At 51.1% G+C, this 57,671-nt stretch carries 51 protein-coding genes (1 of these 51 cut by a window edge); 21 read left to right on the forward strand and 30 right to left on the reverse strand.

The genetic code is table 11. The features are described from left to right. Window positions 1–1,262, forward strand: partial view of a c-type cytochrome gene (locus ACF2G4_RS19855; protein WP_409076019.1) — the 3' portion only. The gene continues 130 nt to the left of window position 1, outside the view; the window shows 1,262 of its 1,392 coding nt (coding positions 131–1,392); its start codon lies beyond the left edge, outside the window; the stop codon is at window positions 1,260–1,262. A gap of 46 nt (window positions 1,263–1,308) precedes the next feature. Then, on the forward strand, window positions 1,309–1,803 hold the full coding sequence (locus ACF2G4_RS19860) for a GlcG/HbpS family heme-binding protein (protein WP_409076020.1): 495 nt from the start codon (window positions 1,309–1,311) through the stop codon (window positions 1,801–1,803). Window positions 1,804–1,859: 56 nt separating this feature from the next. Here ACF2G4_RS19860 and ACF2G4_RS19865 read toward each other — a convergent pair whose 3' ends face one another. From ACF2G4_RS19865 to ACF2G4_RS19890, 6 genes are all read right to left on the reverse strand, one after another. Further along, window positions 1,860–2,936 (reverse strand): ABC transporter ATP-binding protein, encoded by a 1,077-nt coding sequence (locus ACF2G4_RS19865; RefSeq protein WP_215848594.1) that lies wholly within the window; start codon window positions 2,934–2,936, stop codon window positions 1,860–1,862. A gap of 26 nt (window positions 2,937–2,962) precedes the next feature. Then, a complete protein-coding gene (locus tag ACF2G4_RS19870; protein WP_332626964.1) occupies window positions 2,963–3,802 on the reverse strand; it encodes a carbohydrate ABC transporter permease in 840 nt (279 codons plus the stop codon). Continuing rightward, the gene (locus tag ACF2G4_RS19875; RefSeq protein WP_409076021.1) at window positions 3,792–4,700 is read right to left on the reverse strand and encodes a carbohydrate ABC transporter permease; all 909 of its coding nucleotides are present in this window, start codon (window positions 4,698–4,700) and stop codon (window positions 3,792–3,794) included. Before ACF2G4_RS19875 ends, ACF2G4_RS19870 begins: the two co-directional genes overlap by 11 nt. A 9-nt stretch (window positions 4,701–4,709) precedes the next feature. Further along, window positions 4,710–5,951: an extracellular solute-binding protein gene (locus ACF2G4_RS19880; protein WP_409076022.1), complete on the reverse strand. Its 1,242-nt coding sequence runs from the start codon at window positions 5,949–5,951 to the stop codon at window positions 4,710–4,712. A gap of 86 nt (window positions 5,952–6,037) precedes the next feature. Continuing rightward, on the reverse strand, window positions 6,038–6,976 hold the full coding sequence (locus tag ACF2G4_RS19885; protein ID WP_332626965.1) for an ROK family protein: 939 nt from the start codon (window positions 6,974–6,976) through the stop codon (window positions 6,038–6,040). Next, entirely contained in the window at window positions 6,973–7,989 is a 1,017-nt protein-coding gene (locus ACF2G4_RS19890) for an SIS domain-containing protein (RefSeq protein WP_243079224.1), read from the reverse strand. Before ACF2G4_RS19890 ends, ACF2G4_RS19885 begins: the two co-directional genes overlap by 4 nt. 196 nt (window positions 7,990–8,185) lie before the next feature. Between ACF2G4_RS19890 and ACF2G4_RS19895 the strand changes: the two genes are divergently transcribed. Then, the gene (locus tag ACF2G4_RS19895; protein WP_215848599.1) at window positions 8,186–8,956 is read left to right on the forward strand and encodes a DeoR/GlpR family DNA-binding transcription regulator; all 771 of its coding nucleotides are present in this window, start codon (window positions 8,186–8,188) and stop codon (window positions 8,954–8,956) included. 87 nt (window positions 8,957–9,043) lie between these two features. Then, window positions 9,044–9,439 carry a VOC family protein gene (locus ACF2G4_RS19900; RefSeq protein ID WP_243079223.1) on the forward strand — a complete coding sequence of 132 codons (396 nt, stop codon included), beginning with the start codon at window positions 9,044–9,046 and terminating at the stop codon, window positions 9,437–9,439. Between the two features lie 96 nt (window positions 9,440–9,535). On the opposite strand, the gene ACF2G4_RS19905 is transcribed toward ACF2G4_RS19900, so the two are convergent. Beyond that, entirely contained in the window at window positions 9,536–10,858 is a 1,323-nt protein-coding gene (locus ACF2G4_RS19905) for an NtaA/DmoA family FMN-dependent monooxygenase (RefSeq protein ID WP_409076023.1), read from the reverse strand. 11 nt (window positions 10,859–10,869) lie between these two features. After that, window positions 10,870–11,784 carry an aliphatic sulfonate ABC transporter substrate-binding protein gene (locus tag ACF2G4_RS19910; RefSeq protein ID WP_409076024.1) on the reverse strand — a complete coding sequence of 305 codons (915 nt, stop codon included), beginning with the start codon at window positions 11,782–11,784 and terminating at the stop codon, window positions 10,870–10,872. Between the two features lie 305 nt (window positions 11,785–12,089). Between ACF2G4_RS19910 and ACF2G4_RS19915 the strand changes: the two genes are divergently transcribed. Next, a complete protein-coding gene (locus ACF2G4_RS19915; protein ID WP_409076025.1) occupies window positions 12,090–13,076 on the forward strand; it encodes an aldo/keto reductase in 987 nt (328 codons plus the stop codon). A 51-nt stretch (window positions 13,077–13,127) separates the two neighbouring features. Here ACF2G4_RS19915 and ACF2G4_RS19920 read toward each other — a convergent pair whose 3' ends face one another. Both ACF2G4_RS19920 and ACF2G4_RS19925 read right to left on the reverse strand, forming a co-directional pair. Continuing rightward, the gene (locus ACF2G4_RS19920) at window positions 13,128–13,412 is read right to left on the reverse strand and encodes a hypothetical protein (RefSeq protein ID WP_409076026.1); all 285 of its coding nucleotides are present in this window, start codon (window positions 13,410–13,412) and stop codon (window positions 13,128–13,130) included. A 224-nt stretch (window positions 13,413–13,636) separates the two neighbouring features. After that, on the reverse strand, window positions 13,637–14,539 hold the full coding sequence (locus ACF2G4_RS19925; RefSeq protein ID WP_409076027.1) for a LysR family transcriptional regulator: 903 nt from the start codon (window positions 14,537–14,539) through the stop codon (window positions 13,637–13,639). A gap of 100 nt (window positions 14,540–14,639) precedes the next feature. Between ACF2G4_RS19925 and ACF2G4_RS19930 the strand changes: the two genes are divergently transcribed. The 9 genes from ACF2G4_RS19930 (at window position 14,640) to ACF2G4_RS19970 (ending at window position 23,130) form a co-directional block, all read left to right on the forward strand. Continuing rightward, a complete protein-coding gene (locus tag ACF2G4_RS19930) occupies window positions 14,640–15,707 on the forward strand; it encodes an SDR family oxidoreductase (RefSeq protein ID WP_409076028.1) in 1,068 nt (355 codons plus the stop codon). Window positions 15,708–16,239: 532 nt separating this feature from the next. Further along, complete coding sequence (locus tag ACF2G4_RS19935) at window positions 16,240–17,706, forward strand: NAD(P)/FAD-dependent oxidoreductase (RefSeq protein ID WP_332626984.1); 1,467 nt, start codon at window positions 16,240–16,242, stop codon at window positions 17,704–17,706. Continuing rightward, window positions 17,703–18,185: a CMD domain-containing protein gene (locus tag ACF2G4_RS19940; RefSeq protein ID WP_243079191.1), complete on the forward strand. Its 483-nt coding sequence runs from the start codon at window positions 17,703–17,705 to the stop codon at window positions 18,183–18,185. The genes ACF2G4_RS19935 and ACF2G4_RS19940 overlap by 4 nt, the downstream gene beginning before the upstream one ends. Beyond that, window positions 18,182–18,748 (forward strand): peroxidase-related enzyme, encoded by a 567-nt coding sequence (locus ACF2G4_RS19945; protein ID WP_215848638.1) that lies wholly within the window; start codon window positions 18,182–18,184, stop codon window positions 18,746–18,748. Before ACF2G4_RS19940 ends, ACF2G4_RS19945 begins: the two co-directional genes overlap by 4 nt. 169 nt (window positions 18,749–18,917) lie before the next feature. Further along, window positions 18,918–19,655 carry an amino acid ABC transporter ATP-binding protein gene (locus ACF2G4_RS19950; RefSeq protein WP_215848639.1) on the forward strand — a complete coding sequence of 246 codons (738 nt, stop codon included), beginning with the start codon at window positions 18,918–18,920 and terminating at the stop codon, window positions 19,653–19,655. A gap of 23 nt (window positions 19,656–19,678) precedes the next feature. Next, on the forward strand, window positions 19,679–20,497 hold the full coding sequence (locus ACF2G4_RS19955; RefSeq protein ID WP_243079190.1) for a transporter substrate-binding domain-containing protein: 819 nt from the start codon (window positions 19,679–19,681) through the stop codon (window positions 20,495–20,497). 70 nt (window positions 20,498–20,567) lie between these two features. Continuing rightward, window positions 20,568–21,275, forward strand: coding sequence for an amino acid ABC transporter permease (locus ACF2G4_RS19960; protein ID WP_409076029.1), 708 nt, complete (start codon window positions 20,568–20,570; stop codon window positions 21,273–21,275). 16 nt (window positions 21,276–21,291) lie between these two features. Continuing rightward, entirely contained in the window at window positions 21,292–21,984 is a 693-nt protein-coding gene (locus ACF2G4_RS19965; protein WP_243079189.1) for an amino acid ABC transporter permease, read from the forward strand. Window positions 21,985–22,167: 183 nt separating this feature from the next. Then, a complete protein-coding gene (locus tag ACF2G4_RS19970; protein ID WP_215848640.1) occupies window positions 22,168–23,130 on the forward strand; it encodes a LysR family transcriptional regulator in 963 nt (320 codons plus the stop codon). Window positions 23,131–23,237: 107 nt separating this feature from the next. Here ACF2G4_RS19970 and fumA read toward each other — a convergent pair whose 3' ends face one another. Continuing rightward, entirely contained in the window at window positions 23,238–24,884 is a 1,647-nt protein-coding gene (gene fumA, locus ACF2G4_RS19975; protein ID WP_409076030.1) for a class I fumarate hydratase FumA, read from the reverse strand. Between the two features lie 173 nt (window positions 24,885–25,057). Continuing rightward, window positions 25,058–26,569 (reverse strand): anion permease, encoded by a 1,512-nt coding sequence (locus ACF2G4_RS19980; RefSeq protein WP_243079186.1) that lies wholly within the window; start codon window positions 26,567–26,569, stop codon window positions 25,058–25,060. Window positions 26,570–27,168: 599 nt separating this feature from the next. Between ACF2G4_RS19980 and ACF2G4_RS19985 the strand changes: the two genes are divergently transcribed. Next, window positions 27,169–29,946 (forward strand): flavocytochrome c, encoded by a 2,778-nt coding sequence (locus ACF2G4_RS19985; protein ID WP_215848642.1) that lies wholly within the window; start codon window positions 27,169–27,171, stop codon window positions 29,944–29,946. Window positions 29,947–30,008: 62 nt separating this feature from the next. Next, entirely contained in the window at window positions 30,009–30,989 is a 981-nt protein-coding gene (locus ACF2G4_RS19990; protein ID WP_409076031.1) for an FAD:protein FMN transferase, read from the forward strand. Here ACF2G4_RS19990 and dcuR read toward each other — a convergent pair. Further along, a complete protein-coding gene (gene dcuR / locus ACF2G4_RS19995; protein WP_215848644.1) occupies window positions 30,970–31,689 on the reverse strand; it encodes a two-component system response regulator DcuR in 720 nt (239 codons plus the stop codon). The two genes, ACF2G4_RS19990 and dcuR, sit on opposite strands and share 20 nt — an antisense overlap. Continuing rightward, complete coding sequence (locus ACF2G4_RS20000) at window positions 31,686–33,317, reverse strand: sensor histidine kinase (RefSeq protein WP_409076032.1); 1,632 nt, start codon at window positions 33,315–33,317, stop codon at window positions 31,686–31,688. The genes dcuR and ACF2G4_RS20000 overlap by 4 nt, the downstream gene beginning before the upstream one ends. Window positions 33,318–33,591: 274 nt before the next feature. Here ACF2G4_RS20000 and mqo point away from each other — a divergent pair, with 274 nt between their 5' ends. Further along, the gene (mqo, locus tag ACF2G4_RS20005) at window positions 33,592–35,244 is read left to right on the forward strand and encodes a malate dehydrogenase (quinone) (protein WP_409076033.1); all 1,653 of its coding nucleotides are present in this window, start codon (window positions 33,592–33,594) and stop codon (window positions 35,242–35,244) included. 114 nt (window positions 35,245–35,358) lie between these two features. Here mqo and ACF2G4_RS20010 read toward each other — a convergent pair whose 3' ends face one another. Beyond that, the gene (locus ACF2G4_RS20010; RefSeq protein ID WP_409076034.1) at window positions 35,359–35,655 is read right to left on the reverse strand and encodes a VF530 family DNA-binding protein; all 297 of its coding nucleotides are present in this window, start codon (window positions 35,653–35,655) and stop codon (window positions 35,359–35,361) included. Window positions 35,656–35,746: 91 nt separating this feature from the next. Next, window positions 35,747–36,199 (reverse strand): hypothetical protein, encoded by a 453-nt coding sequence (locus ACF2G4_RS20015; RefSeq protein ID WP_409076035.1) that lies wholly within the window; start codon window positions 36,197–36,199, stop codon window positions 35,747–35,749. Window positions 36,200–36,447: 248 nt separating this feature from the next. On the opposite strand from ACF2G4_RS20015, the gene ACF2G4_RS20020 reads away from it, so the two are divergent. Beyond that, a complete protein-coding gene (locus ACF2G4_RS20020) occupies window positions 36,448–37,758 on the forward strand; it encodes an MFS transporter (RefSeq protein ID WP_409076036.1) in 1,311 nt (436 codons plus the stop codon). 87 nt (window positions 37,759–37,845) lie between these two features. Here ACF2G4_RS20020 and ACF2G4_RS20025 read toward each other — a convergent pair whose 3' ends face one another. From ACF2G4_RS20025 to ACF2G4_RS20085, 13 genes are all read right to left on the reverse strand, one after another. Beyond that, window positions 37,846–39,318: a pyridoxal phosphate-dependent decarboxylase family protein gene (locus ACF2G4_RS20025; RefSeq protein WP_409076037.1), complete on the reverse strand. Its 1,473-nt coding sequence runs from the start codon at window positions 39,316–39,318 to the stop codon at window positions 37,846–37,848. Window positions 39,319–39,332: 14 nt separating this feature from the next. Then, window positions 39,333–40,715, reverse strand: a complete 1,383-nt coding sequence (locus tag ACF2G4_RS20030) for a diaminobutyrate--2-oxoglutarate transaminase (RefSeq protein WP_409076214.1) — start codon at window positions 40,713–40,715, stop codon at window positions 39,333–39,335. Between the two features lie 733 nt (window positions 40,716–41,448). Continuing rightward, the gene (locus ACF2G4_RS20035) at window positions 41,449–42,516 is read right to left on the reverse strand and encodes a type I phosphomannose isomerase catalytic subunit (RefSeq protein WP_409076038.1); all 1,068 of its coding nucleotides are present in this window, start codon (window positions 42,514–42,516) and stop codon (window positions 41,449–41,451) included. A 60-nt stretch (window positions 42,517–42,576) separates the two neighbouring features. Beyond that, entirely contained in the window at window positions 42,577–43,440 is an 864-nt protein-coding gene (locus tag ACF2G4_RS20040) for an SDR family oxidoreductase (protein WP_409076039.1), read from the reverse strand. Window positions 43,441–43,802: 362 nt separating this feature from the next. Continuing rightward, window positions 43,803–45,014 (reverse strand): diguanylate phosphodiesterase, encoded by a 1,212-nt coding sequence (locus ACF2G4_RS20045; RefSeq protein WP_243079176.1) that lies wholly within the window; start codon window positions 45,012–45,014, stop codon window positions 43,803–43,805. Window positions 45,015–45,302: 288 nt separating this feature from the next. Then, entirely contained in the window at window positions 45,303–46,100 is a 798-nt protein-coding gene (locus ACF2G4_RS20050) for a MetQ/NlpA family ABC transporter substrate-binding protein (protein ID WP_215848652.1), read from the reverse strand. Between the two features lie 137 nt (window positions 46,101–46,237). Beyond that, window positions 46,238–46,969, reverse strand: a complete 732-nt coding sequence (locus ACF2G4_RS20055; RefSeq protein ID WP_409076040.1) for a metallophosphoesterase — start codon at window positions 46,967–46,969, stop codon at window positions 46,238–46,240. Window positions 46,970–47,037: 68 nt separating this feature from the next. Next, the gene (locus tag ACF2G4_RS20060) at window positions 47,038–47,502 is read right to left on the reverse strand and encodes a GNAT family N-acetyltransferase (RefSeq protein ID WP_409076041.1); all 465 of its coding nucleotides are present in this window, start codon (window positions 47,500–47,502) and stop codon (window positions 47,038–47,040) included. Between the two features lie 126 nt (window positions 47,503–47,628). Continuing rightward, window positions 47,629–49,257: an FGGY-family carbohydrate kinase gene (locus ACF2G4_RS20065; protein WP_409076042.1), complete on the reverse strand. Its 1,629-nt coding sequence runs from the start codon at window positions 49,255–49,257 to the stop codon at window positions 47,629–47,631. Window positions 49,258–49,284: 27 nt separating this feature from the next. Next, window positions 49,285–50,013 carry an SDR family oxidoreductase gene (locus ACF2G4_RS20070; protein ID WP_243079172.1) on the reverse strand — a complete coding sequence of 243 codons (729 nt, stop codon included), beginning with the start codon at window positions 50,011–50,013 and terminating at the stop codon, window positions 49,285–49,287. 28 nt (window positions 50,014–50,041) lie between these two features. Further along, a complete protein-coding gene (locus tag ACF2G4_RS20075; protein ID WP_409076043.1) occupies window positions 50,042–51,292 on the reverse strand; it encodes a sugar ABC transporter permease in 1,251 nt (416 codons plus the stop codon). Between the two features lie 4 nt (window positions 51,293–51,296). Next, a complete protein-coding gene (locus ACF2G4_RS20080) occupies window positions 51,297–52,109 on the reverse strand; it encodes an ATP-binding cassette domain-containing protein (RefSeq protein WP_215848657.1) in 813 nt (270 codons plus the stop codon). A gap of 62 nt (window positions 52,110–52,171) precedes the next feature. Next, the gene (locus ACF2G4_RS20085; RefSeq protein ID WP_409076044.1) at window positions 52,172–53,215 is read right to left on the reverse strand and encodes a sugar ABC transporter substrate-binding protein; all 1,044 of its coding nucleotides are present in this window, start codon (window positions 53,213–53,215) and stop codon (window positions 52,172–52,174) included. A 270-nt stretch (window positions 53,216–53,485) separates the two neighbouring features. Here ACF2G4_RS20085 and ACF2G4_RS20090 point away from each other — a divergent pair, with 270 nt between their 5' ends. From ACF2G4_RS20090 to zinT, 3 genes are all read left to right on the forward strand, one after another. Continuing rightward, window positions 53,486–54,499, forward strand: a complete 1,014-nt coding sequence (locus ACF2G4_RS20090) for a substrate-binding domain-containing protein (protein ID WP_332626996.1) — start codon at window positions 53,486–53,488, stop codon at window positions 54,497–54,499. Window positions 54,500–54,674: 175 nt separating this feature from the next. Then, window positions 54,675–54,860, forward strand: coding sequence for a hypothetical protein (locus ACF2G4_RS20095; protein ID WP_243079168.1), 186 nt, complete (start codon window positions 54,675–54,677; stop codon window positions 54,858–54,860). A 205-nt stretch (window positions 54,861–55,065) separates the two neighbouring features. Beyond that, window positions 55,066–55,740 (forward strand): metal-binding protein ZinT, encoded by a 675-nt coding sequence (zinT, locus tag ACF2G4_RS20100; protein ID WP_409076045.1) that lies wholly within the window; start codon window positions 55,066–55,068, stop codon window positions 55,738–55,740. A gap of 105 nt (window positions 55,741–55,845) precedes the next feature. Here the strand turns inward: zinT and pqiB are convergent, their stop codons facing one another. Then, complete coding sequence (gene pqiB, locus ACF2G4_RS20105; protein WP_409076046.1) at window positions 55,846–57,486, reverse strand: intermembrane transport protein PqiB; 1,641 nt, start codon at window positions 57,484–57,486, stop codon at window positions 55,846–55,848. Between the last annotated feature and the right edge of the window lie 185 nt (window positions 57,487–57,671).

A 57,671-nucleotide genomic window follows, 5' to 3' on the forward strand; every position in this document is an offset into this window, starting at 1 on the left:
GCCATCACAACCCTGAAAACGGCAAACCCTTCTCCGGCGGCTTCGGCATTCAATCGCCGATGGGCATGATTTATGGTTCCAACATTACGCCGTCGAAAACCGCTGGCATTGGTCAATACAGTCTGGCGGATTTCACCCGCGTGATGCGCGAAGGTAAAGCGCCCGGCAATCATTATCTTTACCCCGCCATGCCTTATACCGCCTTTGCCGGGATGTCAGATGACGATATTCGGGCGCTCTACACCTATCTCATGAATGGCGTAGCCGCTGACGATCATCCCGCGACAAAAACCGACTTGCCCTTTCCCTTCTCATTTCGCCCGGTGATGGCGTTGTGGAATCTGATGTTCCTCGATCAGTCTGCGGTGAAAGGCAGCGATGCCGCCGCGGGCAGCGTTGATCGGGGTGAATATCTGGTGCGAACGCTGGCGCACTGTTCAACCTGCCACACGCCACGCAACGGCATGATGGCCGAACAGGGCGAACATTTTTTGGCTGGCGGCAAGGTGGGCCGCTGGACCGCGCCGAACATCACACCAGACGTAGAAGCTGGCATCGGCAGCTGGAGCGAAGCGGAGATCGTGACCTATCTGCGCACCGGCGTGTTGCACGGTAAAGCCGTGGCGGGAGGCGAAATGGGCACCGCGATTGAAAAATCCTTCTCACGCTTACAGAGCAGCGATCTGTACGCGATGGCCCGTTACCTGAAGCAGCTTCCTGCAACAGGCGGTATTAATCGGCAGCCCTTAAAACCCCCTGCCGCTACGCCTGTTTCGGCCATTGAAACAGGCATGCGTGACAGCATCGAGGATTACGTGTCGAGTCAGCAGCTGAGTGGCGCACAGCTTTATAATGGCGCTTGTGCCAGCTGTCATGCCAGTGATGGACGTGGCACGCGCGATGATCAACACGCTTATCCGTCGCTGGTGGGATTGTCCTCGGTGGCCGCTGACGATCCCGCCAATTTGATCATGATTATCGCTGAAGGCATCAACCGTGACATGCCTGCGGGTCATGCCTTTATGCCCGCTTTTGAACATCAGTTCACTCAGCAGGAGCTGGCGAAAGTGGCGAATTATGTTTCCGTCACGTTTGGCAATCCTCAACACGTCATAACCCTGCAACAGGTTGAAGAAACGCTTCATGGCGAGAGCGGCAGCTGGATTGTACGCCACGCCGCCGGGCTTGCCTGGAGCGGGGTGGCAGGGATAGTGCTGGTGTTGTTATGGGCATTCTTTCCGCTACGCCGTCGGCGAGCATAATCTGACGGGCCGCAGCCGGGCCCCTCGTTAAGACAGGAGTTTTGTTATGACCAGAAATTTAAAACGTATCGTGAACAAAAAGTTTGCCGTTGCGCTGCTGCTCGGCGCGGGTGTGATGAGTGGCTTTGCGGCGCAGGCGACCACGACGCAAACCATTTTGACGCAAAGCGATGTGCAAAAGCTGATCGCATCCGCTCAGGAAAAAGCGCACGCATTGAATGCCAATGTCTGCATTGCGGTACTGGATCAATCCGGTCAACTTTTAGCCTTTCAGCGCATGGACAACGCGCCCGCAGGCTGTATTGATTCTTCAATCTTAAAAGGTCGCGCCGCCGCGCTGTATCGCACACCAACAGACAAATATATGGATCGCGCCAATGGAAAAGAACCGGCTATCGCGACATTACCGGGCGTGATCCCGCTGGGCGGCGGCTCGCCGGTGGTGTGGCAGGAAAAGATTATCGGCGCGGTGGGCGTCAGCGGATCCGCTAATCCGAATGAAATCGCCATCGCTAAAGCGGCGAGCGAGGGAATGAAGTAAAGGTTCGAAAGGGCGCAGCGAGCGGTTTTCGCCTCCGTCGCTCGCTGCCGCCTGGGCTACAACCGTTTACCGCTTTCTTTATCGAACAGATGCAAATGTGAGAGATCAATCGCCAACGACAGTTTTTCACCCGGCTGTGCGGTTATGCGGCCAGCGAGCTGGACATGCAGCGGCAAGCCTTGCCAGTCAAGATGCAGCAAACTGGATTCTCCTGTGACTTCCACCAGCTTCACGGTGGCGGGTAAGGCGGGCGAATCTGCCAGATGAAAGTGATGAGGGCGAACCCCCATCAGCACCGGTTTATCTCCCTGGTGCATGGCGGCGTCACGCCAGTTGGCGGGTAAAGGCAACCAATATTCGCCACAGGCAACGCCCGGGATCCCCTCACGAGAAACCAGCTGTGCCTCAAGCAAGTTCATGGGCGGTGAGCCGATAAAGCGTGCCACGAAGGTGTCCACTGGGCGATCGTAAATTTCCAGCGGGCTGCCCTGTTGCACAATCACACCTTCACGCATGACCACAATTTGGTCTGCCAGCGTCATCGCCTCAACCTGATCGTGCGTAACATATACCATGGTGGTCTTGAATCGCTGATGAAGGGATTTAATCTCTGCTCGCAGCTCCATGCGCAGTTGCGCATCCAGGTTAGAGAGCGGCTCATCAAACAGGAAAACCTGCGGATTACGCACCATGGCGCGACCCATCGCCACGCGTTGACGTTGACCGCCCGATAACGCGCGCGGATAACGACCCAGCAGCTTATCTATCCCGAGAATAGCGGCAATACGGGTAATTTTATCCTGTTGCTCACTGCGTTTGATCTTCTTGACCTGCATATGAAACGCCAGGTTTTCCGCCACGGTCAGATGGGGATAAAGCGCATAGCTCTGAAATACCATGGCGATATCACGATCGGCTGGATCGCGATCGTTTATCTGCTGATCATCCATCAAGATTGCGCCATCAGAGACGCTATCCAGTCCAGCCAGCAACCGCAGTAACGTTGATTTTCCGCAGCCAGACGGGCCAACCAACACCGTAAAACTGCCGTCGGGAATGGTCAGATCCAGCGGCTGTAATACCGTCTGTTTGCCGTAACGGCGGGAAACTTGTACCAGTTCAACTCTTGCCATAATCGTAGATTCCAAAAAATGTTTCGCTAACCTTTACTGCCGCCGCTCGCTAGCCCACTGACCAGCGATTTTTGTAGCACGATGGCGATCAACAACGGAGGTAATGAGGCGAGGATGCCCACCGCGGCAATCAGGCCGTCATCGGTGGCGCGCCCGGCGGTGAAACCGGCAATAGTCACCGGTAGCGTTTGTGCATCAATGCTGCTGGTGTAGAGCAGGGCATAGAAAAATTCGTCCCACGCCAGCAGCCAGCCAAACAGAGCCGACGCGCCCAGCACCGGTTTTGCTAACGGTAACGTAATGCGCAGCAAAACCTGCCAGAAGCGCAGACCATCTAACCGTGCCGCTTGCTCAATATCCTGGGGCAAGGTGTCGAACTGATTTTTCAACATCCAGGTCAGAAACGGCAGTATCAATGAGCAATAGACCAGAATCAGGCCGATATGCGTGTTCAACAGGTTGAGATGTTGCAATACAAAGTAGAGCGGCAGCACAAATGCCACCGGCGGCACCATGTAGATCGCCAAACTTGCGAACAACCAGCCGTCACGACCAGGATAGCGTGAGAAGCTGAATGCTGCCGGGATCGCCAGTAACAGCGATACCGCCGTTGCGCCACACGCCACCAGCAGGCTGTTGAGTAGCGCGTGTAAAAAAAGCGCACCGGGCTGGTCGGGTGCCAGTGACACCAGCCGGGCGTAACGCGAGAAGTCCCAGTGACGTGGCAACCACTCCAGCGGAAGGCGCGTTAAATCGGCGGTTGAGCTGACGCTCATTAAAAACAGCCAGACCATCGGTGCGAGGATAGAGAGCGCCACCAGCAAGGCGGCTGCATAGCGCAAAACAGCGCGGATTTTACGTTTCACTGACTTTACTCCGGCGGCGCTGACGCAGCAGCATCAACATATAAATGGCGATCAGCAGGCTACACATCAACGTCATTAAAATGGCGTAAGCCGCACCACTGCCAGCACGCAGATAGCTAAAAGACTCTTGATAGACAAAGAAACTCAAGGTCTTGGTGCTGTCCACCGGGCCGCCACGCGTCATCACATAAATAATGTCGAAGATTTTGAAGGCGTCGATAGTGCGCAATACCAGCGCAACACTCAGCGGCCCAGCGATAGCGGGCAGCGTAATGGCCCGAAACCGCCGCAGCGCCGATGCGCCATCCAGACGTGCAGCTTCATAAAGATCGTCAGGAATCGACTGCATTGCTGCCAACACCAGCAGCGTAACCAGTGGATAGTTTTTCCAGATATCTGCCAGCATCACGGCATTGAGCGCCGAGGTAGGCGTACCGAGCCAACTGCGGTAATGATCCATTACGCCAAGCTGTGTAAGCAGGGCATTGATACTGCCGTAATCGGGATTGAAATTAAGTCGCCACATCATTGCATTGACGATGGTCGGCAGCGCCCACGGTAGAATCACCAGCACTCGCAAGACATTACGGCCATAAAAGCGCTGGTTGAGCAGCAGCGCGACCAGCACGCCGATCACGCCTTCAATCACCACTGAGACCACAGTGAAATAAAGCGTGCGGCCAATAGAGGCGACAAAATCGGGGTCGGTCAGTGCATATAAATAGTTATCGAAGCCAATCAGGTTAGCTGCGCCATCACTCCCGATCAGTGCCGCATCGGTGAAGCTAAGCCAGATGGTGCGGAACAGCGGCCAACCGGTGAGCAGAAACATCACCAGTAACATGGGTGCCAACAGCACCCATGCCTGACGCTGCTCACGTTGTTGCAAACTGAGCATGAAAAGTCCTTACCGAAGGCGCGACGCGCTTTGTGTCAATGCCTGCATTCCCGCTTCTGGCGTCTCCTGACCTTGCAAAACCTGCTGAAGATGCTGCTGCAGCATGTTCGAAAGGCGCGAGTAATCAGGAATAATCGGGCGCATTAACATCACGTTTAGCGCTTTGTCAGCCGCATCAATTAACGCTTCCTGGCCCTGACGCACCGCCGGATCCTGATAGGATGATTTCCAGATAGGCAGGCTCAGACGGGCATAATGGTTCTGCACCGGCTGCGAGGTCAGATAGGTTATGTAATCCCACGCCTGATCGGGATGTCCGCTGGTTTGGGTTACGCCCAAACCCATGGAACCGTTCATGGACGCCACTTCACCTGGCGCATCACCCGGTGCAGGCATGATGCCAATATCGCCAGCGACTTTACTCTGCTTCGGATCGTTGGCCAGGTTGTACATGTAAGTCCAGTTAAGCGCGAAGGCGGCATCGCCGTTGGAAAAGACCTTGCGCACATCCTCTTCCAGATACTCGTTGGAGTTTGGGTTGGTCACGCCTTTATCCAGCGAATCTTTCATAAAGATCACGGCTTTTAAGGCGCCCGGCGCGTTAAAGGTCAGCTTGCCATCTTGATAGAAATCGCCTTTGAAGGCAGAAACCATGGTGGTGTAATCACAGACCAAGGCTTCCGCCTGTGACCAACTCCAGACCAGCGGATACTTAACAATGCCTTTCTGCTTGAGCAGCTGCGATTGTTCCATCACCTGCTGCCAACTGTTTGGCGGCGTGGTAATCCCCGCTTTTGCCAGCATCGCTTTGTTGTAATAAAGGTATTTGGTGTCGAGGATCCACGGCATACCGTACTGCTTATCTTTCCAGGTAACGGTATTCAGGGCACCGGTAAAAATCTTGTTTTTGACATCTGGCGTGAAGTGGCTGGAGACATCTTTCAACAGGTTAAAACGGTTAAATTCTGCTGGCCACATATCGTCGAATAACACCACGTCATAGCCGTTGCTGCCCGCGCCACGCGCGGCAACGATCTTGTCATGTAGCGCTTCGTACGGGACAAATTCAAGATTGATCGTTACATCAGGATGCGCCTTTTCATAATCGGCGGTCATGGCGCGAATATCGCTTTCGCTATAAGCAGACTGTGACATAAACAGTGCGCTTAATTCCGTTTTGGCGTTGGCATAGCCGGAAATCAGCAGCGCGGCCAGACATCCGCTGAGCTGCAGGGTGACGCGTCTTTTCATTCTGACACTCCAAAAACAGGTGAAATAATGGCTGATGCAGGTGAACGCCATCAGCCCAGGCCGCGCTATGGTGCGCGATTATGGTTTTACGAGCGTTTAACGGGTTCCCTGATCGTTGGCAGTAATGCCGCTCCCAGCGCGCCCGCCGCATCGCCGAGAGAAGATGAAATAATCTGTGGAGAGAGGTGGTAGCCGCTGGCGCGTTGCAGAGCCGTATCTAAACTCGGGCGAAACAGCGGCAGCAAACGCGCAGCGCTGCCGCTAAGCACGGTAAGATCGGGGCCATAAAGTGCCAGCAGGGTGGATAGCCCTCGTCCCACGCGGCCACCGTACTCGCTTAAAATTGCGGCTACGCGAGGATCGTCCGCGCTAAGTGCATCAAGTCGCTTAACAGTGAGTTGTGGCCAGTGAAGATTTGGCAGCAGTTGCAGCAAAGCCTGTTGTAGCCAACCGCGTGACGCCTCCGTTTCCCAACACCCCGTGACGCCGCAGTAACAGCGATGTGTGCTGCCTGAGACAGGAATATGACCCGCTTCAGGATGGCGGCCATCGATTGTGCGAAACGGCTGGCCCTTATCCAGTAACGCCACGCCAATACCGGTGCCGAGTGTGACCATCAACATGCGCTGACTTCCCACACCCGCCCCGGCGTGAAACTCGCCCAGTGCCGCAACCACCGCGTCGTTATCGATGGCGGCAGGCACGTTTAAACGCTGCTGCAGCTCGTCGAGCAGCGGAAAAAATGAGAAACAGGCCAGCGTGTCACTGTTTTCAATCACACCGCTGCGGTTATTAACCGGTCCACTGGCACCGATGCCCAGCGAAATAATCTGCCCGTCCGCCGGACAGAGCTGCCGCAACCGACTGACCAGTTCATCGCTGCGTCTGGATTGCGGGATCGCATCAAACTCTGCGGTAGGCACCGTTAACGCCGCCACCTCGCGCAGACCCTCCAGCAGGATGAATCGTGTGCCGGTGCCGCCCATATCAATGCCTGCGCGCAGCAGGCGAGCAGAATTGGTCATAACGTTACCGTTATTTTTTTACCGTAGAGGAATTCGCCGGGCACCATGCCGTTGCCGCGTGCCAGCGCGACGGTCAGGTGCTGCACAAAGAGCATGGCGCACACTAAACGCAGCAGCTCATCGTCAGGCGTTTCCAGCAGTTCACTGCCTGCGTAAGCGCGTGGACCGACAGTGACCACGTGCGTGCCGTTGCGCTGCAAATCTTCAGCTAACTGAATCAGCGTTGGTTCGCTGCCATTACCAAACAGCAGGGCAGTCATCTGCTTGCCGGAGGTTTCCATCGGACCATGCCGGAACTCGCCGCCGATAAAGCCTTCTGCACTGACTTTTGACGATTCTTTGGTGATCAGCGCACCGGTCATGGCGGTTGCCGCATCGGCACCGATACCAATCATGGCCAAACGTGGCTGAGTACGCAGAAAGAAAGGGGTCACGATCGGCTGGATTTGCGCCTGTTGACTCACCCGCTCAGCAATATTGTTTAGATGCGCAGCCACTTTGTCTGTTAGCGGCTGCTCCGCTTCGCCCGTCAGAGCGGCGAGGATGCGATAGCTGGCGACCAGCGTGTTGAGGTAACTTTTCGCGCTGACGGTGGCTTCATCGCCACTGCGCAACTCCACCAAAATGTCAGCGCGCTGAGCCAGCGTGCTGGTGATGTCGTTGGTTACTGAAATCAGCGTCAGCGGTTTCGTGATGATATCCAGCAGCTTAACCACTTCACCACTCATACCCGATTGCGATGTCATCCACAGCAGGGTGTTGGCGGTTATCAGATCGGGCATATCCAGCAGGCGGCCGGCATCAATGCGCCATACCGGTAAACCGCGCGCAATTAATGCGCGTTCAATGGGGATCAAGGCGTAATCAGATGAGCCCATGCCAGCCAATACAATTCGGTCATAGCGATGCAGGTCAAGCTGGTGAAGCTCAGCGGGTAGCGGGTAATTGAGCTGATCGCGCAGCGCGTCCGGTTGCTGAAGAATATCTTTTTCGTATTCACTCAGAGTGGTCATACGTCATTCCTGGTTAATGAGACAGGAGACAACATACATTGCACGAATTCGTGCAGTCAATGCCTGTTTTCAAGCGAAAAACTTATGGCTATGAAAAAATAGCCATTGGCAGGCGTCAGGAGTGCGGAGCGTAGTGACGTGAAAGTTAAAAACAGGCATGATATGCACGAATGTGTGTATTTAATGGAGTGAACAGGTGACAGCGGCTGAGCGACGTAACCAGATTCTTGCAATGATCAACGAGAAGGGATATCTCAACGCCGGTGAACTGTCGGCGCAATTTGGGGTTGATAGCTCTACTATTCGCCGCGATCTTTCACGGTTGGAACAGAGTGGACAAGTGATGCGCACGCACGGTGGTTTGCTGCCTGTGGCTTCATCCAGCCATGCGGACACGCCCTACAGTGTGCGGCGGCAGATGAATGGCGAGGCAAAAAGCGCTATTGGTCATTACGCTGCCAGCCTGGTTCAGGATGGTCAGTCATTGATTTTGGATAACGGTTCCAGCGTATACGAACTTGCGCTGGCGTTAAAAGAGAAGAAGAACCTGACGGTATTGACCAACGATATTTATACCGCGTTTACGCTTAGCCAATATCCAGACATTACGTTACACGTTGCCGGCGGATTGATGCTGGACAACGTCTATACGCTGGTTGGACAGGACACGATCAGTAAAATCGACAGCATGCATGTTGACTGGGCATTTTTGGGTGCCGAAGGCGTGCACTATGAACGTGGCTTGACCAATATTAACACCGTGGAAATTCCGGTGAAGCAGGCGATGATCCGTGCGGCAGAGCAGACCGTGGTGTTGGCTGACAGCAGCAAGATTGGCTACCGCGCGCTTTCGCATGTTTGTGACTTACAAGGCATTGATCACATCATTACCGATAACAGCCAGCCGATTAAACAGCGTGCGCAATACGGTGAAAAACTGCACATCGTTGACATCTCATCACGCTAAAATCACACCGAGCCGCGCCGCCTCATGAAGAATGGCGGGTGATTGTCTACGCTTAAATATCAAGCGTCAGAAAAGAGCGGAGGTAAGATGTCACGTGTACGCGCAGTCGATCATATTGTGTTATCGGTCAGCGATTTTGCTTCGTCACAACACTTCTATCACGGATTAATGACCTTCCTGGGTTTTGAGGTGCTGGATAAAAAGCCACAGGCGATGGGATGGAGTGACGGAACGACCCGATTGTGGATCTATCAGGCTGATGAACCGGGCTTGAAAAATCCCTATCGCCGGGGTAATCCCGGTTTTCATCACTATGCCTGGTCTCTTAATAGCCGTCAGGATGTTGATCAGTTACAGACCTGGCTGGAGCAGAATAATGTCACCATTGTTGATGCCGCCGGTGAATATTATCCCGATTATTACGCGGTGTTTTTTCTCGATCCAGACGGCATGAAACTGGAAGGCATGCATTACGGGGAATGATGATGACAGGCCATGGGCGTCGTGATATCCCATTCAACGTCACAACAGCGCCGGGCAAAGCGACTCTGCTTCCCGGCGACGAAACGGTTACAAATATCAAACGCTAAACTGATTCAGCGGCTTTTCCAGCCCCAGCGTATCGCGCAACGTGCCGTCGGGATACGCTTTGCGGAACACGCCAGCCTGTTGCAAGCGTGGCACCACTTCCTCCAAAAACAGATCGCCTGCACTATTCAGATAGGTCGGTAATATGACAAAGCCATCGCAGGCTTTGGATTGATACCAATCGATCATTATCGCGGCGATATCATCGGGTGTGCCTACCGGCGAAGGGAAAGAAAGGCTTTCTGCGTAGCGTCGCGCCATTTCTCCCAGTGTTAATCCTTCTTCAATCGCCTGAGCGATAACATACTGAAAACGGCATTTGCTGCCGGTGATATGGTCGCGCAAATCTGGCATCGGTCCGTCGGCAGGATACTGTGAGAGATCAATGTTCATGCTGGCAGAGACGAAGCTCAGTCCCGACTCGGTGGTGATCAGCGATTTTAAATATCGATCCAACTCTTCCGCTGCACGGCGCGTTTCGCCAACCACTGGAACCATGCCCGGTAAGATGCGCAATTGATCGGGCTGGCGTCCCGCTGTCTGCGCTTTCTCTTTCAGTGTGGCGTAAAACTGTTGGGCGCGCTCGCGGGTTGGCTGCACCACAAACAACACTTCAGCCTGTTTTGCTGCCAGCTCAGTGAAAGCTTCTGATACCCCCGCCTGAATCAACACCGGATGTCCCTGCGGTGGGCGGGGAACATTCAGCGGGCCGCGCACATCAAACGCGTCGCTGTGGTGATCGATATAGTGAAAGCTTTCAGGTGAAGCGAACTGTGCATTCTCTTTATCAATGATGATCGCATCTTCTTCAAAGCTGTCCCACAACGCTTTCATCAGCGCAATATACTCTTCTGCGCGCGCGTAACGCTCCGCGTGAGAATAGTGCTTTTCCCTGCCGAAATTACGCGCTTCGGTATCACTTAACGAAGTAACGACGTTCCAGGCGGCGCGGCCTCCGCTGATATGATCAATATTCGCCAGCATTCTGGCGGTGCTGTAAGGCACGGAATAGGAGGATGAAACTGTGCCGCCTAAGCCGATGCGGTCAGTAACAGCCGCCAGCGCTGCCAGCAGCGTCAAGGGCTCGGCCCAGCCTACCTGACGACTGTGAACGGTTTTGCTCAGATCGCCGCCGTAGATATCATCGATCGCCAGCTTGTCGGCGACAAAAATCATATCTAGCTTCGCCGCTTCAGCGCGCTGTGCCACGGTGCGATAGAGTGGCCAGTTGGTGCCGCCGCTCGCGACGGCATCCGGGTGACGCCAGCCGCCTTGGTGAATACCGGCATCCAGATAAAGCGCCAAATTCATCATGCTGATTTTCCTTATTGCTGGGCAAAAAAGCTGGCATCAATTAACTGATCGGCCTTAAGGCCGGGCTTAATCAACCCTGTGCGCGTAAACGTGTCAATGGCGTTTTGCTGCTGGCTGCGCACAGTGGCGATGTCACTGATGGGCGCATTATTTTCTCGTTGCACTTTACTCAATGCTACGTTTTCAGGCAGTCGCAGCACCTTAGCGATTCCCGCCGCATACTGTTCAGGATGAGCAACACCCCATTCACGGGCGAGAACCAGTCGCTGACGAAAATCCTGCAGTAAGTCTCGTTTGTCGGCAATCGCGGTATCAGTCGCGACTAAATAGTTAGATACAGGGAAGGCGCGTCCATCCACCGCGATCTGGTCGCCAGATTGCGCGACGGCGAAGGATACATAGGGTTCCCAACTGGCAACGGCATCAACTGCGCCGCTATCTAGCGCCAGCGTGGCTTCTGCCGGCGTAGTGAAAATAAATGAAACCGAGTCAGCAGGAAGGTTTGCCTGCTTCAAGGCATTAAGCACCAGGTTCTGCCCGGAAGACCCTTTGACGGTAGCGATTTTTTTACCTTTTAAATCAGCAGCGTTTTTTATCCCGCTCCTTTTTTTCACAATGATGGCATTGCCCAGATACTGTGATGCCTGAATAGCTTTGATCTCAGCGCCAGCCGCCGCCGCAAAGGAAAGCGGGCCATCTCCCACCAAGCCTGCATCCAGGTGGTTGGAATTAAGCGACTCCAGCAAGGGCGCAGCATTCGGGAATTCATACCAGCTCAGTTTATACGGGAGGTTTTCCAACTGGCCTGCGGCTTCCATGACGGCGCGAGCATTTCCTTTTTGGTCGCCAACAATCAATTCGGCAGACAGCGCAGAAGTTGAGAGTAGCGCTAACATCAGTGACAGCGATAAATAACGGATCTTCATGACTCTTTCCCTGTAAAAAGAACTCAGGTTAATTTTTCCGCTATCCCCAGGCTAATAAATGATCCCGCTAAGGTTATGCGCAGGGTGAAATAGCCGCTATAGAGTGGCCTGATAGGCGCGGTAAGTTCGCCTGGGAAAAACATCTTTCGTTATTGCGGCCTTTCTTCGCATTTCTCTTTTTTATCTCCGGCGCTCCCGACGCGCTAACGCTATGCTGCTGTCAGTACGTCGATTTTTTTCAATGGCGTTACGCATGTGGGAAAACGCCTCCCCATCTTCAGCTGAACATCACGAGGACACGATTCATGAAAGAACGAAATTTTGGGCGGACCGGACAACGTGTTTCTGAAATTGGATTTGGCGCATGGGCTATTGGGGGAACGTGGGGCGAAGTCTCTCATGAAGATGCAAAAAGCGCGCTGCATGCAGCTTTAGATGCGGGCATGACCTTTATCGATACCGCGGATGTGTATGGCGATGGCCGCTCCGAAAAAATCATTGCTGAAGTCCTGAACGAACGTGGCGGCAAGCGTCCGTTTGTGGCGACCAAACTCGGGCGACGTCTTTCTCCGCATGTTGCCGAAGGTTATACAGAGAGCAACCTGCAGGCGTTCGTCGAGCGCTCTTTAAATAATCTGCAAGTCGATTCGTTAGACCTTGTTCAACTGCATTGTCCTCCGACTGAAATCTATTACACGCCGGAGGTCTTTGACGTCATGGATAAGCTGGTGGCAGCGGGAAAAATTCGCAGCTACGGTGTTTCCGTTGAGAAAGTTGAAGAAGGATTGAAGGCCATCGACTATCCCAACGTTTCGTCAGTTCAGATTATTTATAATATTTTCAGGCAGCGTCCGGCTGAACTTTTCTTCCATGAAACGCGTAAGCGTAATGTTGCGGTGATTGCTCGCGTGCCGCTGGCATCAGGTTTATTAACGGGAAAAATGAACGCGAATACGGCTTTTTCCGCAGACGATCACCGGGCGTTTAACCGCAATGGCGAAGCGTTTGACAAGGGAGAAACCTTTTCTGGGGTGCCTTATGACGTAGCGTTGGATGCTGTAGAGGATATTCGCAAGTTAGTGAAAGGCGATGTCACCATGGCGATGTTTGCGCTTCGCTGGATATTGATGGATGACGCGGTCAGTGTTGTGATCCCCGGCGCAAAAAATCCGGCTCAGGCTGAGGCCAACACGCAGGCCAGCAATCTTGCCCCGCTGGATCAGGAAACAATGACAGCCCTTAAAACGCTGTATCAGCAAAAGATCGCCCCTTGGGTACATCAGCGCTGGTAATCACTGAATTAATGTGAAAAATGGCTCGGAACAACAACACCGAGCCATCTTCTACATCCTGCTGTTTGTAATAACTCGGCTGGACCTTCCCAGCCGCCAGCGGTCTTCTTCAATCACACAGGCAATTCTCAGATAACCGCCCGCCGTATTGGCATCACAGAGTTGAATAATCGTTTCGCCCGTCGGGCGATAGCCGGTGCGGTTACTTTGAAGTGAAACTTGCCATGGTTGCCACCAAAAGCGTTGAGCGTTTGTGGAAAATAACGCGTATTCACCGGAAGGAATGACGCGAATCAAGGGCTGGTCGCTGCGGTTCAGCGGCAAGACGTGGCGCAAAACAGAAGAGGGTGGTTAGATGCCAATCCCGTTCTCCGGTAAGCCTGCTAACTGGCTTTCATCCAACGTCAGCACATCGTCGCGCTTGAGCTGACGGCCAGCAAAACCGCCAAAGCCACCGCGCGGCGCTGCGAGATCCCCATCACCACAGGAGCATCAATGCCATGCGCTACACAGATATGGCCACGTGCGCCATGTGGTGCGGGTAGCGCAAAAGAGCGCTTTCAACGAATATCTAACCCCGCCAGCGTCCCTAACAGCGCATCCACTTTCGGTAAGAGCTGCTTACGCCGCGGCCAGACTAATGTCAGCATCAAACCATCCGGCTGAAGGTCGGGTAATATCACGTCCAAATCACCGTTATCAAGCGCGCGGCGAATCAACCATGATGGCATTTGCGCCACGCCCAATCCGGCACAGACGGCCTGAACTTGCGCATCAACGTCACCAAGCGCCATACGGTGCGGCAGCGTTCGCCAGATGGGATAGCCCTCCTCATTAATAAACAGCCAGGGCTTGGGGGAGCCATCCACGCGCTCGTAAAGAATGGCGCGATGTTGTAGCAATTCGCTTTCGTTCTGCGGCCGACCTTGCTGATTGAGGTAATCCGGCGAAGCGCAAAACACCATGCGTTCCCGGCCAATGTAGCGAAATCCCAACGATTCCGGCAGGTCGTGCACTTCACCAATGCGAATAGCCACATCAATGCCTTCATCAAACAGGTCAACAAAGCGATCCGAAAAGCTAAGGCTTAATTCCAGTTCGGGATATTGCTGGCAGAACGGGATCAGCAGCGGCATGACGTTTAATCGGCCATAGGTATTGGGCATTGCCAACCGCAAGCGACCCGATGGAATAGTGCGCTGCGCGGCTAATACTGATTCAGCTTCCGCCAGTTCTTCCATAATACGAATACAGGTCTGGTAGTAAGCGGTTCCGGCATCAGTCAGGCGCAGGCTGCGTGTGGTGCGCTCCAACAGGCGCGATCCCAGTCGTGCCTCAAGTCGGCTCACGCTTTTACTGATGGCTGAACCTGTGACATGCAGACGCTGGGCTGCGGCAGTAAAGCTGCCACACTCTACGCTGGCAACGAACGGGATAATGTCTTTTAAACGCTGATCGTGCATAGATTGATGAACTCAAGTTGGGAATGCTGTGAAAAAATGACACAGATAAGCCTTAAATTCTCTATTAAGCTAGTAAATACGCAAAATGAGGAGAATTGAAATGCAGAAACACGCTTTGATTGTCGGTATCAGTGGGGTTAATGGTCGTGCACTGGCAGAAAAATTATTGCATGAAGGCTGGCAGGTCAGCGGACTTTCGCGGGGACGCGGCGCCGTTCCAGAAGGTTGCGCCAGCCTGACCGCTGATTTAACGGACGAAACTGCCGTTCGCGAAGCATTAAAAGATGTGAAGCCGGATGCCCTGTTTTTCAGCGTTTGGGCACGTCAGGACACTGAAAAAGAGAATATCCGCGTCAATGGTGCGATGGTGCGTAACGTGATTGAAGCGTTAGGCGATCGCCTAGAAGGCGCGCATGTTGCACTGATCACCGGACTAAAACACTATCTCGGCCCGTTCGAAGCCTACGGTAAAGGCGCGGTGCCGGTCACGCCATTCCGTGAAGAGCAGGGACGTCAGCCGGTTGATAACTTCTATTACGCGCAGGAAGATGAAGTGTTTGCGGGTGCGGAAAAATATGATTACCGCTGGAGCGTGCATCGTCCGCACACCATTGTAGGTTACGCATTGGGCAATGCGATGAACATGGGTCAAACGCTGGCCGTCTACGCCACGCTGTGCCGTGAGAAAGGTTGGCCATTCATCTTCCCGGGTTCGCCAGAACAGTGGAACGGTGTAGTCGATGTGACGGATGCAGGTTTGCTGGCAGAGCAGCTGCTTTGGGCCGCGACATCGCCTGAAGCGGCTAACGAAGATTTTAACTCGGTGAACGGTGATGTGTTCCGCTGGAACTGGATGTGGCCGCGTCTGGCTGCTTATTTTGGTGTTGAAGCGGCGGATTATCCGGCGCAGATCATGCCGCTGGAGAACCGTATGCAGGAAGCAGAAGCGGCATGGACAGAGATCGCCACTCGTTATCAGCTGCGTGAAACCGATATCAACAAACTGGTTTCGTGGTGGCACACCGATGCAGATCTAGGCCGACCAATGGAAGCGTTCACTGATATGAGCAAAAGCCGGAAAGCGGGCTTTACCGGTTATCGTAGCTCGCTGGATTCATTCACCGAGCTGTTCGATAAGCTGAAAGAAGAGAAAGTGATTCCGCAGTAATGACGTTATTCGCGGGCTGTCTGTTGGCAGCGTGCCTGACAAGCTGTAATGACGTTAATAGTCCTATAAGCAGTTGATATATAGCGCAACGGGTGACGCATTATGCGTTATCCGTTTTGCTTTATTCTGCGCTGAATACCGTGCGTTTACTCCTGATTTCATCCCCACGCTTTACGGCTAACGCCGATTTCCTCTCTTAAAAGATATTACCTCAGCTAATTATTCCGACATCTTTTCAGCTCAACCTGCTAACTGCAAATCATAAAAGCTCAAGCGAGTAAAATGGCGTTATATCAATTTCGCAATAAGATATAAGAAATTCATTGGTTGATAAGTGACCGACATTATTGACTCTTTTAATAGCGAAGAGGATTATCCAAAACCTTGCTGTTTACTATCCATTTATTGGATTTTGAGTGTTTGATAATGCAATTTATCAATAATAAAAAACCTCACTATCAGTAGGTTATTCGCTGTTTTACTTAACGCGATCTGGCTTAACCAATGTCAGTTTAGAAAGGGATACCATTCAATGACGCATACAACATCAGCAGGGCAAAGTGGCCTTGCCACGCTTGAAGCCCAGCTCCAGCAAGACCTGACATTCCTTGAACTGCCCGCCAAAGCGTGGGTGCCCGAGCGGACTTACCAAGGCAATGCGGTGCGTGATGTTGTGGTTATTGGGGCTGGCATGTGCGGGTTGGCAGCCACAGCAAAGCTGGTGCTGAGCGGCATTAACAATGTGGTTGCCTATGATGCCGCACCTGCGGGTCGCGAAGGCCCGTGGATCACTTTTGCGCGCATGGAAACGCTACGCTCACCCAAAAGCCTGCATGGCCCCGCGCTGGGTTTACCTCAACTCACGTTTCGCGCCTGGTTTACCGCGCAGTGGGGAGCGGAAGCCTGGCAAGCACTGGACAAAATTCCCAAAGATCAGTGGATGGATTATCTGATTTGGTATCGCAACGTGCTGGATCTGCCGGTACAGAACAACGTGCGCATGACCGCGATTGCCTTCGTGGACGATCTGATTGCGATAGATATTGAAGGCGCAGAAACCGGGCGTGTTTATACCCGTCGACTGGTTCTGGCGACAGGCCGCTCGGGTTTAGGCGGCTTTGCTGTGCCTGAATTCCTTCAAGGCATTGACCGTCAGTTCTGGGCGCACTCAGCCGATGAGATCGATTTCGCTGCCTTGAAAGGTAAGCGTCTCGCCGTCATTGGCGCTGGGGCTTCTTCTATGGACAATGCGGCCACTGCACTTGAAGCGGGGGCAGGTTCTGTTGATATGCTGATCCGCCGAAAAGCGATGCCGCGTATCAATAAAATGACCGGCATTGGTAGCCAGGGCGTGGTGCACGGAATGCATCAACTGCCTGATGCGTGGAAATGGAAATTTGTCGACTACACCGCGACAACGCAAACGCCGCCGCCTCGCGCCTCGACGCTGCGCGTATCTCGCCATGCCAATGCCCGTTTCTTGCTGGATTGCGGCATTGTTGCGGTTCACCAAGATGAGAAAGGTCTGTTGATCGAAACCACACAAGGGGCGATGCATTACGACTTTCTCATTGCAGCAACGGGTTTCTCAAATGATTTCAGCGGACGTGCGGAGTTCGCTGCCCTTGCGCCGCACATTCGTACCTGGGCTGATGGTCGCTACACGCCAGATATGGGCGAGCCCCGTAGCAATATGCTGGAAGCGCCCGATCTCGGCCCGGCATTTGAGTTCCAGCAACGCGTTGCAGATTCCTGCCCGTTGCTGGCGCACGTCTACTGCTTTAACGATGCGGCGATGCTCACACACGGCAAGGTTTCAGGTGATATTCCCGCTGTGAGTGCCGGAGCCGAGCGGTTAGTGCGCGGCATCACCGCCTCATTGTTTGCCGAAGATGTCGAAACCCATTTCTCCAATCTGGTCGCTTACGACATCCCTGAACTTCAGGGCGACGAATGGACTGATTCAACCCCTTTAATTAAACAGGAGAATGCGTTGTGATCGACGCTATTGATAAGGCCGCTGGGCTTTCACTGGAAGACGCGCTTTTCCGTGCACGCCGATTCCGCCCAGAATTTGTAGCGGGCGCAGAGCAATGTCGGCTTTCAGTGCTTGAACCCGCAAATGATCACGGACTCGCGCCCGATCTGCGTATTGCGTTAGCGCATCGCATTGCTGCTCTTAATGAAGATCAGGCGTTGATCGCTGAATATGGCGCACAGCTTACCGCGCTGTCACCGACAGAAACATTGCAGGCACTGGCCGCAGGCACGCAAGAATTACCTGAGCCGTTGGCAACCGTTGCGCGCCATGTTGATTTGGTGACGGTGACGCCAGATCAGGCAGCAGCAGATGATATTGCGCGTCTCGAGCAGGCGGGCCTGAATAATGCCCAGATTGTCGCGCTCTCTGAACTGATTGCATTTGTGAATTTCCAGACACGCGTTGCGGCTGGCTTACGCCTGATGAGGTCAGCATGATTCCCTTAGTTAGCCTGAAACCGTTGACCTGGCATCCCTATATCGCGCCGGTTGAACTTGCCGAGGCCACGCCCGAGCAACTTAATGCGATGAAGGTGACGCCTTCTAACAAGAAGGTCTCAGAATATGTGCGCACGCTGGCACATGACCCGGACAGCTATGTGGCTCGCACCGAGTTATTTAACGCGATCATGTATGTCGAAGGCGGCCTGGCGCGCGCTGACCGTGAGCTGGGTGCGTTAGGCGCTTCCATCGTCAATGGTTGCAAATATTGCGCGGTTGTTCACGCCCGCCGCCATGCACAACTGACCAAAAGCGATGAAGTGGTCAGCGCGCTCTATTTCAATAAACCCGAAACGCTTAACGCACGCGATGCGGCTATTTACCGTTTTGCCCGTCGCCTTTCGGTGACACCGTCACAGGCAACGCCAGAAGATATTCACGCGCTGCGAGCAGAAGGCCTGGACGACAACGAAATACTCGACCTGATTCATGCTATTTCGATTTTCGGTTGGGCTAATCGTTTGATGCATGTGCTCGGCCATGCAGAGATCGAAAAGTGATCTTTCTTCCCGTCACCGTTCGAACCGCGAAGGCGCTGGCTACGCATCTGACCCCATTCCTAAGGGTGAACACGCTGGCCGCCTCTCTGCCATTCGCATTATTTAGGCCAGGTAGGGCAAATTCAGTCGCGTTAAACAGAGTTTCTCACGCAAAAGGGCGTCAATAACCATGCTTGAACTCAATGACATTACACTGTCGTACGGCAGCAACCAGATACTCAAAGGCGTCAATCTTTCGGTAAAACGCGGTGATGTGGTATCAATCATCGGCCCAAGCGGAACCGGGAAAACCACGCTGCTGCGCTGTATCAATTATCTGGCGAAGCCAACGTCCGGCACCATCGCCTTGGATCAAATCCGCATGGACTATCAATCCACCAACAAAGCGGCAATCAACGCTATTCGCCTGCGAACGGCGATGGTGTTTCAGCAATTCAACGTCTTCAAGAACATGACGGTGATCCAAAACGTGATGGATCCGCTGGTCGTGGTGCAACGCAAGTCTAAAGAAGAGGCGCGCGACATTGCGATGCAGGAGCTGGAGCGCGTTGGGTTGTCTGCCAAACAAGATCACTATCCTTCTCAGCTCTCTGGCGGGCAGTTGCAGCGCACCGGTATTGCGCGTGCGCTGGCGGTTCGCCCCGATGTGATCCTGTTTGATGAGCCGACTTCCTCATTGGATCCTGAACTGGTCAGTGAAGTGCTTAAAGTGATCAAAGAAGTGACGTCTTCAGGCATCACGTCATTGCTGGTCACGCATGAAATGCAGTTCGCAAAAAGTATCTCAAACCGCATTGTCTTTATGGATCAGGGCGTGGTCGCTGCAGAAGGCAGCCCAGCCGAGATTTTCGACAACCCTGCGACACCGCGACTGGCTCAGTTCCTCAGTTCAGAACGCGTACTCTAAAAACTAAAAAAGGAAAGACAGACATGCCTGCAATCAAAACCACATTACGTCGCCTCGCTATGCCGGGCATCGTTGCCCTGGCAATGACCACCGCTGGGTTTAGCTACGCAGATAGCGTGCGTACCATTAAAATTGCCACGGCGGCAGAATCTAAGCCGCTGTCATGGGGCGCTATCGGCGTTGAGCCACAAGGCTATGAGCCGGATGTACTTAAAGCGGTCAACGCTAAACTGCCGCAGTACAAATTTGTAATGGAGGGGGCCGCCGATCTGGCACAAGAAACCGGCCTTGTTACCGGCAAATATGACATGGTCTCCGGCGGTTATTACAAAGCGCCTGCGCGCAGCAAACAGTTCCTGATCCCAGATAGCCCAATCGGTGCCAGTCTAATGAAGATCTACAGCCGTAAAGACAGCAACATCAACGGGATGAAAGATCTGGCAGGCAAGAAAATCGTGCCGGTAACTGCAGGTGGCGGCGTCTATAAATTTGTTACTCAGTGGCAGAAAGAGAACCCAAGCGATGAGGTCACTATTAAAGCCTCAAGCGCCGGTATTCCTTATCCAGATCGTCTGAAAGAAGTGCAAAGCGGCAAGTATGATGCCCTGATTCTGCCCTCTAACCTGGGTGAGCAGACAGTGATTGATAATCAGAAACTGGCGATCAAAGCGAGCGAACCGGTATCAATCAATAACACCTACGTGATGATTCATAAATCAGATGAAAACAAAGCGCTGAACGATGACGTTAACAAGGCGCTTAAAGAGCTGAAAGATGATGGCACGCTGGATAAGCTTTCACAGAAATGGTTTGGCGAAGACGTTGTTCGGTACATGAAGTAATCGATCCGCTTAACATCACAGAGTCGATGATGACAGGTAAACGCTGAATTTTTAATCAGGAGTGTTTCAAGTGGATCTCTCTTCCATGATTCCCGAGCTACTTTCGGCTTTGCCGCTGACGCTCGCCATTATGTTTGTCGCCTTACTCGTCGGCTTTGTGCTGGCGCTGGTGGCGACAACATTCCGGGTACGCAGGATTGCGGTGATTAGCCAGCTGGCCGATCTCTATGTCTCCTATGCCCGAAGTGTTCCCGTGGTGCTGCAACTGTTTGTGGCGTTTTACGGTTTACCGCTGGTGACAGGATTGTTTGGGATGGACGATTTCCTCTCGGCGACAACAGCCTCAATGGTGGGATTGAGTCTTTACCACGGCGGTTATTTGTCTGAGGTGATGCGTCCAGCATTTTTGGCGGTTGAGCGCGGTCAGCATGATGCCGCCGACAGCCTCGGCTATACCTTTCGCCAAAAGCTTACCCGTGTTATCGGACCACAGGCGGTACACATTGCTTTACCGGGTTACGGCAACGCCATTATTTACCTGATCCACAATGTGGCGTTGGTGATGTATATCGGCGCGGCGGATGTTATGGCAACGGCGCATTTGATTATGGAACGCGACTACAACCAATATCAGTTTGGTACTTATCTGGTGTTGGCTGGTATCTACTCATTGCTGTGCTTGATCGCCTGGATCATTGTGCGTTTCTTCGAGCTTCGCCATGCGAAATACACCTCGAAAACCGCGTCAGCGAAGATCACATTCACCGCAAACGTCTAAAGGGGAAGCCATAATTATGTTCGATATTGACGTTTTGCTGCCGGACTTCCTCAGCATTATGGAGGCGGTGCCTGTCACGTTGGCGATGGCGGTGACGATTTTTCTCTTCTCAACGCTGGTTGGCGGCCTGTTTGCGTTCATTGAACACAAACGCATTGTGGTGTTGCGACAGTTGGTCATTACTTACAAGATCGCCTTTAAAGGCGTTCCGATGGTGGTGGTGATTTTCCTTGCGTACTACGGTTTGCCGCCCGCACTGCATTTTGTGGCGTCGATGTTTGGCGTTGATGTGAATGCGCATTCGTTGCCGAACTGGGTGATCATTATTGTCGCGCTGACAGCCTGTGTTGCAGCGTTTCAGGCTGAAGTGGTGAAGGGCGCATTGAACTCTTTTGACGCTGGTCAGGCTGATGCGGCTCACTCTTTAGGCTATACCCAAGCGCAATTGTTTCGACGCGTGCTATTTCCACAAATTATCGTCGCGGCTATTCCTGACCTGGCAAACGCATTCATGGTGATCATGAAGGCACTTTCGCTGGCATTCGCCATTGAGGTGATTGATATCTTTGCGCAGGCACAGTTGACTGCAGCATTAAATTTCTATTATCTCGAAGCCTTTGCGATTGCGGTGGTGTTCTACATGGTTATCGCTTACATCGTGACAAAAGCCGCCGATAAAATTGAAGCAGCGCTCAGGGTCAGAACCTGATGGAGTTAACCCCTGTTTAACGCAACGTTGTTACAGCCCGGCAGGTGTCGGGCTGTAACGCTTTCAGCGGTAAACTCACATTCTTTCGCCATCAAGCGGTAAGGGTCGTCGCAGGATTTCTACAAAAATGATGGTTTACCCTATGATTGCCGTGAATTCTTTTCGCCAGGACATGTTTTCTGAATGACAACGTTACATGATTTGGATTTGAAACAGCTGGAAGCCTTTGCCGCAGTGATTTCTACCGGCAGCGTCACGGCTGCGGCCAAAGCGTTAAACCGCTCTCAACCTGCTGTTACGCGCTTGATTAAAGAGCTGGAACAGTCGCTGGGATATCTGCTTTTTATCCGTAATGGACCGCGTATTCACCCCAGTGAAGAAGCGTTGCAACTGCATCAATATGTGCAAAAAGCGCTGCAATCACTGCAACAAATTCGGCTACGTGCGGAAGAAATTGGTCATCAACAGCATCGCCCGTTGAGTATTGCTGCGACACCTGCCTTGGCCGCCGGGCTGCTGCCCCAGGCGTTGGCAACATTGGATCTGCAAAACAAAGTGCAGATTATTAGCGAATCTGCTGAGCAAACGGCGCACGCGGTGATTACGGGCGAAGCGGATATCGGCCTTTGCAGCCTGCCGCTGGAACACCATGCGATGGATTTACACTGGATTGGGCAGTCGCGCTGTGTGGTTGCGCTACGCCATGATGATCCTTTAGCGAAAGAGCCGCAGCTTACGCTGACTTGCCTGGCAGGACGTCGTCTCATTGCACCCTTGAATCCGCTACGTTTGCGAGGCCGTTTCGAAAAGGCGCTGAAAAAACTCAAGGTTGCGCCTCATGAAATGATTGAAACCAATTCGTCGGCCAATATTCTTGCCTGCGTTCGCGCCGGGCTGGGCGTGGCGATTCTTGAACCGGTAACGGCATGGGGTATTCCGCTGGAAGGCGTCACGATTGTTCCGCTGGAAGAGGATATTCCCTATTTCTTTGGCGTTATCACGCAGCAAAATCGACAGCTGCCGGTCGCAGCGCAAGCCTTGATTGGTGCGCTGGAAGATGCCGCTGCAGCGCTGCTGCCCGCTTTTCAGCGTCTGACTGCGGCTGAACACCCTCGGGTCATGAGATGGCTCAATAGCGATGAATGATCAAGAGGAAATAAAAAAGGTCTGAGTTGGACTCAGACCTTTTTAGCAATTCAGGCTGTGCCGTCTGTTGTCAAAGGTGACGTTTAGACAGCATCGGCTTCATTCCTTCACTTAACGCATTTCGCACACAGATTGCGCTCAATGTGTTGGAAGAAATCATTGCCTTTATCATCGACCAGAATAAAGGCAGGGAAGTTCTCCACCTCAATTTTCCAGATCGCTTCCATTCCCAGTTCTGCATATTCAACGCATTCCAGGCTTTTAATACTTTGCTGAGCCAACACCGCTGCCGGGCCACCAATACTGCCTAAGTAAAAGCCGCCGTGCTTATGACACGCATCCGTCACTTGTTGGCTGCGATTGCCTTTTGCCAGCATCACTTTGCTACCGCCATGCGCCTGAAGCAGGTCAACGTAGGAGTCCATGCGACCTGCGGTTGTTGGGCCAAGCGAACCTGAAGCATAGCCTTCTGGCGTTTTGGCTGGGCCCGCGTAATAGACCGGATGATCCTTGATGTATTGCGGTAAACCTTCACCGTTATCGATACGCTCTTTTAACTTGGCATGAGCAATGTCACGCGCCACGATGATGGTGCCGGACAGCGATACGCGGGTAGAAACCGGGTATTCAGAAAGCTGGGCCAGAATCTCATTCATCGGGCGATTAAGGTCAACGTTAACCACATTGCCTTCGCCTTTCTGACGCAGTTCTGCGGGAATATATTGGCCGGGATTGTCTTCGAGTTTTTCAATCCAGATACCGTCGCGGTTAATCTTCGCTTTGATATTACGGTCGGCAGAGCAGGATACGCCCATGCCAATCGGGCAGGATGCGCCATGACGCGGCAAACGCACCACGCGAATATCGTGAGCAAAATATTTGCCGCCAAACTGTGCGCCTAAACCAAGACCTTGCGCCGCTTCCAGTAATTCCTGCTCAAGCTGCACGTCACGGAATGCCTGGCCGTGCTCATTACCTTCAGTGGGCAGAGAATCGTAGTAATGCGTTGAGGCCAGTTTCACGGTTTTGAGGGTACTTTCAGCGGAAGTGCCGCCAATCACAAACGCGATGTGATAAGGCGGGCAGGCTGCGGTGCCCAGCGAACGCATTTTTTCGACCAAATAATTTGTCAGCTTGCCCGGAGCAAGCAGCGCTTTGGTTTCTTGATAGAGATACGTTTTGTTGGCCGAACCGCCACCTTTTGCAATACAAAGGAATTTATACTCATCGCCATCCACGCTGTAGAGATCAATCTGCGCGGGCAGGTTGGTGCCGGTATTCACTTCTTTATACATATCCAGCGCAGCATTCTGTGAATAGCGCAGGTTGTCTTCAATAAATGTGTTGTAAACGCCCTGCGACAGCGCGGCCTCATCGCCACCGCCGGTCCAGACGCGTTGACCTTTTTTACCCATGATGATCGCGGTGCCAGTGTCCTGACAGGTGGGCAGAATACCTTTGGCGGCAATCTCAGCATTTTTCAAAAACTGCAGCGCCACATATTTATCGTTTTCGCTGGCTTCCGGGTCGTGCAGGATTGAGGCAACTTGCTGCTGATGCGCAGGACGCAACATAAAGGAGGCATCATGGAACGCGTGTTGGGCCAGCAGGGTCAGCGCCTGAGGATCGACTTTCAATACATCCTGACCATCAAATTCGGCAACTGAAACGTGATCGCTGCTCAGCAGATAATATTCAGTTTCTTCATGGGTAAGTGGAAAAGGGTTCTGATAATAGAAAGGCTTATTCGACATTTTATGCTCACTTAATGATCTGCTGCTTCGTTCTCTCTTGTCGCAGAAGAAACAACACCATTGGCAGAATGAAATCTTTTATTATCTTGCCAGCCGCCGAGGAGACGACGGGCTGGCAAGTGTTGGAATGGTATAATACAAGCCGTTGATCTACACGCTTTTGTATCGCGCTTTTAGAACATCCACACCATCCACGGATAACCAATCAGCATCATGGCGGCCAGGAAGATAGCACCGAAAATAGTGCCCAGGCGCCAGTAATCTTTGGTTGGCAGGTAGCCGCTACCGTAATAAATCGGGCTTGGGCCGGTGCCGTATGGGGTAATAATGCCCATCACACCCAACGACGTAACCATCATTAGACAGAAGACGGGCATGTTGATACCTGGAATTGAGGCCGCGATGGTCAACATGGCGGGTAACAACGCGGTGGTATGTGCAGTGGTGCTGGCGAACAGGTAGTGCAATAAGAAGAAGGCGATCATGAGCATTACCGCCGCGACTTGTGGGTCGAAGCCGCTCAGCAAATGCCCACCTTCTTTACCCAGCCAGGCGATAAATCCAACGCGTGCTAAACCATCCGCTAACGCGACCAGCGTGGCAAACCAGGCAAAGGTGTTCCAGGCCGGTTTGTTACTGGTGATATCGTTCCAGTTCAGGACGCCGGTCCACAGCATCAGTACTACCACCAGCAGCGCAGCCATAGCCGGTTCAATCCATGCTGTTGCGAAAATCCACATCAGCAGTGCGCAGACGACGAAGATCAGTAACAGAATTTCGTTGCGTGACAGACGACCCAGTTTTTCCAGTTCACTGCTGGCCCAGCGCGGTACTTCATCGTTGATTTTGACTTCTGGCGGATAGAACAAGTACGCCAGTAAAGGCATGGTTAAAATCAGCAAGATACCCAGCGGCAGGAAGGCCAGGAACCAGGTTCCCCAAGAGATTTCAAATCCAATAATGCTTTTTACCAGCGCCAGCGCCAGCAGGTTAGGAGCTAAGGCGGATAAGAACATAGAGCTGGTGATACATGCGGCAGTGATAGCAACCCACATCAGGTAAGAGCCAATTTTACGGGCGCTTGGGTCGTTGGGTTTAGAGCCGTAAAGCGGAGGAAGGTTAGCGATAATGGGATAAATAGTGCCGCCGCTGCGTGCGGTGTTAGACGGCGTAAACGGTGCGAGCAGCAGGTCAGCGAAGGTAATCGCATAACCCAATGTCAGGCTGCGACGTCCCAGGTACTTCACTAAAATCAACGCCAGTCGACGACCAAACTGCGTTTTGTCATAACCCGCAGCGAACATAAAGGCACCGAAGATCAACCAGACGGTTGAGTTGCCGAATCCGCTGACCGCCCACTTAAAGGCTTGCGTTGCCGTTTTGAATGTCGGATCAGCCAGTTCTGCCGGACTAAACAGCAGCCATTGGCTAAACAGGGCGATGACCACCACACCGGTTAACCCAATGACCGCGCCGGGCAGCGGTTCAAAGATCAAACCGATAATGACGCCCACGAAAATAGCAAAGAAATGCCAGGCGTGAGGTTCAAGTCCCGCAGGGACCGGAACGAGGAGTAACAGAACAGCGACTAAGACAGGAAGAAACAACATGATATAGCGTTTTTTTTGCCCGGTTGCAGCAGGTGCTGCTTTTGGGGGTTCACTCATCGTTGATAGTGGTTTCATAGTTTTGGTCTACAAGTTGATAAGGATGCGGTTTACGCCACGATAGTTCGCTAACATTTACTTTAGTTTCTTTTCTGATTATTTAGCGGTTTAATCGCGACAGGTGAAGTATTTCATTTTTTATTTCCCAATTGCTGCGAAGCTCTTTATTGGGTGGATGAGAATATTTTGCGATTTATATAATTAATGATTTTGATCTAGATCAAGAAATAATTAATGACGTTTTCTTTTTTAACAGGCTTCATTCTTTATAACGTGAATTTTAGATGCATTAAATCTATTGCAGGCTAAGGTTAGCCGGAAACTTTATTTTTGTATGGTCTTACTTATTTATAACTTATTGTTTTATAAGTATATATTTAAATTGTAAATGAAAGGTTGATTTTTGTCAACCTATGGTTAACAATTAAGTAAAATATTATTTTAGCAAAGAAGCAATAATTAACTCCAAATAATTAAAAAGTTAAAAAACTAAATTTATCGATTATATAGCTAAAGAAATTGGTATATTTACAGCATGACATCGGACCACTTTATTCTTTGAGAAATAGCGTCCGCAAAAGAATTCAAGGTTTTTTAATTTTTGGAGTCGATCATAAATGAATACGCTCACCCCGATCCTCAATCCTCTTACGCTGCCAAACGGTGCCGTGCTTAAAAATCGTCTTGTCATGGCACCCATGACGACCTGCACCGGTTTTTATGATGGAACCGTCACCAGCGAATTAGTGGAATATTATCGTTGCCGCGCAGGCAGCATTGGTACCGTGATCGTTGAATGCTGTTTTATTGACACCAAAGGCCCTGCGTTTCCCGGCGCTATCGGCATTGATAGCGACAACAAAATACCTGGATTAAAGCGCATTGCTGACGCGATCAAATCGGAAGGTTCACTCGCCATTTTGCAGATTTACCACGGCGGCCGCATGGTCGAACCCGAGCTGATCGGCGGCAAAAAGCCGGTAGCGCCAAGCGCCATCGCCGCACCGCGTGAAGGGGCGACGACGCCACAAGCGTTAACAGCAGAAGAAGTCGATGTGATGATCACCAAATTTGGTGATGCCGTTAACCGCGCCATCAAGGCCGGGTTTGATGGCGTAGAAATTCACGGCGCAAATACTTATCTCATCCAGCAGTTCTACTCGCCAAACTCCAACCAGCGTGATGACAAGTGGGGCGGCAGTCGCGACAATCGCGCCCGCTTTCCTCTGGAAGTACTCGACATTACTCACAAAATGGCAGACCGCTTCGCGCACAAAGGCTTCATCATTGGCTATCGATTCTCGCCAGAAGAGCTCGAAGTGCCCGGCATTCGTTTTGACGACACGATGTATTTGCTGGAGAAACTGGCGGCGCGCGGGCTGGATTATGTGCATTTCTCCGTCGGACAGCTGCTGCGACCTTCCATTGTTGATACCAGCGACCCTACACCGTTGATCACCAAGTTCCGCGCCATGCGTTCTGAAACGCTGGCGAAAGTGCCGGTGATCGGTGTCGGCGGCGTGTTGAACAAAGCGGATGCAGAATCTGCGCTGGAACACGGTTTTGATTTGGTCGCGGTGGGTAAAGCCTGCATCGCCTATCCCAACTGGGCTGACCGCATTATCAATAATGAGCAGCTTGAACTTTACATCGACAGCACCCAGCGCGAGGCACTGAACATTCCTGAGCCGCTGTGGCGCTTCTCGCTGGTGGACGCGATGATTCGTGACGTCAGCGACAGCGGTCGCAAATACAAAGCGGGTGTTTATCAGGAAAAAGTTGAGGCGGAAGCGCTGAAGCTGAAAATCAACGTCACGCTGGATACCGACCGTATTACCGATATTTCGCTGGTGCCTGATGATTCGCTGGATGTTGATTTCACCACCACCTTTGAAAGCTTGCGTACCCGCATGTTGGTGGCAAACAGCCCACATGTGGATGCCATCACCGGGGCAACTACGCAAAGTGAAGCGTTGAAAAAAGCGGTTTCTCGCGCCATGGCCACCTCCAGCAAAGAGCACGTGATTGAGGAGGGCGGTAATCCTGCGGCACCACAAAACTATGATGTGGTGATTGTCGGCAGCGGGGGTGCAGGTCTGGCTGCGGCGATTCAGGCGTGTGATGAAGGCGCGCGCGTCGTCATTATTGAAAAAATGCCTACCATCGGGGGCAACACCATCAAAGCATCCGTTGGCATGAACGCAGCGGAAACCCGTTATCAGAAACTCAGGGGCATTGAAGACAGCAAAGAGCTGTTCTATGAAGAAACCCTTAAAGGCGGCAAATTCAAAAACAATCCAGTGTTGTTAAGAGAATTTGTTGAACTGGCCCCTGAAGCGATTGACTGGTTAGCTGATCACGGCATCGAACTGAACGATATCACCATCACAGGCGGTATGAGTATTGACCGTACGCACCGTCCTGCTGACCGCTCTGCCGTGGGTGGCTTCTTGATCAGCGGATTGGTGAAAAACATTAATAAACGTAACATTGAAGTGCTGTTAGAAACGTCAGTCGCTGAAATCCTGTATGAAAACGGCGCGGTTGCTGGGGTGAAGGTTGTTGATGAGTACAACGACAGCCGTATCCTGTATGCGAAAAGCGTGATTGTGGCGACGGGCGGATTCAGCGCAAACCGCGAAATGGTGGTTCAGTATCGTCCTGAGCTGGATGGCTTTGTTACAACGAACCATAAAGGCGCCACCGGCAGCGGTATCGCTATGTTGCAACGCATCGGTGCAGATACCGTGGACATGGGCGAAATCCAAATACACCCTACCGTTGAGCAGACCACGTCTTATCTGATTTCTGAGTCCATTCGTGGCGGCGGGGCCATCTTAGTCAGTCAGGCGGGGCAACGCTTCTTCAATGAGATGGAAACGCGCGACAAAGTCTCTGCAGAGATCATCGCGTTACCGGAAAAAAGTGCCTGGATTATCTTTGATGAACAGGTTCGTCAAAACAATAAAGCCGCTGACGAATACATTGCCAAAGGATTCGTGAACAGCGCGCCAACTGTGCAAGAGCTGGCGGTGAAGCTGAATATGGATCAAAACGCCTTAAAAGCGACGCTGGATCGCTACAATCAGTTTGTGATTAAGCAGAAAGATGAAGACTTCAACCGTACTACTGCGCTGCGCCATCCGCTGAATGAAGGCCCGTTCTATGCGATTCGCATCGCGCCAGGTGTGCATCACACGATGGGCGGCGTGACGATCAATCCTGATACCGCCGTGCTGGACAGCCAAAAACAGGTGATCAACGGTGCCTGGGCTGCGGGTGAAGTGGTCGGTGGTATCCACGGTGCTAACCGCATTGGCGGTAACGCGGTGGCAGATATTATCATTTTCGGTATTCTGGCGGGACGTAACGCTGCGGCTTTCGCCCGACGTTAAACGTTAGCTGTGCCCATGACAATATGGGCACAGCGCTTTTCAACGCTTAAGCAGAGGCGATCATGTCAACAAGCGACGCAGTCTATGCTTACTCCGCTGTATTAATGGGCTCGCCCATTCAGCTCAAACTCTTCGATCATAATGAAGCCCTGGCCAGAGATGTTTTCCGTTTAATCAAGCATCAGGAAAATCTGCTTACGGTAAACCGCACGCCCTCGGAAGTGATGAATATTAACCTGGCTGCAGGTCAGCATCCGGTTCAGGTTAACCCGCGTGTTTTCGAGCTGATTCGCTGTGCCAAAGCAGTCAGCTTACTACCTGGTAGCATTTTTAACTTCACCATCGGCCCGGTCGTAAAATGTTGGAAGATTGGTTTTCAGGGCAACAGTGTACCGCCAGAAAGCGAACTGTCGGCTTGTCTGACGCGCTGTGATCCGCATGACGTGATAATAGATGAATCAACCCATTCCGTATTTTTAGCGAAAGAGGGAATGGAGATTGATCTTGGCGCGATTGCAAAAGGCTATATTGCCGATTGCGTGCAGGGCTTTCTGCGCCAGCAAGGCGTTACGCGCGGATTGATTAATCTTGGCGGCAACGTACAAACCTTGGGCGAGCCTGCTGATCAACAAGGTTGGGCGATTGGCCTCAAAAAGCCTTTTGCCGCAACCGATGCGTTGATTGGTGTGATCACAGTAGTGAATAAATCAGTGGTGACGTCAGGCGTGTATGAGCGCTATTTCCAGGTTAATGACCAAATTTATCATCACATTCTGGATGCTAAAACGGGCTATCCGCTGAACAATGAATTACTGAGCGTGACCATAATCTCTGATCGTTCAATTGATGGCGATATCTATACCACGCTGTTGTATGGCATGGGTGTCGAAAAGGGCATCGCGTATCTTGCCGAACACGCTGACATAGAAGCCATTTTCGTCACCCGTGATCAGCGCGTTATCTGCTCATCACAACGCCACTTCAATTTTGAGCTGCTGGATCATCATTATCAGCTGAGCTGTTTTACTGGCAATAATGCTTGAGTAAAGAGTGATATTCAGCTTGCAGACGATAGCGATAAACCGGCCTGCCGGTGGCACCGTAATGAATAGTGGTAAACAGAATATTTATTTCAGCAAGCCAGATCAGGTATTTACGGCAAGATACGCGCGAGATATTGACTTCCGTTGCCAGCTCATCGGTGGAAAATTCCGTTCCGGGATGCGCATCAATCCACTGACATAACGTGCGAAGCGTTTGCGGCGTAAGCCCTTTGGGCAAGCGCTTTTGTTCGTTGGTGGCGGGAGGATTACCATGAATCAGCTGATCCAGCTCTGCTTGCTGATAATAGTGTTGGTTGTCCATCTGCACACGTTTTTGCCGCCAGTTGGTTAACGCTTCTTCAAAGCGCGAAAACTGAAACGGTTTTATCAGATAATCCACCACGCCATAGTTCAGCGATGTTTTAATGGTCGCTGCATCGGCCGCTGAAGAGATAATAATGACATCAACCGGGCGCTGAGAGCTGCGCAATTCTGGCAGCAGATCCAGACCGTTTTCCTGCTGCATATAAATATCCAGCAGGATGAGATCCACGGGTGGATCGGTTTGCATTAATCGATCTTTCGCTTGTTGTAAGGTCGACGCGGTTCCACAGCAAGTAAACCCTGCAACCTGGCCGATATAGCAGCGATTCAGCTCTGCGACCATCGCATCATCGTCAACCACTAACACATTGATCATGAAACTTTATTTCCTTTATCCCACGGGAGTTGTACAAAAAATTGGGTATACACGCCCGGTTCTGATTCGACGCTGATATTCCCGCCAAGGCTCTCTGTTTGCTGTTTAACCAGAAACAGGCCCACGCCACGATCATCGCCTTTTGAGGAGTACCCTTTCTCGAAAATAGCGGTTTCAATCTCAGCCGGGATGCCCGGCCCATCGTCACTCACTTCACACGACAACCAACCACGCTGGTAATGCAACAGCAGGTGTATCTCACCTTCCTGTTGTTGATCCAACGCTTCGAGCGCATTCTCGATCAAATTCCCGATAACAGTAATCAATACCGCCACCTGCTGTTCACTGCCGCTGTCAGGCAGTGAACTGGCATCGCTGAGCATCAAACGGTGTCCCTGATCCGAGGCCCGATTTATTTTACTTAACAGAAAGCCAGCAATGACCGGTGATTTGATGCGTTGTAGCAGCGAACCAATCTCCGTTTGATAATTATTCGCGGTTTTTAAAATGTACGCTTCCATCTGCGCATAATTTTTCATATGCAGCAGGCCAAGAATAACATGCAGCTTATTCATAAATTCGTGGGAGCGTTCCCGTAGCGCATCGACATAGTTTACCATGCCGTCCAGACGCTGCATCAGCTGGCTGATTTCGGTCTTGTCACGGAAGGTACACACTGCGCCAATAATGCGGTCACGGCTACGAACCGGCACGGTATTGCTGATCATGATCCGACCCCGCACGTTCAACTCTTCATCGTGCCAGGCTTTGCCGCCATGCAGCGCGTCTCGCAAATGATTCAGCATCAGGGAGTTTTCGGGCACGCGATCGCCGCTAAGCGGGGCTTCAATGGCTGTTTCACGTAGCAATTGCTGCGCGGCCTGATTGATCAACGTAACGCGCGCCTGTTCATCAACGGCAATCACGCCTTCTTTGATCGAATCGAGAATCGCCTGACGCTGCTCAAACAAGCTGGAAATTTCATGAGGCTCCAGACCCAGCAAAATACCTTTCAGTCGCCTGACAAGAATGAGCACGCCAAGTAATCCCACCGAAGCGCCAAGCAAAATGGTCCAGAAGATATTCCAACGACTTTTAGAGATCTGCGCCGACACATCGCTAAGCGATATACCGATCGCCACCACGCCAATTTGCTGATGCTGCGCGTTAAAGACGGGCGTAAAAACGCGTAATGCCTCCACCAGCGTGCCGTGATTGACCGAGATATTTTCATGACCGCCCAAGGCGGGTAGCAAATCAGCGCCCTTAAAACGCTGATTAATTAAGGCTGTGTTGGGGTGCGAATGGCGAATGCCGTTCATGTCAGTCACCACCACAAACAATAAATCGTTGCGCTTTTGTACGGCTTTGGCGATAGGTTGAATCATGCTCTGGTCAGCAGATAGTGTTAACCCTCGCTGGATTTGCGGATCGTCAGCTAAGGTGCGCGCAACGGCCAGCGCTTTATCTTTGACGTGGGAGCGGGTGAAATTATCTATCTGAATAAAATAGAGCAGATGAACGCTAAGCAGCACCGTGAAGATCACTGCCACCATCATTAACGTGGTCAGGGTGCTAAGTTTCATTGGACGTTTACGTCCCGGTTTACGCGGCAAAGAGGGGTTCATGGCAATGCTTCAAAGTAAAAGGGTGAGTTCATTTTAACGTTGTGAAACATACGCGATGAACCTTCATCAGTATAGGCTTGCATTGCAGCTTAACAGGGATAAGACTCGTCTTAACCAAAGAAAGTGACGCATTACAGCGTACATTATTTTGTAACTAAATAAATGAGTGGCATTGTTTTTTAATTAATTAACTAAAAACAAATCAACTAATAAGTAACAATATTTTAAACTTCGCGGACTTTTTTTAACCACAACCGTTAAATTGCAGACCGTAATGATTAAATCAACAAAAGTACTTCCTTCGCTTTCCCTATTGGCTTTATTAGTGACATCTGCCACGCAAGCTGCAACCACACCAGAAAAAACCGATGTCCTGTTAATTGGCGGCGGCATCATGAGTGCATCATTAGGCACCTGGCTTGAAGAGCTGCAACCGGACTGGAAACAGATCATGGTTGAGAAACTCGACGGTGTTGCGCTGGAATCGTCTAATGGCTGGAACAATGCAGGTACCGGCCACTCAGCGAACATGGAACTGAACTACACGCCAGAGCGTGCAGACGGTTCAATCGACGTCAGCAAAGCGCTGGAAATCAACGAAGCGTTTATGATTTCTCGTCAATTCTGGACTGCGCAGGTGAAAAGCGGTGTGTTGAAAAATCCACACTCTTTCATCAACTCAACGCCACACATGAGTTTTGTTTGGGGTGATAACGTTGAATTCCTGAGCAAACGCTATGAAGCACTGCAGAAAACTGTGCTGTTTCAGGGCATGAAATTCTCTACTGACCATAAGCAGATCGCGCAATGGTCTCCGCTGATTATAGAAGGCCGCGATCCGCAACAAAAAGTGGCCGCAACCTGGACGCCAGTAGGTACCGACGTCAACTACGGTGAAATCACCCGTCAGCTGATCGGTAGCCTGAAGAAGAATGAAAACTTCAAGTTGGAAACCTCTTCTGAAGTTACCGACTTCAAACGCAACGGCGACAACTCCTGGCATGTCACCATCAAAGATGGCAAGAGCGGTGAAGAGCGTGAGGTTGATGCGAAATATGTCTTCATCGGCGCAGGTGGCGGTGCACTGAAGCTGCTGCAAAAAACCGGTATTCCTGAAGCGGATAACTACGCGGGCTTCCCGGTCGGTGGTTCATTCCTGGTAACAGAAAACCCAGTATTGGCTAACCGCCACAACCAAAAAGTGTATGGTCAGGCTTCTGTAGGTGCGCCACCGATGTCTGTTCCGCATCTGGACTCACGTTTCCTGGATGGCAAAAAGGTTGTGCTGTTTGGGCCGTTTGCGACCTTCTCAACCAAGTTCCTGAAAAATGGTTCGCTGTTTGATCTGTTAAGCACGACCACCACCAAAAACGTCGTGCCAATGACGCACGTGGGCTTGGATAACTTTGACCTGGTCAAATATCTGGTTGGTCAGGTAATGCTGAGCGAAGAAGATCGTTTCGAGGCGCTGAAAGAGTACTATCCAAACGCTAAGAAAGAAGACTGGAAACTGATCCAGGCGGGTCAACGCGTACAGATCATCAAGAAAGATGCAGACAAAGGCGGCGTGCTGAAATTGGGCACCGAAATTGTGACCGATCAGCAGAAAACCGTTGCGGCACTGTTGGGTGCATCACCAGGTGCATCAACTGCAGCACCGATCGCCCTGAGCGTGGTTCAGAAACTGTTCCCAGAACAGTTTAAAACGCCAGAGTGGCAGGAAAAAGTGCACAAGTTTGTGCCGAGCTACGGCAAAAAGCTGAACGACGATGCGGCACTGGCGCAAAGCGTTTGGGATGACACCGCAGCAACGCTGCAACTGACCAAACCGCCGGTGATTAACATGACGGGCAAAACCGCGGACGCGCCAGCTGCCCCAGCCACTGAGCATAAAGCGGCAGACGCGCAACACGACATGGCGCTGTAATCTCGCGTAAAAATTAATGATGCGGATACGCGGATGATAAATCATTGCTGATGCCGCGAATTAAAAAGTAAAAGGGCTGGTTTTAAACCAGCCCTTTTTGTCTTTATCCCGCAATTACTCTTGGTTGCCGCGCCAGTTCGACCAAGGATCCTCAGCCGATTTATCCGGCTCATCCTCTTTTACATCATCCACTTCATCCAGCGAAGCGAGATAAAGCGCTTCAACCTCTGCGCGCGCCCAAGGTGTTCGGCGTAAAAACTTCAGGCTGGACTTCACGCTGGGATCGCTTTTGAAGCAGTTGATGTTGATGCGTTTGCTCAGCTCAACCCAACCATAATGCGCAACCAGGCTATTCACCTGCATTTCTAGCGTAACGCCGTGCAAGGGATCTTTTGAAGTGTGAGAAGTCATGGTGTATCCAGCGATGTCAGAAAATTTTGCACACCCTAACGGTCAGCGTGCGGATGTGCAAGATTTGCGATTAAAAGCGTGAGGAGAAGTCTTACAAATCGGGTGAGGAACCCTGTTTTGGATAGGTAAAATTAGCGACATAAACTTTGATGCTGCGTTGCAGCATCACGGTAAATCCCGCCTGTAACCTTCCGTAGAGGTAAGCAACGGCTTTGGCATCAGTAATAGAGAAATGCTGCACGCTCGATTTTTCATCGATTAGGGTACAGCGGTAATCGACCTCAAAAGTGGTGTGATCAACCGGCAAAGAAAAGGTGTTGGCACTGTTGGTGCATTTTTCATTCGCGCTATACGAAATCATAATATTTGACTGCGCATGACCGGGAAAAGCGATGCTAATCATCACGGGTTGTTCATCAGGGGTTTGCGTCATGCCGGTACGCACACCGTTGCTTTCATACCAGACATTATATTGCGTGGCAGAGGCGCTGGTGGAAAGCATCAGCAAGCTAAAGAGAAAGCCAGGAAGAGTCGGTTTGTTCATAACAACGGTTCAGCAAAGAGGATGGCGCATTTGATAGCAGGTTTAAATCCATGTCAATTGGCCGGACAGGCACAATATGGCTGGCTAAACGCTGTAAACCGCACGCGTCACGGGTTGCCCCAAAACGTCTTGCAGCCAACCCACGGGGCTAGAGTGAAATAAAACCCTGTCATTCGCTGGCAGGCATTCATCGTTGGGTTGTGGTATTGGTAAGGCACTGATGAATTGTCGAAAGGGATCGCTTCACCATGAGTTCTCATCTTCAACCTGCTGATATTATCGCATCACAAAAGCGCGCATTAATTGCCGGTTCGGTCGGTAACTTTATTGAATGGTATGAATTTGCGGTTTATGGCTTTCTGGCCACAATTATTGCGCAAAACTTCTTTCGCCTGGCGGGAGAAGCGGAACTAACCGGCATTATTCTTACCTATGCCTCTTTTGCGATTGCCTTTTTCTTCCGACCGCTTGGTGCCATTGTTTTTGGCCGCATCGGCGATCGAATAGGGCGAAAACCAACCTTAATCGTAGTGCTGATCATGATGACGCTGGCCACGGCGGCTATTGGTCTCATTCCCACCTATGCCAGCATCGGTATCGCTGCGCCGTTGATCATTACCGGTTTGCGTATCCTGCAAGGTTTGTTTGCGGGTGGAGAATATGGCGGCGCAGTTTCATTGATGACAGAATTTGCGCCACGCGGTAAACGCGGTCTGTTTGGTGCGTGGCAATCATTTACCGTTGCGCTAGGTTTGCTGGCGGGTGCGGGCATTGTCGCCTTGCTTTCCGTGCTGTTAAGCCCTGAGCAGATGCTAAGTTGGGGTTGGCGCATTCCTTTCTTTATCGCTTTACCACTGGGTGCGGTAGCGTTATGGCTGCGCGTCAATATGGAAGAGACACCCACTTTTATTAAGCAAAAAACAGAGCCTGTTTTGACGCAGAAAAATGCCAATCTCAGCGATACGCTAAAAACGATTATGATCGGAATTTGCCGCGTTATGGTTTGGTCAGCAGCGGGTTATACCTATTTAGTGATCATGCCTACCTATTTGCAATCATCCTTACATACCGGATTCAATACAGCATTGTTGATCGCGGTAATATCTAATTTGGGTTTTGCTGCCACTATTATTCCTGCTGGCATGCTGAGCGATAAAATAGGCCGGCGATCGGTGATGGTATTCGCTGCGGTGTTATTACTGCTGTTGGCCTTGCCGTTGTTACACGTATTGCAGGATCAATCCTCCACGCTGTTGATCAAAAGCGTGGTGGTTTTTATTGCGGGTGCCATTGTTGGTCTGCTCGCGGGGCCGGGACCGGCTATGTTAGCGGAGATGTTTCCCACGCGTGTACGCTACACCGGCCTTGGGTTGGCTTATTCGCTCTCAAATGCGGTGTTCTCTGGCTGCGCGGGACTGATCATCACCGGGTTGATTAAACAAACCGGTAATCTGGATATTCCTGCCTGGTATGTGATGGCAACTGCGCTGGTCAGCATTACGGCATTGATGACGCTACGTAAAGATGACCATCTGCGTGATCTGGATGATGAGATATAGGACGCGCGTTTAACGCAATTACACAGCAATAAAAAAGCCGATAACAAAACGTTATCGGCTTTTTATTTATCTCTTCGTTAACGCAAATTACGCGGTTTGCAGCTGCTCAGCCGTCTTCTCTACTAATGCCAACAGCAGCTGAATGTCCTCTAAGGTCACTGTCGGGTTCAGCAACGTCATTTTCAGGCAGGTTACGCCATCAAATTCAGTTACGCCGACATTCGCGCGGCCAGAGTCCAGCAGCGCATCACCAATGCGTTGGTTCAGCAAGGCAATGGCAGCGTCGTCAGCCGTTGCCAGTGAAGCGGGACGATAACGGAACAGCACGCTGGCTAACTGCGGCTGCATCACCAGTTCCAGTGAAGCTTGCTCAGCAACGTAATGCGCAACCTGCTTCGCCAGCGTAACGCCGTGATCGATGATCTCGGCGTACTGCTTTTGTCCCAACGCTTCCAAGCCCATCCACAGTTTCAACGCATCAAAACGGCGGGTGGTCTGCAAAGATTTGGATACCAAATTAGGTACGCCTTGTGCTTCATCAAACTCAGAGTTGAGATAAGCCGCCTGATAGCGCATCAACTCATAGTGGCGCGCCTCTTTCAGCAAGAAAGCACCGCAGCTGATGGTCTGGAAGAACTGCTTGTGGAAGTCCAGCGTAATGGAATCCACCAGCTCAATGCCGTCCAGATAATCGCGGTATTTTTCAGACAGCAACAACGCGCCGCCCCATGCCGCATCAACATGTACCCAGATATTGTGTTCAGCAGCCAGCGCAGCAATGTCTTGCAGCGGATCAATCGCGCCAGCATCAGTGGTGCCTGCGGTGGCAACGATAGCCAAAATCTGCTCGCCGTTGGCATTCGCCTGCGCCACTTTTTCGCGAAGATCGTTGAGATCCATGCGCGCAAAGCGATCGGTCTTCACCAGCGTGACGGATTGATAACCCAGACCCAGCAGCGCCATGTTTTTCTGCACCGAAAAGTGTGCGTTCTCAGAACAGAACACTTTGATCTTACGCAGATTACCAACCAACCCATCCTGCTGAATGGAGTGACCCTGACGCGCAAAGAACGCATCACGCGCCAGCATCAAACCCATCAGGTTACTTTGCGTACCGCCGCTGGTGAACACGCCTGCATCGCCAGGCTGATAACCAACCTGAGTACGCAGCCATTCAATCAGCTTCATCTCAATGATGGTAGCGGAAGGGCTTTGATCCCAGGAATCCATGCTCTGATTCGTGGCGTTGATCATCACCTCAGCGGCCTGGCTCACCACCAGACTTGGGCAATGTAAATGCGCCACGCACTGCGGATGGTGCACTAACAAGCTGTCTTTCAGGAAGTATTCAATCGCACGCTCAATGGCGGCCTGGTTGCCCAGGCCTTGCGGATTGAAGTCCAGCGTAATGCGGTCGCGCAGTTCTGCAACAGATTTTCCCTGATACATTTCAGGCTGTTGCAGCCACTTAACCACGGCCTGGCTGCTCTGCTCAATCGCTTGCTGGTACGCTTTGGTACTCTGTGCTGAGGCAGCCAGAATGGGATTTAACCGGGACATCGAATTCACTCCACTCAAACCGGTTTGACGCCAGCGGAAAGCAGGGCGTTTTCAAACTTATCGATAAAGATTTCCAGCTCTGCATTGGTGATCAGCAGCGATGGCAGCAGACGAAGCACGCTACCGTGACGGCCGCCGCGCTCAAGGATCAGGCCATTTTCAAAACATTTCTTCTGCACCAGCGCGGAAAGTTCGCCATCAGCCGGGAAGCAACCCATGTGATCTTTCGCTTCGTTTGGCTTGACCATTTCAATACCGATCATCAAGCCCAAACCGCGCACGTTACCCAGCACTGGATAGCGTTTCTGCAGGTCCGCCAGTTTGCGTTTCAGCCATTCGCCTTGCTCAGCGACTTTGCTGGCAACGTTGTTATCTTTCAGGTAGCGCAGCGTGGTCAGGCCGGTAGCCATGGCCAACTGGTTGCCACGGAAAGTACCGGTATGATGGCCAGGCTCCCACGCATCGAACTGCTTTTTGATGCCCAGAACCGCTAATGGCAAACCGCCACCCACCGCTTTTGACATCACGATGATGTCTGGCTCAATACCTGCGTGTTCAAAGGCGAACAGTTTACCGGTACGCGCAAAGCCCGCTTGTACTTCGTCAATGATCAACAGGATGCCGTGCTCCTGAGTCACTTTACGAATACGTTGCAACCACTCTGCAGGTGCTGGGTTCACACCGCCTTCGCCCTGAACCGCTTCCAGAATGACGGCAGCCGGTTTACGAACGCCGCTTTCCACGTCGTTGATCAGGTTTTCGAAGTAGTAGGTCAAGGCTTTCACGCCTGCTTCACCGCCAATGCCCAACGGACAACGGTAGAGGTGCGGGTAAGGCATAAACTGCACTTCAGGCATCATGCCGTTAATGGCTTCTTTCGGTGACAAGTTACCGGTCACGGAAAGTGCGCCGTGCGTCATACCGTGATAACCGCCAGAGAAGCTGATCACACCCGTACGGCCAGTGTGTTTTTTCGCTAACTTCAGCGCTGCTTCAACCGCATCGGCACCCGATGGACCGGTGAACTGCAGGCAATACTCTTTACCTTGGCCTGGCAACAGCGAGAGCAGATAAGCTGAAAACTCATCTTTCAACGGTGTTGTTAAATCGAGGGTATGTAACGGCAAGCCGCTGGTAATGACATTTTGGATGCTTTGCAATACATCAGGATGATTGTGACCCAGCGCCAGTGTTCCTGCGCCGGCCAGACAATCGAGGTATTGCTTATTTTCAACGTCAGTAATCCATACGCCTTGTGCTTTGGCGATGGCTAAGGGCAATTTGCGAGGGTAACTTCTGACGTTTGATTCAAATTCAGCCTGTCTGGCCAAATAAGTCTCATTATTACGGTTTAATGAATGCGCATCTACACTGTCAATACGGACTTTATCCGTCATCATATCTCTCCTACAACCAAGACGTCAGGTTAGGTCTCAGTTGAATAATTGAATAAAAAGTGAACCGTTCATTAAAAAAGCGCGGCCAATATAGGACTTTTTGTTGTGGGACTCAATAATTAATTTTGCGGGCGCAGTTTTATGAGTTTTTATTATGAATCAATATGTTGCTGAGTATTTGACCGTAAAAAATGTCAAATTTATGTTATGTACTTATTAATTAAGCACGAAAAGCGCGCCTTGAATTCGAATGCTCCATTTCTTTTTGATTCATAACAACGCGTTAGCGGATTTTGTTAATACCAATATGTTAATGGAATTTTTAGTTATAAGCGGTTTTTTACAGCGGTAGGTTTACTGTGTTGAATAAAGAGAAGGCGAAGAACGGAAAAGAGGGTTCGAAAAAAGAGTAAAACTTCATTACAAAGGCGGCCTGAGAAGCGAGCTACAGAGGTTGATTCGGTTTTTTAACCATAAAATCCACGGCGAGACTGGTTAAGAAGTGAGCGTATTGAAAAGTGCAGGCGCTGACGTTAAATCTTGGGGTGTGTTGAATACAGCCCCGTAAAAAACGCGGTTTTGGGGCATGCATAAAGCCTGTTTGTGCCTGCTGCGTTACCATTCATACGCATCCATACACAGGCTATCCCCATTTTCTGTGGATAACTTTTTTCGGCCCATAGCATAAGTGATCGCTATTTTGGAACCCATTGATTTGAACCCGCGTATCTCGTTAGCGCTTTTTGCCCAAAATATCACCCATGCGCTCAATGGTTTGCTGGTCGTAACCTTGCCTGCTTAGCGGCTCAACGACATCACGTTGCATGTTCGGCAGATAACCCACCAGAAGTTCACCTGTGCCTTGCAAGCGAATATTGGCTAAAGCAGCGGGCAGGAGCAGCGTCTCCGCGCGTCCTAAGGTGTAACTTTCGCCTGCGGCCTCAATATGAAGAGGATCACCGAGGTTGGAAAAAATGCGCGTCCCGTTAAATGCATATTCATAAGCTGTGGCAATTTTCCACCGCTCAAGTGCGAAGTAGGGGCCAGCACAGCACATCAGACGGGAGATGTTTGCTGTTTCTTCAATGATTAAACCGGGCTGCGGTTCAGTTGTCAGCGTCGGGCGAAGTTCTGCCATGAGCGCATCAATATTTTTTTCTCGCTCTGGCCGAGAAATTTCGCTGCCATCTTCCATTCGCCACGGCATGGCGTGCTGCTGAATATTGGAGGTTTGTTCTATTTCATAGATCAGCGTATCGGGTCCGAATGAATGCAGCATGCCGCCGGGTATGTAAAAGGTATCGCCGGTTTTGACCGGTTTACGCACCATCACCTCATCGTACTTTTCAGCCAGTAAGGCGGAGCGAACCTCTTCAGGCGTGAGGTGGGGTTTAATGCCAGCCAGACAAGACGCATTCGGAGCTGCCCATAAAATATGCCAGGCTTCGGTTTTACCATTGGGCTGCTGCTCAAGCTGCTGCGCGGCGGTGTCGTTAGCGTGGAGGTGCACCGGCAACATATGTGACGCATCTATAAATTTGGTTAGCAGGGGGAAATGAGGCCCAACCCAGCCGGGTGCGACCATTTCATCGGGATAGCGCTGCGTCAGCTCGCGTAAGGTCAGTCCGGCGTACTCGCCGTTGGTTACAATAGCGTTCATGCCATCAACATCGCTGACTTCCCACGTTTCAGCGATTCGTTTATCGGGCAAGCCTGTTTTACCCAAGCGGGTTTGAATCAGATCACCGCCAAAAACGTGATAAGCCAGCGGTAAAGAGAGTGACAAAGGATAGGCTTTCATGGTTCAGCTCCTTCTGTAAGCGCCTGCTTACTGCCTTAAGCAGGCGCTGAACGTGTGGCATTAGATCACCGCGACGCCACCGGTTACAGCAATCGTTGCACCTGAAATATAGCTTGCCTCATCGCTTGCTAGCATGACGTAACTGGAAGCCAGTTCTGCGGGCTGTCCAGGCCGTTTTAAGGGAACTTCACTGCCAAAATCTTTAACTTTCTCAGTCGGCATGGTGGTTGGGATCAGCGGCGTCCAGATGGGGCCGGGCGCCACAGCATTCGATCGGATCCCTTTTTCAGCCAAAAGCGCGGCCAGGCTGCCCGAAAAATTAACAATGGCGGCTTTGGTGGCTGAATAGGCGATGAGCATTGGTTTGGGCTGATCGGCGTTAATTGAAGCTGTGTTGATGATCGAGCCGCCCGGCGGCATGTGCGGCACCGCAGCTTTGGTAATACGGAACATGGCGTAAATATTGGTTTTCATGGTGCGATCAAATTCTTCATCGCTAATCTCATCCAGTGACTGACGCGTTACCTGGAAGGCGGCATTGTTCACTAAAATGTTGATCTCACCAAAGGCTTCAACCGCTTTATCGACAATGCTTTTACAGATCTCGGCTTCGGTAATATCACCCGGCACCAATACCGCTTTTTGCCCCGCTTGTTCGACTAAACGGGCGGTCTCTTGCGCGTCTTCATGTTCATCGAGATAGGAAATCAGCACATCTGCGCCTTCTCGTGCATAAGCAAGGGCAACCGCACGGCCAATACCGGAATCACCACCGGTAATAATTGCCTTTTTGCCGGCCAGGCGACCAGAACCTTTGTAACTGTTTTCACCGTGATCGGGCAGCGGCTGCATCTCGGCGGTGTTACCCGGCCAGCTCAGCTGTTGCTCTGGAAAGGGAGGCTGTGGACGATTTTTCGTTGACATAAGATCTCCTTTTACAGGGGTTGAATTGTTTTTAATGGCAGCACAAGCAAATCAGCGCTGTTCAAATAAAGCGAATTGTTTATCGCACGCGTATATTGATTAATTAACAGACAAGCTGTTGCGTAACAGGCGATGAAGTTAAAGCGTAGTGTAAGAAATAAGGCGCTGCTTCGATTCGGCATTTATTTGGTCAGGAAATGAACATGGTTTAAATAAGCGAGGCGAGAGAGTCAAAACAAGAACGGGAATTTTTAAGGGAAGCGTGAAAAGAAAGAAAATGTTTTTCACTATGCTCAAAGTGGTTGAGTCATAAGCGGAAAACCTTGTCAGCGCATCCGATATCCTGACAAGGGCTATGAACATTATTTTAATTCAGGCCAGGCCACCGCTGAAATGCCGGTTAACTTTGGTGGAGCAAAGAGTGAACCCTGGAAATAACAGACGCCTGCCGCTTCCAGCCACATCCACTCTTCGGGTTTTTCAACGCCTGACGCAATCACTGATATTTCCAGGGCAGAACAACATTTTAAAATTGCCTGGACGATAGCCTGTTTAGGTCCACTTTTGTGTACATCACAGATGATGTCACGATCAATTTTGATTTTGTCCGGCTGAATGCGTGCGAGCAATAACAGCCCGGCAGATCCCGCACCAAAATCATCAATTGCCAGGCTGATGCCCGCCGCTTTCAGTTGCTTGATAGCAGAGTCAAATTCTTCGGCGCGTGAAATGACTTCGTTTTCGGTCACTTCAACCACAATTTGCTCTGGGACTAAGCCATTTGCTGCAATTTCATTTAGCAAGAAATCAACGGCGTTGGGCACCATAACCAACGACATCGGCAGCAAATTAATAGAAAGCGTCAGTCCTTGAACGTCTAGCCTATTAGCCAGCGCAAAAGCGAGTTTTTTAGATTCGAGATCTAACCGATAAAACGCTTCCTGGGAATGTTGAGCAAAAAATTCACGCGGAGAACCGCCAGTGGCGTTTCGCATTAAGGCTTCAAGCGAGACGATACGCTGTGAAAGCGGATCGATAATAGGCTGGAAGGCAAAGCTGTAATTTTCAGCAATGGAAAGCGGTATCTCTCTTTCTATTGCGGGTTGATCATCAACGATAAACTCCCAGGCACTCGCCGGTGGGATCTCGAAGTAGTTTTCTTTTTCTCGAGATTCGACAAAAGTGCGCAAGAATTGCAGCGCACGATCTTCATAAGTGAGTTGATATTTTGAGGTGCCTTTATCTAAAACCGCCTGAAGCACGGTCGCTTTGTCATGCTCTCTCAAGTCAAAGAGTTCCATGCCGACATTACCGAAGCGACGGAAGGGTGCGTAATCACGCAGCAATTCAACCAGATTATGATGGCGAGGATCTTCGCAGATGCGATCGTAAATTTTATTTATTGCTGCATCTGGGCCTTCCAATACTTGAAAGAAGTGGGTGCCGTTAAAGAGCAAAATGCCGGTGACACCAAACGACTCGTTAACTTTATTGGCTTTAACGGCTAACGCTTCGAGAGATTTAATGGCAACGTCATCACTGAGATGACTGCGATAGATGATTGTTGACAGCATGCTCTGTTCCAGAATCTGTGTTCTTTAGTCGCCTACATTAACAGAAGCCTCATCCGTTTTGTCTATAAATGTCCTTAAAAAAGAGCTAACGCCTGCGATTAGACGTGAAAAACCTCATGGGAAAGAATAACCAAGCTTATTCGCAGAATAATAGGCTGAGGGTTGTTTAAAAATTGTTCGTTGCATGGCTCGCTTCTGTGTGAATCATTGTCTGGTGCATAAAAAATGGCCGCGAGCATCTCTGCTGCGGCCATTCATCACGGGCTAAGGCTCACCCGTAATACAACATTACCAGCCTTTGATAGCATCGCCTTTATAGACTTCTTCTGCTTTCTTTAACACTTCTGGAGATTGCAACGCGGCTTTCAATTTCTGAATTTTGTCACTCTCTTTATTATCTTCACGTGACACCAGCGCATTCACATAAGGTGAATCTGGGCCTTCCATAAATAATCCATCGCGAGTGGCGGACAAGCCTGCCTGCGCCGAAAAGTTGGTATTAATAATCGACAAGGAAACGTTTGGATCGTCAAGCGTACGGGTCAACTGCGGTGTATCCACTTCAACCAACTTCAGGTTTTTTGGATTTTCAATAATATCCAGTGAAGTTGGCAAATAACCCACACCGTCTTTGAGTTTAATTAAACCCTGCGCCTGTAATAGCAGCAGACTGCGGCCCAGCGTGGTGGCCTCATTGGAAATGGTAATGGTCGCACCGTTTGTCAGTTCACTGATATTTTTGATTTTGTGCGAGTAAGCTGCAATCGGGAACACAAAGGTTTTACCCACGACAGCAAACTTATAACCACGCTCTTTAGATTGATCTTCTAAATAAGGCAGACTCTGGAAGGCGTTCGCATCAACGTCTTTGTTATTCAGCGCTTCGTTGGGCAGCACATAGTCGTTAAACGAAGTCACCTCGACATCCAGCTGGTATTTATCTTTGGCAACTTTTTGTACTTCTTCCCAGATTGCCTGATCGGGCCCCGTATTAATCGCCACTTTAACTTTATTATCTTTATCCGGCGAGCAACCAGACAGCAGCACAACGGAACAGGCGAGCAACGCTGATATCAGACCTTTCATGTTTAACAACTTCCTTCAGTTTGGGTAATCGCTGAATAGTAATATAAGTGTTCACACCTGCACACATTGCTTCGGATATAACTTATAACCAACGTGCCACTTAAGATTAAAAAATAGCCGGTAGCGAAACGGGAGACTTAAAAATTAATAAAATGGCTGACTAACGTGCCATCGGTAAAACAATGCAGCATAAAAGAGGAAGAGTCGGTAACGGGAGGAACTTTTTCTGAGCCAAACCATACTGGATTTGCTGGGCAAACCGAGCCACAAATATAAGCAGGTATACCTGAAAAAATGCCGGCGACAGGACGATGAACATGTCCTGATGATAGGGCGACAGGTTTTCGAGGATGAGTGCGTAAACACGCCTCAAGCTTTGCTGCATCGCGGCACATGATCTGATCCAGCGTTGGAATACCACTGGGGAAAATATGATGGTGCATAAACACTATTGATGTCGCAGGACCTTCAGCTGATAAGCTTTTTTCTAACCATGGGAGATGCTCGGTTAAGCCACCTGCAGCGGAGTCGGAAAGGGTGGTATCAAGCCCGATGAGGCGTACCGCATCAAAATCCGCGGCAAAATGCAGGGGTTCGACATCATCGTGCCAATAGGGTGATTTAATAACAGCGCGCATGAGCGCAGGGTGATCAGAATTACCGGGCAAGATGAGTATGGCGTAATTTTTATTTTTAAGCAGGGCTGAAATTTGCTCATAACCCTCCGTCCAGTCGTCATCAATTAAATCACCGGTGATAACCAAGACCTTTACATCAATACAATCCAACCACGTTAAAATACTCTCTAATCGTGACAAGTTGTCGTTGTTGGGCGCTGCATGAATATCGGAGATCTGGACAATTATCATCGGTGTCCTGGCCTAAATAAGCGCTATGGTTTAGCGGAGTGATGATGCTGAGTCGGGTGAAAAATAGCTTAGCACGCCAATCGCTTCGACATATTAATGCCTGTTATTGAAAATCCCAGTTTCTCATAAAGATGTTTGGCCGCTGCATTGGTCGGTGCAACACGTAAACCGATCTCCGCGATACCTTCCAGCGCTAATTGGTGGCTCAGATTTTCTAATGCAGCACGGCCATAGCCTTTTCCGCGCCCTTCAGGGTAGATGAAGAAATCACAAATCCAGGCGGATTGACCCTTCATTGTCAGCCATAAGTAACCTACTGGCGGGTCGTCGCTTGCTGATAACGCCAGGCACCAAAGCTGGTTCATTGCGGTCTCTACGCCTTTAGGCAGTGAAAAATCAATGGATTCGGTTGCACGCTGTAAGGCTTCCTCGGGTGAATAGTTCCGGCTGGCGGCGAGGTCATTGGCATATTCATCAATAAACAGTAACTGGTAAACCGCAAACTCATCCGCTGTCATGGGGCGTAATAACATGTGTGTCTCACTGTAGTAGGTACTGAAGCGGGGCAAACAGGCTTGTTGATGCCACGCTGAGGTTGGCGCTAAACTCCAGCAAGACGGCATGAATGATTGGCTAATAACGCGTAGAGATACACACCGCTAACCTTCCAACTGCCGTGCATTTTCCTGAAGGCGTTGAAAGGTAGCATAGCGAAGTTGGTGGCGCTCGCGATAATGCGTTTCTGGTATGTATTCACTGGCGACGTGTGTAAAACGTGACATGCCTTCACTGACTGATGAAACCATGCCGCCCGCAAAAGCCGCGAGAATAGCAGCACCCAGTAGCACTGGTTCACTGGCTTTAGTGGCAATCACTTTGTGTCCGGTGGCATCTGCGAGCAGTTGTCGAATGAAGGGATGCTGGCCTGCGCCACCGCTGATGACAATATTTTCGATGGTTGCCCCGGCTTGGTCCTGAACATCAATGATCTGTCGCAACCCGTAACCAATGCCGCAAATGCCCGCAATGTAGAGCGACAACAGGTTGTCCAGATCGTTTTCCATCCCTAAACCCGCAATCAATGCACGCGCGTGAGGATCGGCGAAGGGTGCGCGGTTGCCGAGGAATTCAGGAACAACGTGAATGCCCTGGGTATGTTCTACCGCCGCCGAGGCGTTCTCGTACTTTTCCAGCGCTAAGTCGGCCAGGAAAACCGGTAACGAAACAGCACGCTGATTCGCCCTATTTGCTGCTTCGCGAGCTGCCGGATGAAACGCTAACAATTGATCAATTGCTGCTCCAGCGGCACTCTGCCCGCCTTCGTTTAACCACATTCCCGGCACCATTGCAGAAAAATAAGGTCCCCAAACGCCAGGTATAAATACCGGCGCTTCGGTGGTGGTCATGGTGCAGGATGAAGTACCAAACACGTAGGCAAGATTATGGCTGGCGCTGCCTTTGGCGCCTGCCGTACCGATACCGCCAGCATGGGCATCAATCATCCCGGCAGCGACAGGCGTGCCGACCGGTAATTCCATTTCATCCGCCGCTTCTTGTGTCAGCCCTTTACCACAACACGTGCCCGGTTCGACAATCTGCTGACCAATGCGGGAAAACTGCTCATCGGCCAGCTCTTCAAGCCCGATCTGGCGAAAATAGTCAGCATCCCAGCGCTTTTCATGGGCGATATAGGTCCATTTACAGGTCACTGTGCAGGTGGAACGCGCCAGATCGCCGCTGCTGCGCCAGGTGAGAAAGTCGGCCAGATCGAAAAATTGCCAGGTTTTGTCATAGGTTTCGCGGCGATGCTCTTTCAACCAAAGAAGCTTTGGCGTCTCCATTTCTGGCGAGATTTTACCGCCGACATAGCGCAATACCGGATGTTGCAGCGCATTGATACGCTCCGCTTGATCGGTGGCACGATGATCCATCCAGACAATGACATTGCGATCGTCATTGTTGCTGTCGCTGGTTGCCAGCGGTTTAGCGGCGGCATCCAACACCACCAGCGAGCAGGTGGCGTCAAAACCGATACCGGCAACCCGCTGAGGATCAATGGCCGCGCGCTGGATCGCCTCTTTCACTGCGGCACAAACAGCCTGCCAAATCTCGCGACTCGACTGCTCAACGATATGTCCGGGCGCGCGAAAAAGGGTAATCTCGCGTTTTGCGGTTGCCAACATTTCGCCGGAGTGGTCAAACACGCCAGCACGCGCGCTGGTGGTGCCGACATCGACTCCAATCATGACGCGATTATCCGCTGCGCTATTCTGTAATTTGCTGCCCATACGCTCTCCTTTTCCTGAATAACAGCGTTAAAGATCAACGCTGTTTGGCAGGATAACCAAGTCGCGTACTGTGACATTACGTGGTCGAGTCACCATAAAGAGTACCGCATCTGCCACCTCTTTCGGCTGCATCAGGCTACCGTTCGCCAGTGCATCTTCTAACTTTTCTTTTGGCCAGTTATCGATTAGCGCGGTGACAACCGGGCCCGGCAAAACGGCACCAACGCGGATGCCATGTTTCGCTACCTGCCGACGCGTGGTGTGAACAAAAGCCTGCACGGCAAATTTCGACGCCGTATAAATCGGTTCCCAGATCACGGGTACAACGCCTGCAATTGAGCTGGTAAAGAGAATATCACCCGATTTTTGCGCAATCATGTGCGGCAGTACTGCATGAACAGTACGGAAGGCCGCGTTGATATTCAGGTTCAACATGCGGTCCCATTCATCGGGGTTGCCTTCCTCAATCGGGCCCCCCACATAGGCTCCGGCATTGGCGTAAAAAATATCCAGGCCGCCAGCCGCATCCAAAATGCCCTGCAACATGCCTGATATTTCTTGCGGCTTAAGCAGATCAATTACCAACGGAAACGCGTTTTCACCCAGTTCATTTGTCAGCTGTTCCAGCCGCTCACGCGCCCTGTCAATCAGTACCACTTTCGCGCCAGCGGCTAAAAAAGTTCGGGCACATTCCAGACCGATTCCTGAAGCCGCCCCGGTGATGGCGACAACTTTATTTTCAAGTGAATTAAGCATGGTTATTTCTCCTGTAGGAATGCGTTATTTAAGCGCGACCGTGATTAACACGAGAGCGCCGGGCGAGAGAATCGACAATGACAGCAATGGCCAGCACGCCGCCGGTAATCATGTAACGCAGTGATGAGGGCAGATTAAGCAGTGTCAGGCCGTTGGAGATGGACTGAATAACGATAATGCCCAGCAGCGCGGAATAGGCATTTCCCCGCCCACCAAACAGGCTGGTGCCACCAATGACAGCGGCAGCAATTGCATTAAGGTTGACGTCGCCTGTGCCCGCTTGCTGACTGGCGGAAGCTAATCGGGAGGCTGCAAGGATCCCGCCCAGCGTCGCCAGGGTTGAACAGAGCATAAATGCGCTGATGTAGATGGCACGCACATTGATTCCTGAACGACGAGCGGCCTCACGATTGCCGCCAACGGCAAACATCGAGCGTCCCCATTTGGTTCGTTTCAGCGCATAGTTAAGCAGCACGGTGAAGACCACAAACAGGCCAAAAATCCACGGGACGCCGCGACCGAGGTTAAGGTAGAAAACCGCGAATTCGAAAACCACTGTTAACAGGATGGCGCGAATGAACAGCGCACCCATGGGTTCAGATGAGAGATCAACCTTCTCACGACGGTTACGGGTTCTCAGGCCCTGAATCGCCATGGCTACGCCAGGCAGCACTGCCACCAGATAGGCGAACCAGTCAGGCATTACCATCACCTGGCCAAAACGTACCAGCGGGGAGATATAGGGCAGGTTGATACTGCCTGAGGGGCCAAGGATGTAGAGTTGCATCCCCAGCAAGGCCAGCAGCCCGGCAAGCGTCGCGACAAAACTCGGCATACCAAGGCGGTTATAAAGTTGCGCATAGATCATCCCAACCACTGCACCCATCACCAGCGCTACGGCAATCGCACCGGCTATCGGCCAGCCAAGATTAACCCACAATACCCCGATGATGGCGGAAGAGAGCCCGCTCATCGATCCAACAGAAAGATCGATTTCTCCCAGCATCAGCACGCAGACAATACCCAGCGAAATAAAACCAATGGTTGCGCAGTCGAACAGCAAGTTGACCAGGTTGTTGGGAGCCAGGTAAACCGGATTAAGAATGCTGAACACGGTAGAGATTAAAATCAGGCCGAGCACCACCGGCAACATGCCCAAATCACCGGTTTTTATTCGATCAACGAAGGAGTGGAAAACACCGGACAGGCTTTCATCGTGATGCACGCGTTCATCGCTACGATCGAGAGCGGCGCGCCTTTTTTTGCTAATGGTGTTCATGGATTTACAGATCTCCAGGCTGGCTTTGATGCGATCTTCTCTCGACCCGGCGTGACACGGCATTTTCCGTGGCACCGGTGATGGCCGCGACCAATTCCTGGTTTGACGCATCGGGAGTGAAAATGCCGGTATTACGACCCAGACGAAGCACAACGATTCTGTCTGCAACTGCCCGCACATCTTCCATGTTGTGGCTGATAATAATGACGCCTAGCCCGCGGGCCCGCACGCGTTCTATCAGGTTCAGCACTTCAGCCGTCTGGGCTACGCCAAGTGCCGCGGTGGGTTCATCAAGCATGACGATTTTCGGGTTTAACAGCAGCGATCGGGCGATGGCGACCGTTTGACGTTGACCGCCTGATAATGACGCCACAGGTTGGCGCACTGAAGGGATCCGAGCCGCCAACTCGTTTAACAGTGTCCAGGCGCGTACTTCCATCGAGACTTCGTCTAACTGCCAAGCGGAAATCTCATGGCCTAAAAACAGATTGGCAACCACATCAAGGTTTTCACACAGTGCCAGATCCTGAAACACGGTGGCGATACCGTATTCCAACGCTTTGCCGGGACTGTCGAGATTCACCGGCTTGCCTTCAAATTCCACCGTACCGGAAGTGGGCTGGTGCACACCCGCAAGGATTTTCACCAGCGTCGATTTCCCCGCGCCGTTATCACCCACCAGCGCCACCACTTCGCCTGCGAAGATCGCCAGATCGATATCTGTCAGTGCAGAAACCGCGCCAAAGTTTTTCGAGACTTTACTGAGCTTCAGTATTGGCTGCCCCTTATCGGGCAGAGTGTCATTTTCATTCAACATGGCGTGACCCTGATTCGATGAAAAAGAGGTCCGTAAGCGTCCGCTACGGACGACTTGCTGACTTACTGAATACCCAGCTTTTTGCAGTCTGCGGCATATTCACCGGTACAGACTTGCGCTGGCGTTTGGATCTTCTTGTCGAAGATTTCGGCTTTGATGTTTTTGGCCGTAATCACTGCGGGCACGAAGAGTTGCGAAGGTGTGTTGTACAAGGTGGTGCCCGCTTTGGGTGTTTTGCCTTGAATCAAGGCCACCGCGACGTTAGCCGCTGCGGCCGCTACCACTTCTGAGGGTTTGGAAATGGTGTTGTATTGATCGCCTGCGATGATCAGTTGCAGCGCGGCAATAGTGGCATCATTGCCGGTGACGTGCGGGATCGGCGTGACGCCAGCGGCTTTGAATGCGGCTATCGCACCGCCGCCTGTACCATCATTAGCCGCAACCACACCTTTGATTTGATCGCTGAAACGAGTGACCTGGCCGGAAGCCCACTCCTGTGCTTTCGGCGGTGCCCATTCAGGCGTATCAAACTCAGCCAGCGTTTTGTAGCCAGACTCTTTCAGCCCGCGATGCACACCGTCCCGAATCAATCCTGCGGCGGCATCCGTGGGTGAACCGTTGATCTGCAGAACGCCTGCACCGGCTTTGACCCCCGATGCTTTTAGGTGATCGACCAGTGATTTAGAAATGGCGTAACCAATGCCTTCGTTGTCGAAAGAAATATAGAAATCAGCCGCTTTGCCCGGGATGGGACGATCGTAAGCGACAACTTTAACGTCCTGCGAATGGGCGATTTCTAAAAGACCTGCCGCCGCCGAGGAATCCACAGGATCCAGTACAATGACTTTCGCACCTTGCGCAATCACCGAGTTGAATTGCTGTTGCTGCAAAGAGGCGCTGGCGTTGGCGTTTTGATAAATCACTTTGCAATCGGCGCAGAGTTTCGCCATTTCCGCTTTGAATCCGGGGTAATCATGCTGTTCATAACGTGTAGATGCCTGATCGGGCATCAGAAAAGCCACTGTCGCCGACTCCGCTGCCTGGGCAGCACCAGCAACACAAACCAACGCGGCAGCCGAAGCCACCAGAATATTGCGATAACGCATTTCTCTTCTCCTCGATTAGACGGGAAAGCATTTCAGTGCGTGTCGGCATGACATTCGCGACTGAAAAACGCGAAGGAGAAAGCGGCTACGGGACATCAGGGGTCTGTTAACTGCGACAGGCTTCTCCCGCTATGACTTTTTCCATAACGTTTATTTGCCATTTAAATCACATTTAATTCACATCGACATTACATTTGCTCAATCGATGGAGCATGATTGTCACTATTGAAAATTAGTGTCAAGCTATCTAAAAAACAGAGATTGGGATTTGTGATTCAACGCAAACAAGTCAAGAAAACGACGATCTACGACCTGGCTGAACTGACCGGCGCATCTGCCAGCGCGGTCAGTTCTGTGCTCAACGGCAGCTGGAAGAAACGTCGTATCAGCGCAAAGCTGGCGGAAAAAATTACCCGCATTGCCGAAGAGCAGGGCTATGCACTAAACAAACCCGCCAGCCTGTTACGCAGTAAAAAGTCGAAAATTATCGGCATGATTGTGCCTAAATACGACAACCGCTATTTCGGATCGATTGTTGAGCGCTTCGAGTCCATGGCGCGCGAACGCGGGCTTTTTCCCATCATCACTTGCACCCAACGAGAACCTGCGCTGGAAGTCGAAGCCGCAAGCGCCATGCTCTCTTATCAGGTGGATTGGATGATCTCGACCGGCGCAACCGATCCCGACAAAATCACCGATATTTGTGCCCAGGCTGGCGTGCCAACGCTTAATCTGGATCTTCCCGGCAGACACGCGCCCTCAGTGATTTCAGATAACTATGGCGGCGCAAAAGAGCTGACGCATCGTATTTTTAAAAGCTGTGAGAGGCGTCTCGGTTCGGCGCAGTCGCTGGTGTTTGTGGGGGGCCGGCGGACAGATCACAACACCCTTGAACGTTTGCGCGGATTTACGGATGCCCACAAAGAATGGGGTTTAGAGGTGGCTGAATCGAGACTTCTGGCCTGCGGCTATGCGCCAGAAAAATCAGAACAGGCACTTAAAGAGTATGTCGGGCAGGGCGAACGTCCTATTGCAGGCTTGTTTGTTAACTCCACTATTTCGCTGGAAGGGGTAATGCGATGGATGCTGATGTCAGGCTATACCGGTGAAAAACAGCTGGCGATGGGCTGCTTTGACTGGGATCCTTTCGTCGCGCTATTAGGGTATGACATCGAAATGGTGCGGCAAGATGTACCGGCCATGTTAGACGCGATATTCAAGATTATTGATGCCGGTGCCACGGATAAACAGCTTATTGAAATTCCGCCCCTCTTTACCCGCTGAAGTCGCCAGAAGCCCGGTTTATGTTTACGCCGGGTTTGCACACAATCCTGCATTCATTAAGCCCCCACGCTCATTATCACGATTCGGACAGTTCTACGTGGTCAGAGGTCACACGAGTTGCTAAGTTTAGGTGCTAAACTTTTTACCCTTTTTCATCCTTAACCAGGAAAAGATAATGTCTACAAACGCACTTCTTACTGGCGTTATTGGAGAAGCCGTTTTGGAACTCATTGAAAGAAAAGAGCTGGTTGCTTCTGACAGCATCTTGAAGATGATCGAAAAAAAACGGAGTTTCTCGCAAAACCGCGCTCAACAACAGATTCTTGATTACGCCATCGAGTGGATAAAAAAGGGGGTGTAAAACTCTCCCGTTTTTATCGCCTCACGCGCTGCAAGTTTAGCCGCAGCTTTGTGCGCTGACTTGCTGCTTTATTATTGTCAGCACTTCCCCCGATATCCTTGTTTTTGAATGGGCTTATTACTTAGCTCAACACGTTGCGATTTTGCTGAGTCAGCAATGAAACTTCAGTTGATGCGTCAAATGTAATAATATAACATTACATTTCATGTTGCTCACTGAGGATTACGTTTTGGCACATAGCTTGGGTAAACTTGTATTGGCTCTGGGTACGCTTGTTTTAAGCAGTCAGGTTTTCGCTCATGCGCATCATTCACACGGTAAACCGTTGACTGAAGCTGAGCAAAAAGCGTCTGAAGGGATTTTTAGTAACGAAAGCGTGAAAGAGAGAAGCCTGACAGACTGGGATGGCATTTGGCAGTCTGTTTATCCTTTATTGCAGAGTGGCGAGCTGGATCCTGTCTTCAGAAAAAAAGCGGAAAAAGATACACGTAAAACATTTGAAGAGATAAAAGAGTATTACCGTAAAGGATACGCGACAGATATTGATACCATTGGTATTGAAAACGGCGTAATAGAGTTTCATCAAGGCGATAAGGTCAGTTCATGCAAATATGACAGTGCCGGTTACAAAATCCTCACTTATGCATCGGGCAATAAAGGCGTTCGCTATTTATTTGAGTGTAAAGAGCCCAACAGTAAAGCGCCTAAGTATGTGCAGTTCAGCGATCACACCATCGCTCCACGCAAGTCCGCGCACTACCATATTTTCATTGGCAACAGCTCTCAAGAGGCCCTGCTGAAAGAGATGGAAAGTTGGCCTACTTACTATCCTTACCAGTTAATGAATAAACAGGTTGTTGATGAAATGCTTCACCACTGATGTGGTAAAGGTGAATGTTTTATCGCGTTATTAACGTACACAGTCTTTCACGCCGCCTTTCAATTATAAAAGGCGGCGTGATTCATAGCGTTGACGCGTCGCCTGTTATTTGGCTCTTTTTGGCTGCGGATCTTGATTGCGTTCAGCTTCAAACACCAGCGCATTACTTTTGCTGTTGAGCTTTTTCAGTACCGGTTGTAATTCCCGCAGTACCTGATCCAGGCGCTGCATATCGCCGACTAACTTGTCATAGGCAGGGGAACCTTGTTGTAATCCTTTCATGCTACGTCCCAATTCACGCAGCGTTTGCTGCATCTCTTCAGGCAAGGTTTTCATGGCCGGGCTAGCAGTGAACTGATTGACATGCTTTAGTGATGTTTGCAGCTCGCGCAGTGTGCGCTGGCTCTCTTTCAAGGTACCTGTTGCCTCAGCCAGCACCGGGTTGAGTTGCAAGCCGTTAATTTTATCTAACGTGGCAACCAGTTTTTGTTGAATCTGATTCAGCCCGCTATTGGTGGTGGGAATGATCTCATATCCGGCAACTTCAACAGGGCCTTTATAAGGCGTCGCATTTTCATAGAAGTCTAAATCGATATAAAGCGCGCCGGAGATCAAATTCCCTGTTTTTAGCGTGGCACGCAGGCCGCGTTTTTTGCCCTCATGAAGTCGTTGTTCAAGATTGAAATTCTTGCCCATACCTTTGATAAAACGATCCGGTTCGATGCTGATCAGCACCGGAACCTGATAATTGGTGTGAAGATCTTGCGTCACGCCCGGCAAAAAGAAGGGTACCTGAGCCACGGTACCAAGGCGAATGCCGCGAAACTCCACCGGTGCGCCCGCTTGCAGACCGCGCACTGAATCGGTAAAGAACATCAGGAAATCGATGTGTTCGGTATAAAGGGAGTCCTGAATGCTGCGCTGATCGTCAAACAGATGGAATTCCGCTTTATTCTCTGCCGCTGCACCGGGTTGCCAGCCCTCCGGCACGTCAAAGCTTACGCCACCGCTGAGCAGGGTGGTCAGCGATCCCATTTCTACGCGCATCCCAGAAGCAGACATTTCTACGGCCACACCGCTGTCTTTCCAAAAGCGGGCGTTAGTTGTCACCAGCGCGTCATAAGGTGAATAGATAAATAACTGATAATTCATAAGGCGCTTATCGGTATCAAAGGCACTGGTTTCAACTGCGCCTACGCGATAGCCGCGAAATAAAACGGGATCGCCTGGATTGAGCTGTCCCGCTTTTTTGCTGTCGAGGGTGATATGAATGCCTTTGGCATTAGCGGGTGCCAGCGGAGGGGAATCTAATAAGGTGTATTGCGTTGGCTTTGCGCCGCTGGAACCCGGCTGTAATTCAATATAGGCACCGGATAATAACGTCCCGAGACCTGTCACGCCGCCGCGTCCCACTTGCGGTTTTACCACCCAAAATACGCTATTGCCGTGCAACAATCTTTCCATACCGGTTTGCAGACGCGCTTTGATTTCAACGTGATGAAGATCCTCACTCAATACTGCGCTTTCAACCAAACCGATGTTGATGCTGCGACTCTTGATCGTGGTTTTTCCCTCTTCTATTCCTTCAGCATTCGCTGTGATCAGCGTGACTTCCGGCCCTTGACGGCTGTAGTGATAATATAAAATCCATCCGCCAATCAATAAGGTCACGCCGGGGATAATCCAGACCGGTGACCAGCGTTTTATTTTATCAATTTTGGCAATGCCATCACTATTTGCCTTCAAGACACGCCTCCTTAAGGCTGCTTTTTTAGAGACATGATTACAGCGATAAATAAATATTCCGCAAAGGTGACTAAATGAAACGCAATTAAATTAATGAGTTGCAATAGTTGAATTTACTTTAGATGAGGCGCGGCTTTCTTTAGCATCTATTTTAACTCTGTCATTATAGTTAATCTCTGCCGGAA

This window comes from Pantoea phytostimulans, assembly GCF_046118715.1.
In the GTDB taxonomy this organism is placed as follows: Bacteria; Pseudomonadota; Gammaproteobacteria; order Enterobacterales; family Enterobacteriaceae; genus Pantoea; species Pantoea phytostimulans.

Excerpts from the sequence above, each read along its gene's own strand:
- ACF2G4_RS19980 (WP_243079186.1), bottom strand. The coding sequence starts at position 26,569 with ATGAAACCACTATCAACGATGAGTGAACCCCCAAAAGCAGCACCTGCT.
- ACF2G4_RS19910 (WP_409076024.1), bottom strand. The coding sequence starts at position 11,784 with ATGAAGATCCGTTATTTATCGCTGTCACTGATGTTAGCGCTACTCTCA.
- zinT (WP_409076045.1), top strand. The coding sequence starts at position 55,066 with ATGTTGCTCACTGAGGATTACGTTTTGGCACATAGCTTGGGTAAACTT.
- ACF2G4_RS20020 (WP_409076036.1), top strand. The coding sequence starts at position 36,448 with ATGAGTTCTCATCTTCAACCTGCTGATATTATCGCATCACAAAAGCGC.
- ACF2G4_RS19860 (WP_409076020.1), top strand. The coding sequence starts at position 1,309 with ATGACCAGAAATTTAAAACGTATCGTGAACAAAAAGTTTGCCGTTGCG.
- ACF2G4_RS19875 (WP_409076021.1), bottom strand. The coding sequence starts at position 4,700 with ATGCTCAGTTTGCAACAACGTGAGCAGCGTCAGGCATGGGTGCTGTTG.
- ACF2G4_RS20095 (WP_243079168.1), top strand. The coding sequence starts at position 54,675 with ATGTCTACAAACGCACTTCTTACTGGCGTTATTGGAGAAGCCGTTTTG.
- mqo (WP_409076033.1), top strand. The coding sequence starts at position 33,592 with ATGATTAAATCAACAAAAGTACTTCCTTCGCTTTCCCTATTGGCTTTA.
- ACF2G4_RS20085 (WP_409076044.1), bottom strand. The coding sequence starts at position 53,215 with ATGCGTTATCGCAATATTCTGGTGGCTTCGGCTGCCGCGTTGGTTTGT.
- ACF2G4_RS19985 (WP_215848642.1), top strand. The coding sequence starts at position 27,169 with ATGAATACGCTCACCCCGATCCTCAATCCTCTTACGCTGCCAAACGGT.
- ACF2G4_RS20025 (WP_409076037.1), bottom strand. The coding sequence starts at position 39,318 with ATGTCCCGGTTAAATCCCATTCTGGCTGCCTCAGCACAGAGTACCAAA.
- ACF2G4_RS20010 (WP_409076034.1), bottom strand. The coding sequence starts at position 35,655 with ATGACTTCTCACACTTCAAAAGATCCCTTGCACGGCGTTACGCTAGAA.
- ACF2G4_RS19880 (WP_409076022.1), bottom strand. The coding sequence starts at position 5,951 with ATGAAAAGACGCGTCACCCTGCAGCTCAGCGGATGTCTGGCCGCGCTG.
- ACF2G4_RS19865 (WP_215848594.1), bottom strand. The coding sequence starts at position 2,936 with ATGGCAAGAGTTGAACTGGTACAAGTTTCCCGCCGTTACGGCAAACAG.
- dcuR (WP_215848644.1), bottom strand. The coding sequence starts at position 31,689 with ATGATCAATGTGTTAGTGGTTGACGATGATGCGATGGTCGCAGAGCTG.
- ACF2G4_RS20030 (WP_409076214.1), bottom strand. The coding sequence starts at position 40,715 with ATGACGGATAAAGTCCGTATTGACAGTGTAGATGCGCATTCATTAAAC.
- ACF2G4_RS19945 (WP_215848638.1), top strand. The coding sequence starts at position 18,182 with ATGATTCCCTTAGTTAGCCTGAAACCGTTGACCTGGCATCCCTATATC.
- ACF2G4_RS20000 (WP_409076032.1), bottom strand. The coding sequence starts at position 33,317 with ATGAACCCCTCTTTGCCGCGTAAACCGGGACGTAAACGTCCAATGAAA.
- ACF2G4_RS19905 (WP_409076023.1), bottom strand. The coding sequence starts at position 10,858 with ATGATGAATTTGGCGCTTTATCTGGATGCCGGTATTCACCAAGGCGGC.
- ACF2G4_RS19990 (WP_409076031.1), top strand. The coding sequence starts at position 30,009 with ATGTCAACAAGCGACGCAGTCTATGCTTACTCCGCTGTATTAATGGGC.
- ACF2G4_RS19915 (WP_409076025.1), top strand. The coding sequence starts at position 12,090 with ATGAAAGAACGAAATTTTGGGCGGACCGGACAACGTGTTTCTGAAATT.
- ACF2G4_RS20050 (WP_215848652.1), bottom strand. The coding sequence starts at position 46,100 with ATGAAAGGTCTGATATCAGCGTTGCTCGCCTGTTCCGTTGTGCTGCTG.
- ACF2G4_RS19935 (WP_332626984.1), top strand. The coding sequence starts at position 16,240 with ATGACGCATACAACATCAGCAGGGCAAAGTGGCCTTGCCACGCTTGAA.
- ACF2G4_RS20070 (WP_243079172.1), bottom strand. The coding sequence starts at position 50,013 with ATGCTTAATTCACTTGAAAATAAAGTTGTCGCCATCACCGGGGCGGCT.
- ACF2G4_RS20060 (WP_409076041.1), bottom strand. The coding sequence starts at position 47,502 with ATGTTATTACGCCCCATGACAGCGGATGAGTTTGCGGTTTACCAGTTA.
- ACF2G4_RS19930 (WP_409076028.1), top strand. The coding sequence starts at position 14,640 with ATGCAGAAACACGCTTTGATTGTCGGTATCAGTGGGGTTAATGGTCGT.
- ACF2G4_RS20080 (WP_215848657.1), bottom strand. The coding sequence starts at position 52,109 with ATGTTGAATGAAAATGACACTCTGCCCGATAAGGGGCAGCCAATACTG.
- ACF2G4_RS20015 (WP_409076035.1), bottom strand. The coding sequence starts at position 36,199 with ATGAACAAACCGACTCTTCCTGGCTTTCTCTTTAGCTTGCTGATGCTT.
- ACF2G4_RS20065 (WP_409076042.1), bottom strand. The coding sequence starts at position 49,257 with ATGGGCAGCAAATTACAGAATAGCGCAGCGGATAATCGCGTCATGATT.
- ACF2G4_RS19950 (WP_215848639.1), top strand. The coding sequence starts at position 18,918 with ATGCTTGAACTCAATGACATTACACTGTCGTACGGCAGCAACCAGATA.
- ACF2G4_RS20055 (WP_409076040.1), bottom strand. The coding sequence starts at position 46,969 with ATGATAATTGTCCAGATCTCCGATATTCATGCAGCGCCCAACAACGAC.
- ACF2G4_RS20040 (WP_409076039.1), bottom strand. The coding sequence starts at position 43,440 with ATGTCAACGAAAAATCGTCCACAGCCTCCCTTTCCAGAGCAACAGCTG.
- ACF2G4_RS19970 (WP_215848640.1), top strand. The coding sequence starts at position 22,168 with ATGACAACGTTACATGATTTGGATTTGAAACAGCTGGAAGCCTTTGCC.
- ACF2G4_RS19965 (WP_243079189.1), top strand. The coding sequence starts at position 21,292 with ATGTTCGATATTGACGTTTTGCTGCCGGACTTCCTCAGCATTATGGAG.
- ACF2G4_RS20045 (WP_243079176.1), bottom strand. The coding sequence starts at position 45,014 with ATGCTGTCAACAATCATCTATCGCAGTCATCTCAGTGATGACGTTGCC.
- ACF2G4_RS19885 (WP_332626965.1), bottom strand. The coding sequence starts at position 6,976 with ATGACCAATTCTGCTCGCCTGCTGCGCGCAGGCATTGATATGGGCGGC.
- ACF2G4_RS19890 (WP_243079224.1), bottom strand. The coding sequence starts at position 7,989 with ATGACCACTCTGAGTGAATACGAAAAAGATATTCTTCAGCAACCGGAC.
- fumA (WP_409076030.1), bottom strand. The coding sequence starts at position 24,884 with ATGTCGAATAAGCCTTTCTATTATCAGAACCCTTTTCCACTTACCCAT.
- ACF2G4_RS19900 (WP_243079223.1), top strand. The coding sequence starts at position 9,044 with ATGTCACGTGTACGCGCAGTCGATCATATTGTGTTATCGGTCAGCGAT.
- ACF2G4_RS20035 (WP_409076038.1), bottom strand. The coding sequence starts at position 42,516 with ATGAAAGCCTATCCTTTGTCACTCTCTTTACCGCTGGCTTATCACGTT.
- ACF2G4_RS19925 (WP_409076027.1), bottom strand. The coding sequence starts at position 14,539 with ATGCACGATCAGCGTTTAAAAGACATTATCCCGTTCGTTGCCAGCGTA.
- ACF2G4_RS20075 (WP_409076043.1), bottom strand. The coding sequence starts at position 51,292 with ATGAACACCATTAGCAAAAAAAGGCGCGCCGCTCTCGATCGTAGCGAT.
- ACF2G4_RS19955 (WP_243079190.1), top strand. The coding sequence starts at position 19,679 with ATGCCTGCAATCAAAACCACATTACGTCGCCTCGCTATGCCGGGCATC.